General features: G+C 46.1%; 44 protein-coding genes (2 of these 44 running past the window's edge). 17 read left to right on the forward strand and 27 right to left on the reverse strand.

Translation table 11 applies throughout. The features are described 5' to 3' along the window. Both IRJ16_RS00805 and IRJ16_RS00810 read right to left on the reverse strand, forming a co-directional pair. Window positions 1–207, reverse strand: the beginning of a protein-coding gene (locus IRJ16_RS00805) for a Gfo/Idh/MocA family protein (RefSeq protein WP_194109614.1). 963 nt of this gene lie to the left of the window's left edge; only the first 207 of its 1,170 coding nucleotides appear in the window; its start codon is at window positions 205–207; the stop codon falls past the left edge of the window. A gap of 248 nt (window positions 208–455) precedes the next feature. Beyond that, entirely contained in the window at window positions 456–1,208 is a 753-nt protein-coding gene (locus IRJ16_RS00810) for an NAD(P)H-binding protein (RefSeq protein ID WP_194109615.1), read from the reverse strand. Window positions 1,209–1,312: 104 nt separating this feature from the next. Here IRJ16_RS00810 and IRJ16_RS00815 point away from each other — a divergent pair, with 104 nt between their 5' ends. From IRJ16_RS00815 to topB, 8 genes are all read left to right on the forward strand, one after another. After that, a complete protein-coding gene (locus tag IRJ16_RS00815; RefSeq protein ID WP_194109616.1) occupies window positions 1,313–3,118 on the forward strand; it encodes an FUSC family protein in 1,806 nt (601 codons plus the stop codon). A 184-nt stretch (window positions 3,119–3,302) separates the two neighbouring features. Continuing rightward, a complete protein-coding gene (locus IRJ16_RS00820) occupies window positions 3,303–5,375 on the forward strand; it encodes an acylase (RefSeq protein ID WP_194109617.1) in 2,073 nt (690 codons plus the stop codon). Window positions 5,376–5,582: 207 nt separating this feature from the next. Further along, window positions 5,583–7,232: an IPT/TIG domain-containing protein gene (locus IRJ16_RS00825; RefSeq protein WP_194109618.1), complete on the forward strand. Its 1,650-nt coding sequence runs from the start codon at window positions 5,583–5,585 to the stop codon at window positions 7,230–7,232. Between the two features lie 27 nt (window positions 7,233–7,259). Continuing rightward, a complete protein-coding gene (locus tag IRJ16_RS00830; protein WP_194109619.1) occupies window positions 7,260–7,790 on the forward strand; it encodes a DUF6252 family protein in 531 nt (176 codons plus the stop codon). A 125-nt stretch (window positions 7,791–7,915) separates the two neighbouring features. Next, the gene (locus IRJ16_RS00835; protein WP_194109620.1) at window positions 7,916–9,814 is read left to right on the forward strand and encodes a tetratricopeptide repeat-containing sensor histidine kinase; all 1,899 of its coding nucleotides are present in this window, start codon (window positions 7,916–7,918) and stop codon (window positions 9,812–9,814) included. Next, on the forward strand, window positions 9,804–10,451 hold the full coding sequence (locus IRJ16_RS00840; RefSeq protein WP_194109621.1) for a response regulator transcription factor: 648 nt from the start codon (window positions 9,804–9,806) through the stop codon (window positions 10,449–10,451). Before IRJ16_RS00835 ends, IRJ16_RS00840 begins: the two co-directional genes overlap by 11 nt. Window positions 10,452–10,555: 104 nt before the next feature. Continuing rightward, the gene (locus IRJ16_RS00845; protein WP_194109622.1) at window positions 10,556–12,022 is read left to right on the forward strand and encodes a family 43 glycosylhydrolase; all 1,467 of its coding nucleotides are present in this window, start codon (window positions 10,556–10,558) and stop codon (window positions 12,020–12,022) included. Window positions 12,023–12,150: 128 nt separating this feature from the next. Continuing rightward, window positions 12,151–13,956, forward strand: coding sequence for a DNA topoisomerase III (topB, locus tag IRJ16_RS00850; protein ID WP_194109623.1), 1,806 nt, complete (start codon window positions 12,151–12,153; stop codon window positions 13,954–13,956). A 4-nt stretch (window positions 13,957–13,960) separates the two neighbouring features. Here topB and IRJ16_RS00855 read toward each other — a convergent pair whose 3' ends face one another. Further along, complete coding sequence (locus tag IRJ16_RS00855; protein WP_194109624.1) at window positions 13,961–15,514, reverse strand: hypothetical protein; 1,554 nt, start codon at window positions 15,512–15,514, stop codon at window positions 13,961–13,963. A gap of 104 nt (window positions 15,515–15,618) precedes the next feature. Here IRJ16_RS00855 and IRJ16_RS00860 point away from each other — a divergent pair, with 104 nt between their 5' ends. Continuing rightward, on the forward strand, window positions 15,619–16,674 hold the full coding sequence (locus IRJ16_RS00860; RefSeq protein WP_194109625.1) for an AI-2E family transporter: 1,056 nt from the start codon (window positions 15,619–15,621) through the stop codon (window positions 16,672–16,674). A gap of 77 nt (window positions 16,675–16,751) precedes the next feature. Here the strand turns inward: IRJ16_RS00860 and IRJ16_RS00865 are convergent, their stop codons facing one another. Continuing rightward, complete coding sequence (locus IRJ16_RS00865; protein ID WP_194109626.1) at window positions 16,752–18,260, reverse strand: glycoside hydrolase family 43 protein; 1,509 nt, start codon at window positions 18,258–18,260, stop codon at window positions 16,752–16,754. 99 nt (window positions 18,261–18,359) lie between these two features. Further along, window positions 18,360–18,647, reverse strand: coding sequence for a hypothetical protein (locus IRJ16_RS00870; RefSeq protein WP_194109627.1), 288 nt, complete (start codon window positions 18,645–18,647; stop codon window positions 18,360–18,362). 216 nt (window positions 18,648–18,863) lie between these two features. Here IRJ16_RS00870 and IRJ16_RS00875 point away from each other — a divergent pair, with 216 nt between their 5' ends. After that, window positions 18,864–20,693 carry a right-handed parallel beta-helix repeat-containing protein gene (locus IRJ16_RS00875; protein WP_194109628.1) on the forward strand — a complete coding sequence of 610 codons (1,830 nt, stop codon included), beginning with the start codon at window positions 18,864–18,866 and terminating at the stop codon, window positions 20,691–20,693. On the opposite strand, the gene IRJ16_RS00880 is transcribed toward IRJ16_RS00875, so the two are convergent. The 8 genes from IRJ16_RS00880 to IRJ16_RS00915 form a co-directional block, all read right to left on the reverse strand. Then, the gene (locus IRJ16_RS00880) at window positions 20,690–21,430 is read right to left on the reverse strand and encodes a hypothetical protein (protein WP_194109629.1); all 741 of its coding nucleotides are present in this window, start codon (window positions 21,428–21,430) and stop codon (window positions 20,690–20,692) included. The genes IRJ16_RS00875 and IRJ16_RS00880 overlap by 4 nt on opposite strands. Before the next feature lie 37 nt (window positions 21,431–21,467). After that, on the reverse strand, window positions 21,468–21,809 hold the full coding sequence (locus IRJ16_RS00885) for a HopJ type III effector protein (protein WP_194109630.1): 342 nt from the start codon (window positions 21,807–21,809) through the stop codon (window positions 21,468–21,470). A gap of 120 nt (window positions 21,810–21,929) precedes the next feature. Then, window positions 21,930–23,492 carry a glycoside hydrolase family 76 protein gene (locus tag IRJ16_RS00890; protein ID WP_194109631.1) on the reverse strand — a complete coding sequence of 521 codons (1,563 nt, stop codon included), beginning with the start codon at window positions 23,490–23,492 and terminating at the stop codon, window positions 21,930–21,932. 49 nt (window positions 23,493–23,541) lie between these two features. Further along, window positions 23,542–25,134, reverse strand: coding sequence for a LamG domain-containing protein (locus IRJ16_RS00895; RefSeq protein ID WP_194109632.1), 1,593 nt, complete (start codon window positions 25,132–25,134; stop codon window positions 23,542–23,544). A gap of 327 nt (window positions 25,135–25,461) precedes the next feature. Next, a complete protein-coding gene (locus IRJ16_RS00900; protein ID WP_194109633.1) occupies window positions 25,462–28,020 on the reverse strand; it encodes a BamA/TamA family outer membrane protein in 2,559 nt (852 codons plus the stop codon). 68 nt (window positions 28,021–28,088) lie between these two features. Beyond that, the gene (locus IRJ16_RS00905) at window positions 28,089–30,440 is read right to left on the reverse strand and encodes a GH92 family glycosyl hydrolase (RefSeq protein WP_194109634.1); all 2,352 of its coding nucleotides are present in this window, start codon (window positions 30,438–30,440) and stop codon (window positions 28,089–28,091) included. A gap of 4 nt (window positions 30,441–30,444) precedes the next feature. Then, entirely contained in the window at window positions 30,445–31,845 is a 1,401-nt protein-coding gene (locus IRJ16_RS00910) for a sugar porter family MFS transporter (protein WP_194109635.1), read from the reverse strand. Window positions 31,846–31,868: 23 nt separating this feature from the next. Next, window positions 31,869–33,656, reverse strand: a complete 1,788-nt coding sequence (locus IRJ16_RS00915; protein WP_194109636.1) for a class I mannose-6-phosphate isomerase — start codon at window positions 33,654–33,656, stop codon at window positions 31,869–31,871. Window positions 33,657–33,807: 151 nt separating this feature from the next. On the opposite strand from IRJ16_RS00915, the gene IRJ16_RS00920 reads away from it, so the two are divergent. Next, window positions 33,808–34,542 (forward strand): GntR family transcriptional regulator, encoded by a 735-nt coding sequence (locus IRJ16_RS00920; protein WP_194109637.1) that lies wholly within the window; start codon window positions 33,808–33,810, stop codon window positions 34,540–34,542. Window positions 34,543–34,545: 3 nt separating this feature from the next. Here the strand turns inward: IRJ16_RS00920 and IRJ16_RS00925 are convergent, their stop codons facing one another. The 3 genes from IRJ16_RS00925 to IRJ16_RS00935 are packed head-to-tail and all read right to left on the reverse strand — an operon-like array spanning window position 34,546 to window position 39,407. After that, a complete protein-coding gene (locus IRJ16_RS00925; RefSeq protein ID WP_194109638.1) occupies window positions 34,546–35,958 on the reverse strand; it encodes a sulfatase family protein in 1,413 nt (470 codons plus the stop codon). A gap of 17 nt (window positions 35,959–35,975) precedes the next feature. Then, window positions 35,976–37,361 (reverse strand): sulfatase family protein, encoded by a 1,386-nt coding sequence (locus tag IRJ16_RS00930; protein ID WP_194109639.1) that lies wholly within the window; start codon window positions 37,359–37,361, stop codon window positions 35,976–35,978. 51 nt (window positions 37,362–37,412) lie between these two features. After that, window positions 37,413–39,407, reverse strand: a complete 1,995-nt coding sequence (locus tag IRJ16_RS00935; protein ID WP_228079704.1) for an FAD-dependent oxidoreductase — start codon at window positions 39,405–39,407, stop codon at window positions 37,413–37,415. A gap of 248 nt (window positions 39,408–39,655) precedes the next feature. Here IRJ16_RS00935 and IRJ16_RS00940 point away from each other — a divergent pair, with 248 nt between their 5' ends. Beyond that, a complete protein-coding gene (locus tag IRJ16_RS00940) occupies window positions 39,656–40,930 on the forward strand; it encodes an MFS transporter (RefSeq protein ID WP_194109640.1) in 1,275 nt (424 codons plus the stop codon). A gap of 90 nt (window positions 40,931–41,020) precedes the next feature. Continuing rightward, a complete protein-coding gene (rnhA, locus tag IRJ16_RS00945; RefSeq protein WP_194109641.1) occupies window positions 41,021–41,497 on the forward strand; it encodes a ribonuclease HI in 477 nt (158 codons plus the stop codon). 57 nt (window positions 41,498–41,554) lie between these two features. Here the strand turns inward: rnhA and IRJ16_RS00950 are convergent, their stop codons facing one another. From IRJ16_RS00950 to purL, 4 genes are all read right to left on the reverse strand, one after another. Then, window positions 41,555–42,049, reverse strand: a complete 495-nt coding sequence (locus IRJ16_RS00950) for a metallophosphoesterase family protein (protein ID WP_194109642.1) — start codon at window positions 42,047–42,049, stop codon at window positions 41,555–41,557. A 133-nt stretch (window positions 42,050–42,182) separates the two neighbouring features. Beyond that, entirely contained in the window at window positions 42,183–42,896 is a 714-nt protein-coding gene (locus IRJ16_RS00955) for a tRNA1(Val) (adenine(37)-N6)-methyltransferase (RefSeq protein ID WP_194109643.1), read from the reverse strand. A gap of 5 nt (window positions 42,897–42,901) precedes the next feature. Then, window positions 42,902–43,288: an SMU1112c/YaeR family gloxylase I-like metalloprotein gene (gene gloA2 / locus IRJ16_RS00960; RefSeq protein ID WP_194109644.1), complete on the reverse strand. Its 387-nt coding sequence runs from the start codon at window positions 43,286–43,288 to the stop codon at window positions 42,902–42,904. 128 nt (window positions 43,289–43,416) lie between these two features. Continuing rightward, a complete protein-coding gene (gene purL / locus IRJ16_RS00965) occupies window positions 43,417–45,642 on the reverse strand; it encodes a phosphoribosylformylglycinamidine synthase subunit PurL (RefSeq protein ID WP_194109645.1) in 2,226 nt (741 codons plus the stop codon). A gap of 447 nt (window positions 45,643–46,089) precedes the next feature. Between purL and IRJ16_RS00970 the strand changes: the two genes are divergently transcribed. Beyond that, the gene (locus IRJ16_RS00970) at window positions 46,090–47,466 is read left to right on the forward strand and encodes an MATE family efflux transporter (RefSeq protein ID WP_194109646.1); all 1,377 of its coding nucleotides are present in this window, start codon (window positions 46,090–46,092) and stop codon (window positions 47,464–47,466) included. A 74-nt stretch (window positions 47,467–47,540) separates the two neighbouring features. Here the strand turns inward: IRJ16_RS00970 and IRJ16_RS00975 are convergent, their stop codons facing one another. Then, window positions 47,541–48,494, reverse strand: a complete 954-nt coding sequence (locus IRJ16_RS00975) for a D-2-hydroxyacid dehydrogenase (protein ID WP_194109647.1) — start codon at window positions 48,492–48,494, stop codon at window positions 47,541–47,543. Window positions 48,495–48,584: 90 nt separating this feature from the next. Then, entirely contained in the window at window positions 48,585–49,652 is a 1,068-nt protein-coding gene (gene serC / locus IRJ16_RS00980) for a 3-phosphoserine/phosphohydroxythreonine transaminase (RefSeq protein WP_194109648.1), read from the reverse strand. 294 nt (window positions 49,653–49,946) lie between these two features. Between serC and IRJ16_RS00985 the strand changes: the two genes are divergently transcribed. Continuing rightward, window positions 49,947–51,152, forward strand: coding sequence for an MFS transporter (locus IRJ16_RS00985; protein WP_194109649.1), 1,206 nt, complete (start codon window positions 49,947–49,949; stop codon window positions 51,150–51,152). A gap of 75 nt (window positions 51,153–51,227) precedes the next feature. Here the strand turns inward: IRJ16_RS00985 and gldC are convergent, their stop codons facing one another. From gldC to IRJ16_RS01000, 3 genes are read right to left on the reverse strand one after another with little or no spacing between them, the layout of a single operon-like run. Then, on the reverse strand, window positions 51,228–51,557 hold the full coding sequence (gene gldC, locus IRJ16_RS00990; protein WP_194109650.1) for a gliding motility protein GldC: 330 nt from the start codon (window positions 51,555–51,557) through the stop codon (window positions 51,228–51,230). Between the two features lie 6 nt (window positions 51,558–51,563). Next, the gene (locus IRJ16_RS00995) at window positions 51,564–51,842 is read right to left on the reverse strand and encodes a hypothetical protein (protein ID WP_194109651.1); all 279 of its coding nucleotides are present in this window, start codon (window positions 51,840–51,842) and stop codon (window positions 51,564–51,566) included. A gap of 16 nt (window positions 51,843–51,858) precedes the next feature. Continuing rightward, window positions 51,859–53,199, reverse strand: a complete 1,341-nt coding sequence (locus IRJ16_RS01000; RefSeq protein ID WP_194109652.1) for a DEAD/DEAH box helicase — start codon at window positions 53,197–53,199, stop codon at window positions 51,859–51,861. Between the two features lie 136 nt (window positions 53,200–53,335). On the opposite strand from IRJ16_RS01000, the gene IRJ16_RS01005 reads away from it, so the two are divergent. Next, the gene (locus IRJ16_RS01005) at window positions 53,336–54,670 is read left to right on the forward strand and encodes a dihydroorotase (RefSeq protein ID WP_194109653.1); all 1,335 of its coding nucleotides are present in this window, start codon (window positions 53,336–53,338) and stop codon (window positions 54,668–54,670) included. Window positions 54,671–54,676: 6 nt separating this feature from the next. Here IRJ16_RS01005 and IRJ16_RS01010 read toward each other — a convergent pair whose 3' ends face one another. Together IRJ16_RS01010 and IRJ16_RS01015 are read right to left on the reverse strand one after the other, a co-directional pair. Further along, entirely contained in the window at window positions 54,677–56,107 is a 1,431-nt protein-coding gene (locus tag IRJ16_RS01010) for a phytoene desaturase family protein (protein ID WP_194110188.1), read from the reverse strand. Between the two features lie 39 nt (window positions 56,108–56,146). Continuing rightward, the gene (locus IRJ16_RS01015; protein ID WP_194109654.1) at window positions 56,147–56,350 is read right to left on the reverse strand and encodes a hypothetical protein; all 204 of its coding nucleotides are present in this window, start codon (window positions 56,348–56,350) and stop codon (window positions 56,147–56,149) included. Window positions 56,351–56,496: 146 nt separating this feature from the next. Between IRJ16_RS01015 and IRJ16_RS01020 the strand changes: the two genes are divergently transcribed. Continuing rightward, a protein-coding gene (locus tag IRJ16_RS01020; protein ID WP_194109655.1) for a M20/M25/M40 family metallo-hydrolase crosses the window boundary here: on the forward strand, window positions 56,497–57,671 show its 5' portion. The gene runs 385 nt beyond the window's last position; 1,175 of the gene's 1,560 nt are visible here — the first part of the coding sequence; the start codon lies at window positions 56,497–56,499; its stop codon lies off the right edge, out of view.

The following is a 57,671-nucleotide window of genomic DNA, read 5'->3' on the forward strand; positions in this document are numbered from 1 at the left end:
AAGCATTTCAACATAAGAGGTGTACGTCCGGTCATCGGGCAGGAATAACAATTTGCCACTTTCTAAAGCTGTTTCGGGATTGACACTCAGCGCGCCGCAAACTAACTCAACTTGTCCATCCATATTTATAGCAAGCCGATGGATCGCGCCGATGAAAGCGTCTTTACCGCCACCGATCATACCCATACGCAGTTTTCTCTTGTTCATGTGTTTATTTGTTTTTAATGTAATTATGATGCAGGCCTATAAATTTGTCGCAGATCGTGTATTCATTATTAATTTGATCATCGCGTCAAAAATACGGCGCGTTGAAAATACCAATTATCAGTTAATTGGAAACCATAAAATCGTGATAAAGCAAAACTTTTCATAAAAGCATCACCCGTTACCACATCACTCCGCTAAGAGCTTTAATGATCTTAAAAAACTTAGGTGGAACGATAAATGCAAATTGGTCAATAACCTTTATTGATCCAAGTTAACCAATCATTGATCTGATATTGATAAATTTCGGCGAAATAGCTGTGCACAAGTTTTTGCTCCCCTCCCGCATCATTAAATTGCGGCGGTGTGAGACCTTCGTGTTCGGCAGCCGACCGATAGAAAGCTACTCTCGTAGGGTGGTCAGGGCTTACACCGTTGATCAGTTTGATCTCGGGGCGGGCAATTACGGCCTCCGTCAGACCAATGCAGTCCTCCAAATGAATAAGATTGACCGGTGCTGAACCCGCAGGCAGATCTTTTTTTCCCGCCAGGAAACGGCCGGGCAAGCGTCCCGGACCTACCAACCCAGCGAAGCGAATAACGCTAAGTCCCGGCAGGGATGCAAGCCGCTGTTCGGCAATGTAATGTGGTTTATCGGTGTTGGTGCGGCTACGTTCGTCAACCTCTCCCTTTCCGTCATAAACGCCGGTAGTACTGATAAATATTAGCCGCTTAACGTTGTACTGCTTACAATACTTGTCCAGATCGCCTATGTTAGCACCGCATGCAACGATGATTATATCGCAGTCGAAAAAGTCCGCCTGAATGTTATTGTTTTGAAGATCGATCAGGTAAGGTTGTATACCGTTTTGCCTTAAATCGTCCAATTTAGCGAGGCTCGTAGTCGAGCCTTTCACCAAATGACCTTTGTTAATTAGATCTACTGCCAGTGCCTTACCAAACCAGCCGCAACCAAGTACACTTATCGTTATATCGTTCGTCATCAAAAGCAAAAGTAGCCAAAGGTATTACATATCAACCACGAAAGTATTGATGTTATAAATTCAATAACTATGCGTGCATAGCATAAAAGCACTAACTTTGCGCCGTGTTTAAAAGATCATTCCCGGCCGAGCGCTTTGCAGATGCCTTTCGCAATACTGTCTGTGTCATTCTACCTTTGCTTTTGGGTTATGGGTCAATATACCGCGAATGGGTGATCGGGATAGCGGTGGGTGCTTTGCTGATCTCCTTGACAGATCTTCCGGGCAGCCGCCATCATAAGTTGCGGGATGCGCTACGGAATACGTTTTTGTTTTTTGGAGTGGCGCTTATCTTTTTGTTAACGCCCTGGACAGGGCCTGTATTGGTCGGTCTTACATTTATACTGGCTATGCTTGCCGCATTTGGCGGGCGTTCGGGTGTTTCGGGAACAATGGGTATCGCACTCATAGTCTTCTTACTGGGCCTACGTCCGGGAGAGCCTTTACAATTCGCTTTGGCTATTTTGTTGGGCTGTATTTGGTTTGAACTGGTAAGCTTATTACAAGTATGGATATGGCCATTCCGTTCTCTAAGACAGGCATTAGTGGAAGCCCGGACCGCTACCGCAGAATTTTTGCGGGCAAAGGCCGATCATTACGATCCGTCGGTACCATTAGAGGCCGCTTATCAAAAGACCATTGCATTGCACATCCGGGTTTGGGAAAAACAGGAATTAGTGCGGCAATTACTACCGACTAAAGGACAGGCGCCTGAATTAGCGTTAGAAGCTGTACGAGTGATCGGTTTGTATGAACAGGTAACCGCCATGCATTACGACTATGCAGAGATAAGGGAACTTTTAGCGGACACCGGCGCGTTGCCCCTGATGACGCAACTCATTCGCGCTTTGGCCGATGGTAGCCCAACAGACAGTTTAAGGGAGCGCTTAGCAAAATATAATGAGCCAGTGATCCATAGCGTACTCATCAACACCCAGGCTATCCAACAACTGGATGCTACAGCACCGCCAGAGATGGATGCCTTCCGCCCAACACTGCCGCCACTCCGCTCCCATTTAACGTTGCATTCGCCAGTATTGCGTTTCGCGATCCGGTTGAGCGTGCTGTTTGCTGTTGCTTATGCCGGCATCTATTTTTTTGCTAAAGACCCTTACAGTTATTGGTTGCTACTCACCATAGTAATTGTTGCAAGGCCGCGTTTAGCGCTTACCTGGCAACGCAACCTCGAACGTTTGGGAGGTACCATCGTAGGGCTTTGCATTTCAGGGATACTCCTTTGGGTAATATTTTCAACGACATTATTGTTGATCGTGTCCGCGGTATCTTTGTTCGCTTTTTTTGTTTGGAACCGGCCCAGATACAGCTTTAGTGTTGCAGGGATCACGATATGCGTGGTGCTTTGCCTTAGCCTTTACCATGGCGGACCGCCGCTGATCGTGACGGCACGCTTACTTTACTCGCTTGCCGGTTGCGCGCTATCTTTTACCGGTCTCCTCATATTTCCGGTTTGGGTACGGGCCGAGATCAGTGAGCTTGCGATCGCTGCCGTCGCCGCCAACCGCGACTTTTTACAAGCCCTCATTCTACAACAGGATCAGCTAAGCATTAAGTTAGCCCGTAAGGCTGCGCACTTGCGCTTAGCCAAATTATCCGAAGGTATCGCCCATGCCCGCGTTGAACCGGGACATGCAGATCTTGGTTATTATGAGCATCTGCAGGTATTGAATTACCATATCAACGGCGTTATCATTTCACTATATCTCTCCGGTCGTACTATTGATGATACCGTAGCGTTAGACCAAATGAATGCATTTTTGAATGGTAAGGACAACTCCACACCCGAGCCTTCGCAAGGCTTAAACAAAGGCATCCGTCTTTTACAACGGCTTACCGCCGAACTTAACCGATAGCGACCACGATCAGAATAGTATTACCGGAACTTCGTTTATGACTTTAAGAAATTCGTACTTATTTTAACAGGCGACGTTAAACTTTTACGCAAAAAAATGATAGCGAGCGTTCTGTAAGACAGATCTTCCATTAAACCAAAGAGCTGAAATCGTATCTTAGTCACAACCATTACAGATCACACCTATGAAACGCCTTTTATTGGCTTTTACCGCTTTAGCATTTAGCGTACAGACATTAGATGCCCAAAACGTATCCCCAACTAAAATAGAATGGGACAATTGGGGCGTCCCGCATATCACAGCAAAAACCGAGAAAGAACTATTTTTTGCGCAGGGATGGGCGCAAATGCAGGCCCACGCAGATCTGATATTGAAACTTTACGGGGTATCGCGCGGTAGGGCTGCGGAGTATTGGGGTGCACAATACGAAGGTACTGACAGGGCTATCAGGATCCTGGATCTCCCGCGTACGGCCATAGCGAATGCCAAACTCCAAAAACCCGAGGTACAGCAAATGCTTAATTCATTTGCAGCCGGGATGAATGCCTACGCAAAAGCCCATCCCGAGGCTATCGACGATAAGCTTAAAGTAGTATTGCCCGTCAGCGCGTACGACATTAACATGCATAGCCTTTTCATCTTTGTTACCCGGTTTACCGGTGGCGGCGAGTTGGATCAGGTATCTGATTGGAAAGAGATCGGTTCAAACGCCATAGCGATCGGGCCTAAACGCTCGGCATCGGGCAAGGCCATGCTTGTACAGAACCCCCACCTGCCCTGGGGCGGCGAGTTTACGTGGTTCGAATCAGGACTTAACCTAAATGGCAAACTCATCTACGGTGCCAACCTGGTAGGCATGCCGGGCATTGGGATCGGCTTTAATGAGTATTTAGGCTGGACACACACTAACAACACCCTCGATAATGCCGATTCATTCGAGATCACTCTAAAAGATGGCGGCTATTTGCTGGATGGAAAGACCGAGCAATTTAAAGTCAGGCCTGACACCATAAAAGTAAAACAGGCCGACGGTAGCTTGGTGACCAAGCCTTTCAGTTGTTATGAGACAGCTTTCGGCCCTGTTTTTGGCAGTGGCAAAACTAAAGCGATATGTGTTAAGCTGGCTGGTGCCGACTGCCCTAACGCGTCATTAGAATGGTGGCGTATGGCAACTGCCGAAAATTTTAACCAATTTGAAGCAGCGGTAAAAATGCAACAGATCCCATTCTGGAATATTACCTATGCCGACAAGCAAGGCAACATCTTTTATCTTTTTAATGGCGAGGTGCCTAAACGCCCTCACGGTGGCTTTGGTGATTGGGACAAAGTGATCAAAACCAGTTCATCAAAAGATATTTGGCAACGTTATTTAACATATGACGAGTTACCAAAATTAAAGAACCCTACCACTGGTTGGCTGCAGAACACCAACGACCCGCCATGGACGGCCACGTTGCCCCGCGAATTGGATAAGCAAAAATATCCCGCCTACATTGCGCCTGATGATATGTCCCTACGTACGCAACGGTCGGTGCGTATGTTGATGGAAGACAAGAGCATCACTTATGATGAATTGCTGGCTTATAAGCATTCTACCCGTTTAGAATTAGCCGACCGGGTGCTTGAGGACCTGCTCGGTGCTATCAACCCTCGGTCATCAACTTTGCTGCAGGAGTGTAAGGCCGTACTCAGCAAATGGGACCGCAGTGCAGATAATGACAGCCGTGGAACCATACTTTTTGCCAATTGGGTAACCAACCTCAACAACTTTAAATACACTGTACCCTGGGATCGCAACGACCCTATGAACACCCCGAAAGGCATAGCTGATAAAGCGGCAGCGTTAACAGCGCTGGAAAAAGCCGCAAACTATGTTAAAACAACCTTTGGCGCGCTGGATACGCCGTGGGGAGATTACCTTCATGTTAAACGCGGTAATGTGGATCTGCCCGGCAACGGTGCCGGCGACTTTGCCGGTATATTCAGGGTAGCGTCAACATCGCGCGTAGGTCCGACCAGGGCGGTAGTAAGCTCGGGTGATTCGTATGTTGGGGTGCTGGAGTTTGGCGATAAGGTAAAAGCCAAGGTATTGGTTAGCTACGGCAATTCATCGCAAAAGAACTCCCCTCATAATGGCGACCAATTAAAGCTGTTCTCTAAAAAGGAGCTTCGGGATGCTTTAATCTATCCTAAAGATCTTATTGGTAAGGTGGCGATCACAGAAATACGAAAGGGCGATGTATTTGTCCAACCTTAGTTGATCGCAACTCATCACCGCCATTCTTGATATGTATAGAAAAAGCCATTGGTAATTAATTACCGGTGGCTTTTTCTGTTTTATCAGCCCCCCGCACGCATAAACCTGTATTTGCCGGTTAATAGGTATAAATACCTATCATTATTAGCAAGCCTCCTCATTGCCTGCATACGCTGTTCATCAGATCTTTGATAAAAAACGATCATCATGAGAACATTCCTACAAACAAGTTTAAAACCTGCAATATTCCTGCTGTTAGCAATAGTTGCATTGGGCACATCCTGCAAAAAAGATACTACAACCAACATTGAACCGGTACCTGCCGAGGTTACCGTTCAGATCAACAGCATCCAACCTAAAAACCCGCAACCCGGCGATATGGTAACCATTACCGGTACGGGCTTCGGCACGGTAGCTGCCGATGTTAAACTTACAGTTGGCACAACCGCTGTTACGATATCATCAGTTACCGCTACCGAGATAAAATTCGCGGTACCAGCCACGCTTGCTTCGGGCGCGTTGGCACTTACTGTAAAAGGAAGATCGGCTACCAATAAAGACCCGCAGGGGGCGGCCGTTACGGTCACACCGAAAGCGGTTGTTGTGCCAACTTTCACCGCCATGACACCGGCAACCGGAAAGACCGGCGATGTGATCACACTGACCGGTACAGGCTTTAATCCGCAAGCCAGCGAGAACAGAGTATTTTTCGCCACAAATACCGGTGGCACCGTTGTGTTAGCGACCATTAAAACCGCCAGCGCTACCCAACTTACCGTAGAGGTTCCAGCTAACGTTGTTACGGGCGGAATACTGATCACCGTAAGCGGTACAAATGCGGTACCGGCAAGTGGGTTCAACACTACGTTTACCGCTGTTACAACCACCGGGACCGGCGGCGTTACAGTACCTTACATTAACTCGATATCCGGCGGTCTTAACTTTAGCTTATTTGCTACAGCATCTAAAGAGATCGGCGCTATGATGCTGGACCGGGTAAAAAGTGTTATCTACTATTCGGACTACACTACCCTTAACCAAGTCGATGGTCAAAACACAGTTTATAAAGTGGCTATAGAGGGTAACGGAACTCCGAGCGTACTGACCAATGATCCCCGTATAAGCAAAGTGTTGAAGATCGCTACTGATGCATCGGGTAATGTATTTGTATTAAAATATGAAGGTACAGGCCCAACTATCTATTCCATATATAAAATAACTCCTGATGGCGCTACTGTTACCGAAATAAAAAAGAGTTTTGATATCAGGGGCACTTACGCCAGCACCTATTTCTTTTTATTAAACGCCCAAAACGAGATCTGCATGAGACCAGGCTATAAAATAACAATGTCGGGTGAGGTAATTAATACCGAGTCACCACTATACGGTACGCAGCAAAAAGATGGCGGTGCTATGGTAGATGGCAACAGTGCATTCCTGATCCGTAATCCGGACAATAACAGCAAAGCAAATGCGCTTAAATTTATAAAATGGAATCTGACCGACGGGACCACTGCCGATGCCGGATTTACCGTTAGCTCATTATTTAACACCGATGATCCTTCTCTGTTTAGCAGCGGTGCCAACATCTCTTACATAAAGTATGTGGCCGATGGAAGCAACAATTTGTACGCGATGATGGATCACACCTACATCAGCGGACAGATCACCAAAACCTGGATGCTTCGCAAATATAATTTGACCACCAACACTTCTACCTCAATCGGAACATTCAATATTAAATTCCCGACAGTTGACCTGAACGATTACAATTCAACACTGGAGTTTGTAGGCGACGCACGTGGTAACCTGTTCTTTAAGGCTAACACCAAGGACATCATTATGATCAAACAATAATTTATAAACTAAACGATATCACACAACATGAAAAAATTAACATTGGGCGCCCTTATAATCCTGACGGTATTTACCTTGGGCTGCAAAAAAGACCAAACAGAAACCCCGACAACAACAAGCGGTGCGGGCGCTACAGTAACGGCAGGCAATTACGGTTTCGATGGCAGTGCAAGCCTGGGTAAGTTCTCATCGACCAAAGCCGGTATAGTACAATTGACAGCGAACGGCGTGACCACCTTTACGCTGACCGCTATTAAAGATGGTAGTAACCAGTCAATTACTATCATCCTGTTAAAAAAGGCTGCAGTGGGTAAATTCGCTTTAGGCCCGGCGCAAACTAATGGCGGTATCATCATTAGTAAAGACTATACTAAAGCGAGCGACGGTACGCTTAACTACTCGACAGATAAAAGCGGCACAATGCAAGGTGGCGGCGAGGTGAATATTACCAAGCTTGATGGCAGTACGGTAGAAGGCTCGTTCTATGCCATAGCATATAATAGCTCAGGTAAAGAAGCTTTTGTTGAGCAGGGTACATTTTTAGGAAAAATTCAGTAATAGTTTAATTTGTAGAGAAGGTCATTTGCTCATAAAGCAATGACCTTCTTTTATTTAACGATCATAATTGCTATTGCGATAATACTTTGTATTATTATCAGTCTTAACCTTTTCTATCATTTTTAATGAAATATTACCTCGTTGCTATTATTTTGCTACTAAGCTACGTTCTGCCTACCCGTGCACAAAGCAGCAAAAAAGCCAATGCCGACAGTGTGCTGCTTGATCCTATCATCAAAAAGGCCAACGCCTCTTTAGGGAACACTAAGGTGGTCGACTCACTGACCGACTACGCTTTCGGCAAAGCTAAGACGCTAAAAAACAATGATTATGCCGGCAGGGCGGCTTCAGTAAGGTTTGCGTCGGTCGCACTTACAGATATTAATAAGGCGATGCCTTGGTACGATACATCCATGGTTTATCTTAATAAAGTAAAGAACTACTTGTGGATAGGTTATAATAATAACAACCTTGGGCTACAGCTTTGTAGAAAATATAAATTCGAAACGGGGATCAGCTATCTCATCAAGGGGTCCAAAAATTTCGAAACGGCCCGGGATACTGCCATGGTGGGGTATGCTTACATCTGCATATCTAATGCCTTTCATGACTTTGGCAACTACGATAGCGGTAAAAAGTATGCTAAAATGGCTATCGCAATTTTGCAGACCACAAAAAAAAGCACGCCCGAATTGCGTTGGCGGTCTATGACGGTGCTGGCTATTAATTACGATGACAACAAAGAGTACGATAAAGCATTAAACGTGAATTTCAAAAATCTGAAGAACGCTACCGGTAATCATCTTTTCCTGGGGTCTAACTATAATAACATTGGTAACACTTATTTAAAAATAGGCGAATACCAAAAATCCTATAAATACTTGTTACTGTCTTTAAAAGAAAAGATCAAAACACCCGACGATTACCGGCTCTCCAGCGCCTACAGCAACCTTGCCAATGTAAAAATGGAATTGGGCGATCTAAAATTGGCCCGATCCTTTATAGACTCGGCCATGTATCATTCCAAAAAGAGCGGCAGTCCCGAAAAGATCATGGACACGTATGAGAATTTTTCTAAACTGGGTGTTAAGAGCGGCAATTACAAAATAGCGTTCGATTATTTTAAGTTACGGGCCGATCTGCGGGATTCTTTGATCAATGTTACAAAAACCAAGATCGTTTACGATCTGCAGATCCAGTACGAGACCGAAAAAAAGGACAAAGAAAATCAACAATTAAAATATCAATCGAACTTAAGGGCTGTCGCAAGGGACAAGGCCGAGAGCGACAAACGCTTTATCATTTATGTGGCATTGATCGCCGTTGTAGCCCTGTGCGTCATCTTTGCTCTGATCTATCGTAACACCATCGTAAAGAACCGCTTTGCCGAAGAGCAAAAACTGAATAAGGCGCTGCTTGACGGAGAACAGAACGAACGCATACGCATAGCGCGAGATCTGCACGACAGTATTGGCCAAATGATGTCGGTCATTAAAATGAATTTATCCAACCTCAACCATAAATACCCTGCGGATAACCAGATCGACAGCACACTTGTCCTGGTGGATAGGACCATCACTGAGGTGCGGCATATATCGCATAACCTGATCCCCGAGGAATTGAATTTTGGCTTATTTGCGGCCTTAGAAGATATGTTCGATAAAATAAACGCGGGCGACGGCACCAAGATCAACTTCAACATTCCGGATGAGGTGCGCGATCATAGCTTTGAGCGATCCAATGAATTGACCATTTACCGGATAGTGCAAGAGGCCGTGGGAAACATTGTAAAACATGCACAGGCTACCCAAATAGATATATATGTACTGCGACGCGCTGATCAATTGACCATAGCTATTAAAGACAATGGCAGCGGCTTTGATATTGGCCAGATCAAAAACTCTACCGGGATCGGCTGGAAGAATATTGCCGCACGGGTTAACCTACTTGATGGCAATTTGAATGTGCAGTCTGAAAAACTAAGCGGTACTCAAATAGAAATAACCATACCTGATGATAAATAGAACCACTATTTTAATTGCCGACGACCATCAGATGGTTATTGATGGCCTGCAAAGCATGCTGGCGCAGGACGAGCAATATCAGATTGTAGGTCAGGCGAACAACGGACAGATTGCTTACGAAATGTTGGCCGCGGAGCCTGAAAAATATCAGCTTTTGCTTACGGATATCAGCATGCCTTTATTGACCGGCACCCAGTTGTGTAAAATGGTTAAAAGCCAGTTCCCGCATGTGCAAGTGCTTATCCTGAGCATGTATAACAATGCACCCGCTGTAAAAGAAGCTGTTATGGCTGAGGCTGACGGATACATCTTAAAAAATGCGGGGCGTACGGAACTGCTGCAGGCCCTGCACCGGATCACTAATGGTGGCACGTATTTCTCGCAGGATATCGTCCCCATTATTTATAACCAGTATAACAAACAAAAGATACAGGATGAGCAATTGGCTCAGCTGAGTGCACGCGAGAAGGAAGTGCTTGGTTTGATCGTAAAAGAATGCACTTCGGAAGAGATCGCTGAGAAACTATTCATCAGTAAAAAGACGGTAGATAACCATCGCCAGCATTTGTTAGAAAAGACCAATTGCAAAAGCACTGTCGGCTTGGTAAAATTCGCGATCAAAAGCGGCCTGGAGTAAAGCTATCGACCAAATTATAGCTAAATGGGCGTAAAAACCGCGTCGGTTAGTTATATTTGGGCATGCACAAACTTAAAAACTTAATTGCGTTACTTATCCTAATAATGCCGGTAGCCGTTTTTGCTCAGCGTTCGCAAAAACTGGTCATCCCCGGCGATTTTCCTGACCCTTCTGTGATCCGCGTTGGCGATACTTATTATTCAACTTGCTCGGCATCTGAATGGGGACCTATCTTTGCCCTTGCCAAATCTACCGACCTGGTGAATTGGAGCATCGTTAAATACGCCATGCCTACCCGTCCAAAATGGTCTACATCTAACTACTGGGCACCGGAATTATATCACGACGGTAAGAAATTTTTCATCTACTATACTGGCCGTATCGAAGGCGGACCGCTTTGCGTAAGTGTTGCCACTGCCGATAAAGCCGAAGGACCATGGACCGACCACGGCCCGGTAGTTTGCCAAACCGCCGGATCTATAGATGCATCGTGCATTGAGGACGACAAAGGGCAAAAATACCTGATCTGGAAAGAGGATGGCAACAGTGTGAACAAGCCTACACCTATTTGGGGGCAGCAATTATCTAAAAGCGGCATCACCCCTATCGGTGAAAAATTTGAACTATTCCGCAACGATACCCCATGGGAACGTAACCTGGTAGAAGGTGCTTACATTATAAAAAAAGGCGAATATTTTTATTGCTTCTATGCCGGTGCCGGATGCTGCGGCGCTGGTTGCGATTATGCTATCGGTGTTGCCCGCTCTAAGTCTATTAAGGATGGTAAATGGGAGAAGTACGGCAAAAATCCTATCCTTGCCGGTAACGACGTATGGAAATGCCCCGGTCATGGTACCGTAGTGAGCGATACCAAGGGTAACGACTTTTTAATGTACCACGCTTACAGCACCGAAAGCGGCGTTTATGTAGGTCGCCAAGCCCTGATGAGCCAGATCACGTGGACCGCGGACGGCTGGCCTGTAATAAAAGATGGTGCTGATGCGCTGGGAAATGCCGACCCATCCGCCCTTAACTTTACAGATGATTTTACAAAGCTGGCCGCCAGCTGGCGTTGGCCGGTAGAGCATCAGCCAACATTTAAGGCAGCTAATGGCTTGTTAGCGCTAACCGCCATGCCCGAAAGTAATAACAACAAGACCGGTGCAGTATTAGCACAAGCAGCATTAACGCACAACTACGTTGCTACTGCCACAGTAAAAGTTACGCCGGGCGTATCGTCGGGCTTAAGTGCTTTTGGCGATATCAATAACGCTATAGGTTTATCAGTATCCAACGGTGAGTTGCTGTTATGGAAAGTGCGCCGCAACCAACGCAGCGTGATAGACCGTGTGAAAGCGCCCGCCGCTAAAGCTTTACAATTTAAGATCACTGTTCAGCAAGGCAAAAACCTGCAATACGCTTATAGTGTGGATGGCAAAAGCTGGAAGAACATTGGCGAAACGCAAGATGGCGCTTACCTACCACCATGGGATCGTGGCGTACGTATAGCTTTAGTTGCCCAAGGCAAAGGCACTTGTTATTTTGACCGCTTTAGCCTTGCTAAAATGTGATCTTAGATAAGCATTGATAAATGAAAGCCCTTTGCAGGTATTGTCCTGCAAGGGGCTTTTTATTGCGCCCGATGTTTTCCACATTCGTTGTGTGGGGACTGTGCTTTACTTAGCTTCGCCTTTTATTTATGAAAGTAATTATAGCCGAAAAGCCGTCAGTAGGTCGCGAGATCGCCCGTGTATTTGGGGCCAACACTAAACGTGAGGGCTACCTTGAAGGGAAAGGCTACACTTTTACCTGGGCTTTCGGCCATTTATTACAGCTGGCCTCGCCGCAAGAATATGGCTACTATGGCTGGAGCGTACAGCATTTGCCCATGTTGCCTGCTAAATTTAAACTATCGGTACGTAGACAGAACGGCAAGGAAGATGCCGGGGCGAAAAAGCAATTGGAAGTGATCCGAAAACTTTTTGACGAAGCTACCGAGATCATCGTAGCGACGGATGCCGGGCGGGAAGGTGAACTCATCTTCCGCTATATTTATTACTATCTTAAATGTAAAAAGCCGTTCCGCCGGCTTTGGATATCATCACAAACAGACGAAGCTATTAAAGAAGGTTTCCGCAATTTAAAACCGGGGACCGATTACGATACGTTATTTAACTCGGCGCATTGCCGCTCGCAGTCGGATTGGTTGGTTGGGATGAACGCTACGCAGGCTTTAAGTCTTGCATCTGGCAATAAGGGCGTATTATCTTTAGGCCGGGTTCAAACGCCCACGCTTGCCATGATATGCGCGCGCTTTTTAGAGAACCGCGATTTTAAACCCGAAACTTATTTTCAGGTAGCCATATTCCCGGACAAGGACAGGCAAACTTTTAAGGCGATATCGACGAAGAACTACAAAACACGCGAAGAAGCGCAGGCGATACTCGATGCTGTGACGGCTACAGGCAACATAGCCAACTTAGAATCGAAACCAAGGAAAGAACCGCCGCCCCTATTGCACGATCTGAGCAGTTTACAGCAAGAGGGTAACAAGAAAAAGGGCTTTACCGCCGACCAGACCTTGAGCCTGTTGCAAAATTTATATGAGGGTAAGTTAGTAACCTACCCGCGTACCGGTAGCCGCTACATAGGCGATGACGTTTTTGCGCAGGTACCCGATCTGATAGCCAAACTTGGCGAGCACCCCGACTTTGGTAAGCATGCCGTTGCGCTGAATGGTGCAAAACTGAGCAAGCGTAGCGTGAACGCAAAAAAAGTAACAGACCACCACGCGATCTTAACTACAGGCGAAAAGCCCTGGCAGTTGACGCCCGACCAACAAGTCATATACGATCTGGTTGCCGGCCGCATGCTTGAAGCTTTTAATGGTGATTGTTTAAAAGAGATCACCAAGATCACCGTTGTATCAGGCAATCCATTCGTAGCCAGCGGCACGGTGATCCGCACTGCAGGTTGGCGTGCCGTGTTCAATGATGCCGATGACGAGAAAAAGGACGAAGAAAATGCGTCGTTACCTAAAGTTATTCAAGGCGAGGATCTGCCTATTGCAGATAAAAGTATCCTGGAAAAGCAAACTAAACCCAAACCTTTATACAACGAGGCTACCCTACTTAAAGCCTTAGAGACCGCAGGCAAAGAGATAGAGGACGAAGAACTACGCGAGGCCATGAAAGCCGGCGGACTCGGTACACCAGCCACCCGGGCAGCCATTATAGAGACCTTACTGATCAGAAAATATATTGGCCGCGAGAAGAAGAATCTGGTACCGACACCAACGGGCCTTGCCGTTTACGATGTGGTTAAACACCAGCTAATCGCCCAGGCCGAGCTGACCGGCAGTTGGGAAAAACGTTTAGAAGAGATACGTGGCGGCGCATCAGTAAGCCAGTTTCAAGACGAGATCAAGGCATATACCCGCGAGATAACCGGCGAGCTACTACGCTCAGGAAAAGGCGTTGTGTTACCCACCGCTACGCAGAAATAACAGGTCACCATCCGTGGTACAGGTATAGCGCGCCATACGTCCAATTCTGTCCCTGGGTGCCGGGATAGTTAAAGCGGTCCATCATCAAGGCGATGTATTTGAACGGATAACCATCTGGTAATTGGATCACATTTGGCCAAATACGCGAGCCGGATGTTTCGCTCCATGGTGGCAGATCCATTTTTAATGTACCAACCTCTTTCAGGTCGGGATAGGTGTACACGAATAGCTTATTCTCGTTACTGCCTGAAAAGCAATACCTTTTATCGGCAATCATTTGAATAGATGTACCCGTCGAGTTATGTGTTACCGGTCCGGCTATTTGTTTATAGCCACCATCCCAACGGTCCGACTCTAACATAATAGCTTTATAACCGTTCTGATTTTTACAGGCTAGCATCCGCCATTTTTTTGCTTTGGCATCATAGATCATTTGCGGATCTTCCAGATCACCTACCATCTCGAACGTGCGGGCTTTCATCACCCCAAAGCCCCTGCGCGGGTCTTGCTTACTTTCAATGATCAGCAATTGTTTCTTTTCCGTTTCGGGGTTAGCGTATGCACTGAAGCCTGTAGTAACCCCTCGCCACATTTTATCGGCACGATGGTAAAACAGATGCGACGCTACTTCGTTCCGAAGCAAGCCATCATTTCGGTCGAATACGATAATGCCTTCAAATTTAATGTCAAAGGCTGTTGGGGCCATACTAAACACACCTTGCAACGGATGCGGCAAACCGCGCCCCCGGATAGACATGGTGTACCATAAACGGCCCTGGTCTATCATCGGTTCGCCATCTTCGTAAGTGATAGGCCGTATATCCGCCAAGCCCATGCCAGCGCTTAGCGTGGCCTCGGCATTCGCTATTTTCAGACTACCGTTCTTAAGGCCAACAGATATATTGGTATGGAAGGTGTTGATATACTTTGTATCCCGAAGGTCGATAAACTTATTAAAGTCGGCCTGACCGATCACTTCAGGTAAGCTGTCTGTCTTATTATAGACCATTAACCCGCTACCTAACATCTGCAATATAATGCCTTTGCTTATCTTGTGTTTCTCGGCTGCGTTAACTGAGATGGATCGGTCAACAACTGCAGAATTATTCTTGCTGACTTTCAGTTTTACAGCGGTAACAAGGCCGTCTTTAAATTCCGTTACCACCAGCATACGTTCCCTCCCGGGAGAATCCAAAAACTCAAATCCAATATGGCCTTCGCCTGTAATGGCAGACAGATCAATGGCGTATGTTGCGAACGGATTGAAACCGCCCAACCAGATCGAAGACTCTGATGGTGCGGCTGAACTGATCGATAATTCGCTACCGGCCAAAGTAGCTTGAGCGGTCACACCTGCTCTGGCTTCGATAGGGTGCATTACCTGCAGACCTACCACGTTAGCAGGTTTAAACGATGCTAAAACTATCGACTGTTCCTTGTCAAAGACTATGCGCTTTACCCCTTGCCGTACAAAATTGATCTTATCTGGCGTTTGTGCTTTGACCACAACGGCTGCAAAAAGCAATAAACAGCAAAGTGACCGACTTAGAAATTTCATGCTGAAAGTTATAAAAATTGTTCCGGATAATGACCGTCGTCAAATATTCGCCGCGAATGCCTGGTAAATTGCAAACCGTAAGCCACATCTGCTGTTAAACCGCTATGCCAATTCAACCCCGCCCCTATCTTAACCAGATCGCGCAGCTCATCTTTGTATTGATGGGTGCCACTGCTATCTTATATTTTTCACAGTGTATCCTGGTGCCTATCCTATTCAGTTTGGTTCTGGCCCTGTTGCTGTTGCCACTATGCCGCAAGATCGAGTCCATAGGTTCGCCTAAAGCTTTGGCAGCCACAATCGGTATTTTGTTATTGATAACCGTATTTGCCGTCATCTTTTTTGTATTATATTGGCAACTGAGCCAGCTGATACAAGATAGCGGACAAATGAGGGATAAGATAGATGCGTTGATCAAGCAGGTACAGCAGAACATCGACCAAAAATTCGGCCTCCCTCCGCGCGAGCAGAAAAAGATCATTGAACAAAGCAATGGCAACGTAATGTCGTCTGTAAGTGGTGTGTTCGGTGGCTTGTTTGGCATATTAGTGGACATCATATTGGTACTGGTTTATATATTCTTACTATTAGTATTCCGTAGCCATTTGCTTACAGGATTATTAAAAGCTGTACCTGATACCCAGCGCGAAAACGTCCGCAAGATAAGCCGCGAAGCAGCGGGGGTATCGCAACAATATCTACTCGGTTTGGCTATGATGATCGGTTGTTTGTGGGTGATGTATGGTATCGGTTTCTCGCTCATTGGGGTTAAGTATGCCATCTTCTTTGCCGTGCTTTGCGGCACGCTGGAACTGATACCATTTATAGGCAATTTAACGGGGACTATACTTACTGTTGGCATCAGCCTGGTGCAAGGTGCCAGCCTTGGACAGGTGGGTGGTATAGTGGGTATCTATGCTGTGGTGCAATTCACCCAAAGCTACATGTTAGAGCCAATGATCGTTGGTCGTCAGGTCAATCTAAATCCGCTAACAACTATTCTTTGCATCGTTGTTTTTGAAGCCATATGGGGCGTTCCGGGGATGGTGCTGGCCGTGCCTCTAACAGGTATGTTCAAGATCGCCTGCGATCATTTTGAGCAATTAAAACCCTACGGATTTTTGTTAGGCGAAGTGCCGAAAACAAAGAAAGCGAAATGATCATCCAGCTCCACTAAAATATAAAAATATAGCCACCCTCACTTTAATATGAAGGTGTCTACAATCCAGCTTTTACATTAACGGTTTACGATACTGAAACTCGTAAACTGAGCATTCAGATCGCTGCTGCCTTTAAAGTGCAGTCCCGGGCGTGGGCTTCGGTCCCATTGTGGTAAGCGATTAGCCCTTAATTGTGTTTGGCTTGTAAGAGCCTTCCAATCCTCTTTACCTTGTTTGTAAAAGAACGTGCAGGTACGGTCGGCAGCCAGCTCCATTTTCAATTGTACTGGTTGCTTGGCGTTAACAGCACTTTGAGCAAGACTGGTGTATTTATTGTCGGTCACTTGCCATAACACTACCTGATCGTTCTCTGTGCCTATACCGATAGCCATATTGGCATCCCCGTAAAACGAAAGACCTTTTAGTGCAGCGTTATGGTTAAGCACGGTCGCGGTCATCACAAAGCTTCCGGATGCAGGCCTATCCGTTAAAACTATTCCAGTGTTATTCTTTTCGGTCACCGTTCCCGAAAGCGTTAGTACGCCTTTTGCTTGTTTTACGCTTGGAGTAGAGTTACGCATATCCCACTGCCAGTTACGGCCGACAGCCTTGGCTTTAAAATTATCCATGGTGTTAGGTATAGCGCCGCCGAATATTTGCTGGGTCTTAAACACCGGCCAGCCGCCTTTTTCGGGCCAGGTCAATTCAGATACCAATCCCTGGCGACCGGTGATATTTGTACTTTGCTTGTTGTAAGCATGGTGTAAGTACATATCGCGGTCGTCCGGTCCTTTTACAAAGGTACCGTGGCCCATGCATTTCCATTTATCGTTCTCGAACAAAATAGGGTTATTACCATATATCTCGTACGGACCGGCAAAGGTTTTAGCGCGGGCAACCCTAACATTGTAGCTGCAACCCGTACCACAGCAACCACCTGCCGAATAGAACAGATAGAAATAACCATCTCTTTTTAAGAAGCTTTGACCCTCCATCCCTTTCTTTTGATCGTCTTTTAAAAGCGAGAACGGTTCACCTTCAGTTTTTAATCCGTCAGCTGACAGTTTGTAAGCCAATAATTCGATCGGGCGGTTGTCCAACCCGTAAGCTTTAAAGGTGATGTAACGCTGGCCGTTATCTTCAACAATGAATGCGTCGATAGCTTCTTTACCATAAGCGATCATTACACCATGATCTTTAAAATCTTTATCGGGAAATTTAGAACTGGCCACACCTATGAATGAGGTATTGTCGGACTTGCGGCGAGCGGTGTAGTAAATAAAGTAAGTATCGCCGATCTTATAATACTCAGGTGCCCAGAAGGATCCCATGGCCCAATCAGGCATTTTATCGAACACGTAACCCGACTGTTTCCAATTCTTCAGGTCGGTAGACTTGAAGATAGGAAAATGTGGCGCCCATTCAGATGACGTGCCGGTAGCGTAATACGTATCGTTGACCTTGATGATAGAAGGGTCGGCAAAATCACCGGGGATGACCGCGCCGTCATTGATCTGCGCGTACAATACGGCCGGAAAGATCAGTGTTATAACAAAAAAAAGAAATTTGATAACAGTTGTTCTCATAAAAAAGGATGGTTCAAAAGGCTAATTAGCTTATCCTCAAATAAACACATCTTTTGCCACTTAACCAACCCTTACGCAATATTAACTAAACTTGATGGCTCAACTCTCGTGCGTTAATTCCGCCCTTTCTTTAGCCAGCATTTCCAGCTCGCGATCGGTACATTCCCAAACCGCTTTCAGGCCATCGGTAACTCCTGTACGGCGAAAGATAAAATAAAGCGTATCAGCCTCGGCGTACACATGGCGATAACAAAAGTTACCCTGCTCCCGCCCTACCGATAGTACCAAAATTTCGGCCGGGACATCCTGAGGCAAAGGCAAGGCGGCAAGCGCTGCATGGAAACAATCTATCCTTTCGCTCATCAGGCGGCTGTAGTTCATCATCATATGTAAAACTGTATTACAGGTAATTGGTACGACTAAAAGGAAATCGGCAACAGAAAGTTTGCTGTGGCTTATAAATATTTTGCCGGCAATGCATCGTGGCAAACATCCATGTCAAGATCATGAAACAGTTTGCCAACTTTGTATAGTGATGTTGCCGGCTTATCTGCGTAATTTGGCTATTGTCGGCTTCTTCAGGCCGATGTTATCGAGATTTAAATGAGATACAGACCAATATTGTTGCTTTGTTGTTTGATGGTACTTATCAATTTAAGATCAATAGCATCGATAGACCATTTGGTAGCCAACGAACGAACCGCATCTCCGGGGTACACAACTTATTACATTGACCCTCAAAACGGCAACGATAACAATACCGGCAAAACTAAAGCCAAGGCGTGGAAAAGCTTCGCGCCCTCAAACAAACTGATATTTACGGCAAGCGACAAATTGGTGATCCTTTCTCCCGGCCGGTTCAACAATTCTTTAATGCTGATAGCCAAGGGTAGTGTGAAAGAACCTTTCCGTGTCACATTCGCTCCCGGCAAGTATGATCTCTATGATACGGACGCGTACACGACCAAACTGCATATCACCAACACTAATGACGTGCCCGATGGCCTGAAAGCGATCGCGATCGGTATTTCATCGTCAAAAAACATCATCATTGACGGCACCGGCGCAAAGCTGTTGATGCATGGAAAGATGATAGAAACCTTCGTTGACCATAGCGAAAATGTCAGCATAACGGGGCTTAGTTATGATTATAACACCCCTACCGAGTCGGAATGTAAAGTAACTGAACTAACAGACAAATATGCCGATCTGCAAGTACATAAAGATTCTCATTACGATATAGTAGACAGCAATCTGTTTTGGAAAGGCGACGGTTGGCGTTACGCCAGCAGTTGGTACTGGCAAGAGTTTGATCCGGCGACCAGTTTCGTCACACGGACAGGTTTGAATTTAGCGAAGGGCAAATTTGTCGACCTTGGCACCCAGCATATCCGGGTTTATTTAGCCGGCAATTTGGGGTTAAAGAAAGGCTTCATTTACCAGACCCGCGACGTCACCCGCGACTGTGCGGGTTTCTTTTTACAACGCAGCAAGAACATCTCTTTAAGAAACATCCGGATCTATTACATGCACGGCATGGGTGTGGTGAGCCAATATTGCGAGAATTTGAGTTTGGACGGCGTAGTTGTTAAACCCGACGAAGCATCGGGCCGAACGTGCGCTGCCTGGGCAGATATTTTGCATTTTGCGGGCTGCAGGGGTAAGATCGAGGTGAAAAATAGTTACCTATCAGCTGCTAATGATGATGCATTAAATGTTCACGGGATACACTTACGCATTATGGAGCAACCCGCCCCTAACCAGATCAAAGTGCGTTTTATGCACGGCCAAACTTATGGCTTTAATGCTTACGCTCCTGGCGACAGCATCGAACTCATCCACGGTAACAGTTTGCTGGCATTTGGCAACAACGTGGTAACGGGCTCGCAAATGCTTAATGACAAAGAGATCTTGTTGACGTTAAAAAAGCCTATTACCACCGCGCTACAAAAAGACGACGCGGTGGAGAATATCACTTGGACACCATCTCTGAATTTTCATCACAATACCATCACCGCTATCCCTACCCGTGGTGCGTTGGTGACCACACGACGCAAAGTACTGATCGAACATAACAAGTTTATCCGCACATCATCGCAAGCGATATTGGTAGAAGATGATGCCGAAGGTTGGTTTGAGTCAGGCATGGTGAAGGATATGACCATGCGCAACAATAGCTTTGTAGATTGCGGCGAACCGGCGATCAGTATCCACCCCGAGAACAAGATTTACAATGGCCCGGTACATCAAAACATTCGCATCAGCGGGAATATTTTTTTACTGCGCGATGGTGAGGCTTTGGCCGCCAAAAGTACAAAGGGAATTAGTTTTAAAAATAACACTATTAAGCGAGCTAAAAGCGATAAACGGTTGATCTCTTTTGAAAATTGTTTTCAGGTAGATACCCTGACCAACAAGATATCGATACGTTAAAACTGATACCCGATCTTAATATTGACGGGCACACTTATCCCCCAAGTGTTACCTTCTTTATTAGCCATCTCATAAACATTGGGGTGGCGAGACTTTGCTTCGCCATCGTTAGGGTTAGCTATGCCAGATCGGGATACCATCCGGTATTTAACACCAAGTCCGGCGGTTATGTCGAGGATAAAGTTCTTCAGTGGGATCTGCCAACCATATTTGGTATTAAAAGCTAAAGTTTGTTTATCTACCTCGTAGCGGTCGGTATAATTAACATCGTAGTAATTGCCATATTTGACTTTTTGCACGGTAGCTGTATCGTACCCAAAAGTACCATTATAACCATAATCAGCTTTCAATAGCACAAATTCGAAAGCCAGGTATGTAGCTTTTCTTTTACCACGTTCCATAAAATATTTCTGCTCTATGGATAAACGGTTGCCGCGATAGTTAATGAACGGGGTTTGGCGGATCAGGTCTTTCATATACCCGACCGATATTTGGGTAGACCAGTTTTCGGCATAGAAACGCTCGTAACCTAACTCAACCCCGGGATTCACAGGGTCGGCAATACGGATAGGCGACCATTTGATCTGGCTATTTTTTAATTCGGCAGGTTCCAGTTTTACACGCCGTTGCTCAAACAAAGCATTACGCTCGGCTACCGATCGTTTTTGTGCAAATAAAAATTTCGCCTGTCCTAATAATATCAGGGAAAGGAATAAGATCTTGGTATAAGGTTTCATAGATAGGCAGTAAATACGGCGGCCGGGGCCTCCGGGTTTACTTTACTACCAACGCTTCGCCCTCAAAAATTATCCCGGCCCAACCGTGTTGCATAAATTGACGAATATTTTGATGATCGGTGCCATCCGGGGTATCTAACACCGACTGATAGTGCTCGGCAAAAAGTTGCAGGGTATCATCCTGATCCAGATCCTTTAATTGCGCGAACGCGAAAACCCTTGCACTGCCTTGGTTTTGGGTAGCTTCGTTACGGGTATCACCATTTTTAAAGGCCGTTGGGTGGTGCTGATAATTATGGTCTATAAAGGCTATTACGTCTTTAAAGCTTATACTTTTAATTTTAAGATCCTTCAGCAGGGCATCCAGTTGTTCTTTCATAGCAGATGGAGGTATATTTGATTATCACAAAGCTACGATTGTATCGCAATTTTGCATCGTTCATTAACTAAAAAAGCCGCTGTACATGGTACAACGGCTTTATATAATGGTAATACAAATTTATAAACCTTCCTTTTCAAGCAAGGCCAATCTCGCCATCATCTCCAGGCAAGCGCCTTGCATCAGGATATCAAAACTTGTTTGCGTTGTGCCACCCCTTAGATCGTTATTGATCAGGTTGGTAGTACGGTTGCGCGCGTTAGATAACCATGCATTAGACATTGTTTTTTTGAAAGCGTTAACATAGGTCTTGTTATGATCCACTTTGTACAACTCAATAAATCCGCGGAACATTATAGCCTGGAACCAAACGTGACCGGGCTCCAGTATCCTGATCTGCTCGCCAAGTGCATAGGAAGCGAACGGTATGAACCATTTTTTGTAAGCCGACTGCGCGATATTTTGTGCATCGGTAAGATATTTGGTCTCGCCGGTGATGTTATACAGTAACACCGCTGCTTGCATAGGCTGGCCTGAATTGTATTGATATTTATCCTTAGCGATGTTGAGCGCAGAATTTGGATCGTTAGGGTTAGATAGCGTGACGTTATCCCAATACAAATAGTCTGATGGATCTTGCAGTTTGCTCTTGGTCCACTCGTACAACTCCTTAGCGCTTTGCAGGTAAGCAGGCTCTTTAGTAGCCTGATATAACTTAGCCGCCAATACTGCCGCCGGAGCGCTCGAACAAGTATTTTTAGAGTTGCCAAATTCTTTCCAGTAAACACCGCCGCCCATTTTTGTATCGGTACCGGCCAAAACAAAGTTCCAAACTATTTTGGCACGGTCAAGGTAGCCTGCACTTTTGGTTAGCTGGTAAAGATCTACCATATCCAAACCTACCCAAATGTTATCGTCGTAAAAACGCTCATCGCCGGTGCCCGGGTAAACGGCATAAGCCTCGGGGCCATTGTTGGCCCTGTTGCGGAACTTATCTATACCGGTCAATAAACGAGCATCGTATAAGGTCACCATTTTTTGCTTGTAAGCAGGGTATGATTCTGATGCTTCCCTTAAAGCAGCATAGCCCGAAAACACACCGCCGTGGCCCCAGATCACAGCTGCACCGTCCCAAAAATCCTGTGGCTTATTAGGATATGATGATTGCCATATATCGCGTGGTTTATTGGTCAGATAAAGCTGAACCAGCGATGTCATCATGGTATCGGCCCTACGCAGGAATAGCGGGGTATTGTCAACCACAGCCGGAGGATTTACAGAAAATGGCGTAGCCTGAACCGTGGTTTCGTTAGATTTTGCACCTGCTTTATTGATAGCCACCACGCTGACCACATATTTTACCGCTTGCGGCATGATCAGCGATATTTTTTGTTCTGTTCCCTTGGTAGCATTCACTAAAACCGGATTAGGGGCCGAACCGGTGTTATTTGTAGTTGGCATAAATGATATCGATACTTTCAGTAAAGCATCATCATTAGGGTTGGTCCAGCTAATTTCCAGTTCTTTTTCGTCGGTTGTGGGTACTGCCGTTAGTTTAGTAACCGGAGCAATTGTACCCGACAATGCATCTCCGGGCAGTGGCGGATCAACGTTTTTTGTACAGGATACGAGTATTACCGAAATGATCAGTAATAGCGTTATTATTTTGGATAAGATCTTCATCTTGATAAAATATCTTTTGTTATAAATTCTATAAACTTTGGGTTACTAACTATTGCGGGCAACCTTTGCTAACAAACACGCTTGCCGATACTTTTAATTGAGTGTAATTACCACCCAATTTGGCATTGGCCAATATCAGGTTGGTCTCGTACTTGCCGCCGTTATTTGTATCCTGAATATAGCCGGTCTCTACCCCTGCCGTAAAATTCCAGCGGGCCAGTAATCCGGTTGTGCTGCCTGTCAACACACACATATTGTTGCTAACCTCTTGCGCGGTACGGGCAACGGTCCAAACACGGGCTTCGGACACAATACCTCGTAAGGCCCTAAAATCCTGCCCAAAAGAGCGACCGATCTCAAAACGATTGCCATCACTGCTGCTGGCCAGGTTGATAGATGTATGGGTCTCATCATTACGGGTCACTACCAATGGGTCCTGTACACCATTTATGTAGAATTTGTATTTCTGCGCTACATCGGTCTGGTCGCAATCAACCACCAATGCAATATGTAACCACTCATTCAGGTTAAAGCTTTTGGTGGTCTCGAGGGTGATCCTATCACCCAAACCAACGATCTGAATAGGGTGTGTCGGGCGGAAATCATCATTCTTGCCACGGATAATTAAATTACCTTCAAGCCCCATAAAGGTTTGTAAACCACGATAACCGCTTATTCTGCAATTCATCTCAAAGGTCACTTTCTTAACCGACTTGATGGTCTGGTCAACAATAGCAATGTCGCCAAAGTTGGCGTAAGCAAAATACTGGTCAGTAAAGTTCATCGCAAAGTCGCCGCCTGCTACCTTTACATTGAGGGTTGCTTTCTGGCCTTTTTTATCTTCAATAGCGATGGACGTAGTACCGTTAGCTTTACCCTTAACGGTGATCTTATTGTCGTTCACGTAAACTTTTGCTACCAACGGGTTAGCTACTTTAAGAGTATAACCACCACTACCGGCAGTTACGGTGATCTCTTCGCTACCTTGTACAGCTGAAAGATCTACCTGCGTTTTACTTAAAGTTATAGCAGGTGGCGCCGTGATGGTAAGGTTCATGATTACTTCTTTACCCTTTGCATCGGTCACCATTATTTTAGGGCTACCGGCTGCGGTAGCTTTAATAGTGAATTTACCGTGTGATGCCAGTTTGGTTGTGTTCAGCTCAACCATTTGGCCTGCGGTGCCTACCAATTCGGTCTTATAACCACCGTTACCTGAGTTGATGGTAATGGTTACCTCGTTCTTACCGGCAACATTAGCTTCAAGCGCGACATCGGTAGCGCTTAACGTAAGATCGAACAGCTTGGCCACATCCACGTCAACGGTTTGGCGTTTAAAGTACTTGTCGGTGATGACAATTAACGCGTGTGCTTTTTCTTTGTCGGATGTCGCGGTGATGGTGACCACATTGCCATTAACTGTGGCCTTTGCTACAGCATCGCTTGACGAGACAGCTTTGTAATCGCCGTTACCACCGGTTACTGTAACTGTCTGACTGGCGTTGGGCAGCAGCGCCACCGACGTGCGGTCGATGGTCATTTCGACCATGTTTAGGTCGTTAACTTTTTTGCTACAGCCGGGTGTTAACAGCTGTACACTTAACGCGAGGAGCGGAATTAGTGCGTGTTTTTTTTTGAACATAGTTTTTAAAGGTTGATCGGTAAATATAGATCGCCCCATGGCCATGGTGGAGGCCACAGTTAGATCATTGGTTTATAAATGCTTGGCTATGTTTACGGCAACAAACAGCCGTAGGTTACACTTTCGGCCCGAAAGCGACCAAAACCAAAAAAATAATGTTACGCGGAATTGCCTTTTGATCTGAATGGATAAGACTTTTTCACAGGTTAATTATTGGTTACAGCGAAAGTAATAAATTTGATAAGGAAACCAAATGATAAACTAACCTTTTAGGCAAAAAAGACGAATTTGTACGTAAAGTAGGTGTACTTTATAGATATTGACTTTTTAAAGCCTGACATTTAGCGACACATAAGGGTACCAACCCTCGGTAGAATGCCCCGCCAAAACCTGTACCACGGCCAAACCGGCGGGCGAGAAATACGCTCCGCCGCCCGTACCGTGATGAAACTTACTGCTTTGCTCGCCATTTACCCATACCCGGCCCACATCGTAAAAACCTGTCAGGCCCAATTGCCCGGGCAAAATGTAACTGGCAATGTTGGCCAGCTTTAACCGGGCCTGAAAATTATTGTAGACCATATGGTCGCCTGAGAAACGGTTTTGCAGATAACCCAGTAAATTGCCCTGCCCGCCTAAAAACATGGACTGATAGAAAGCCGGGTTGCCGATACTTACACCGCCGCCTATCCTATCTGACAGGGTTAATCTTTTCCCGTCGCCAATGGGCTGATAAAAGGTGAACTCGGGGCGGATCTGGGCAAAGTCTTTAGAATAACTGTTAAGCCCGGTGTAGGCAACGATATTGGCGCTAAGGGCATAGCCACTACGCGGCAATATGGTATTGTCCCGATGATCTGATATGTAGTTTATCAGTAAACCTGCGTGCGCTTTGTTATTATACACGCTTGTTGCATCATAAGCGTTGATCAGCGCGGTTTGATTAAGGAAACGCCCGGCATTATCTTCGGGACCTGCATGGTATAATTGCAACGACGGGCCAATGCTTAACCTGCACCTATCGGCAACACGCCAGCGTAAAGCCAAGTCAAACTGGTAGGTATCAAATCTTGTGCGATGATAACGGCGATAGCCCGGGAACTTATCTAAACTTGTCTCGTTCCCCCGTCCAAAAAAGTTGACCGTATTATCCGGTGCTTGCAGAAAGGCCTGGGCAGTAATATCGGCTTTGCCGATCAACTCCGTCCACTCGCCGTTATATTTTATCCTGAAAGCATCGGTAGCAAAAGCATGGGTGATCAATAACTGCTGGACAGTGGTATAAGGCACTTTCCTGAAACCATCTCTGCCTATATACTTGGCGCCGAGTCCGATCAGCAAACCGTCATCGGCATTAATGCCGCCTGTGGCCAACGGCATCCAAACGTTATACAAATTAACGGGGACAAACCTGCCGTTCAGAGTGTCTTTAGATAGATGCTGACGGATCTTATGTTTCAGGTCGCCCGTTACCTTTACACTATCTTTTTGGCCGTAAACGTCTATCTTATTGATGCTATTATCTACAAAAAAGGATTTGGCACCAGCGCTGTCAATTATCCTGATCTTGATCGGCGAAGTAGCGTTACTGATCGTCACCCGGTCTTTGCCGCCTTGCAAATAAATTCGTAACTCTTCGGTAACATAAGGCTGATAGGTCATGTTCATCAGCTCACCCCGCTCCTGTCCGTCGGCGTTGATCTTTTGGATACTTATACGCAACGCTTTGTTCGGTTCGCCTACTATCGAAACCTTTTCGGCTTTATCTGTGGTGCGGATATCTACTATCCGGTTCACAAATCTGTAGTATTCGGCCATAGCGGCCGGGATAGCATCTCGGCGTTGCTTCAGCTTACGGAAAAGTTCATCGTGCCTTAATTGATAAGTTTCTTTGGGTAAACGTTTCAGACCCGCCTCTAAAACTGCATCGGTCTCGGCTTTAACAAATTCATTGGTGATACGCATCCAATCTTCAATACTCATCTGAGCATCGGGCATGGCACCCATGAATCGGGTTTTAGCTAAAGAGAATTTAACGCGGGGTATCTCGCCCTCAAAATCATCTAACAATGGGGAGATGAAGGGCTGTGCAGCTATCTTAGGGAACAGACCTTCGGTAAGGTGAAATACCTGATCGCGGTCCCGAGGCACGGGGTCGTACATTTTATCTTTGCCTTTTTTGTTCGGTGTCCAGCGCCATTGGTCTTCGTGGCGATCCCAATCACCGATCAGCAGGTCAAGCAAACGGGCTTTCAGGAATAACTCAGCATTAAAGCGGTTATCATAATTCTTGACCAGATCCTTCTGCATCTTAATGGTATTGTCAGACTCGCCTGTAGGCTCGCGTTCCTCTACCAAACAAACCAGGCCTACGAACATCTTTTGGTATTCGCCAAGATTTGGATCATCTGCCACCACGCCGATCACCGGGTTGGCATGCGGCACACCAACAGCCGCAGCCAACGGCGGAACGACTAAAGCCGAGTATGGATGCTGCCCACTGAATTCGTCGTCGAACCAATCCACAGCGAACGTATTTTGCAGGCCCTCAGGCAATAATTTATCCGGAACTTTTTCTACACTGCGCAAAACCCATTCGCGGCCTTTTTTATCCTGCAGGCGCAGTGATTTTGATTGCATACCACCGCCTTGCTTAAGCGGCGTGAGACCACCATTAAATTGCGACAATCTGATCAGCGATAGCTTTACAGGCAAAGCCCATTCCTTGCGATAATTCTCGCCGAACAACCACCGGTGTACGCCGCTCACATTGTTATAAGACGCATGGACACTAACGGTCACACTATCTTTCATCGGGGCGGTTTGTGCTAAACCAACACCCGACCAAAACGAAAGGGATATGGCAACGGCGAGGAACTGTTTCATAACGGTGGTGATACACAAAGTTACCGCTAAAACTTCAACAATTCCATCACTCTAATTGTCTGCTTTGTCTAATATTTATCTGTTGGTGTGGCGCTCATATCCAATATCAGTTTGCCGCCTTTAGTAAGGTCGGCAAATGACATGAACGGTGCATGCAACACCCGGCCATTAAGTGTGAATTTCTTTACGTAGCTATTCGTCGTCGAGCCTTTTTTAGCCTCGATCACAAATTGCTTACCCTTATAATATTTAGGATTTAGTTTGATGGTGACCTTATTGAACAATGGGCTGCCCAAACCTAAAGATGGTTTGCTATCGGTCAACCCTTTCACATCGAACAGCCCTAAACTCGATATCACATACCAGGCACCCAGTTGGCCCTGGTCTTCGTCCTGCCCATAACCGTAGCCATGGATACCCTCGGTTCCATAAAATTCATCGCAGATGGCGCGTACCCATTTTTGCGTCAGCGATGGCTTGCCCGAATAATTGAACAGCCAGGCGATATGCAGGTTAGGCTGGTTACCTTGATTATAAAGCCCTTCTAACCCGGCAAAAGCATCAATCTTAGTCCCTCCGCCAAATGCTTGTTTTTGCGACAGGATAAACACGCTATCTAAACGGCTATTGAAACGGTCTTTACCGATACGACCGATCAGTCCATCCGGATCATGCGGTACATAATAAGTGTACTGATAAGCATTACCTTCCTGAAAGCCGCGCCATGCTTGCGACGGCCTAAAATTATCTATGAATTTCCCGTCGGCGGTTTTAGGGTGCATCAACTTTAATTCCGGATCGAACAGATGCTGCCAGCCTTTTGATAGCCGGTAGAATTGTTTATAATCCTCGGCCTTACCCAAAGCTTTTGCCCACTGTGCCAAAGCATACGTACTGAACGAATACTCTAAAGTATGGGACGATGAGAACTGCCAGGCCTCCACAAAACCTTTCCCATTGTCGATATGCGGTACATAACCTTTCTCTACAAATTGCGCTACGTCCAGTTTACCTGCGCCGCGCGGGCGGTCTTTGCCGTCCAATTCGTTCTTTTTAGCAGCAGCATAGCCTGTAGCGATATCAAAATCGCGGATACCGACTGCATAAGCGCCGGCAATAGCCAAACTTTGAAAGTTAGTGCCTACACCCGATACATATTTGCTATTGGCGATACCATCCGCCAACCAGCCCGAATCTTTGTAGATGAGTATCTGGCTTTTTACGTAGTCAGAGTAATACTCCGGATAGGCGATCGCCCACAATTGCGTCAGGTTCCAAAATGCGCCCCAAATAGCATCGGTGTTGTAATGGTTGTATTGAGGTTTGCCCAACTTATTCAAAGGGACTTGCCCAACGCTTCCGTCATTCTTTGGGTAAGCGCCATTGATGTCACTCGCTAAACCTCTTCCCAATAATGAATGGTACAGGCCGGTGTAGAACTTCACCATATCATCTTTTTTTGGCGACTCGACGGTGATCCGGCTTAAATATTCATTCCATTGGTTATGCGACTTTGCCTTGGCCTGTTCAAAGGTCATAGTTGATGCTTCACTTTGTAAATTCAACCGGGCGTTGGCTATCGACGTGTACGATAGACCAGCTTTAATAGAGATAGCTTCTTTGTCTTTAGTTGTAAAGGTCAGGTAAAGCCCCGCTCCTTTTCCGCTCGACTCGGTCTGCCCGGCTGTAGTTTGCTCTCCTTTAAATATGCCAAAGCTATCAGGCTTTTTATCTACCACAGCCGAGAAATACATGGCTACTTCAGCATCAGGTTGATATTTAAGAACGTACACCGGCCGGGTGATCACGTAGCCCTCTATCCTACCATCGGGTGTCATGTAAACTTTGGCGTCTTTTACCTCCCCGCTCTCGCCTTGCTTGTTGCCAATATCGAACAGAATGTGCGATTCCTTGCCTGCCGGAAAAGTATATCTATGGAAAGCCACCCGCGGTGAAGCGGTCAATTCGGCTTTAATGTTGTAGTCTTTTAGCATTACCGAGTAATAGCCAGCCGTAGCGTATTCATCTTTACGATCAAAGTTTGAACGGTAACCATCTTCGGGCTTTTCCATTTTGCCGGGAATGGTCTGTAACTTACCAGTTATCGGTGCGAATACCACACCACCTACCTGGAACTCATGAAAGTTAGCAAAACCCTCTATCGACGTATGGCGATAGTCGTACCCTACAGCCTCCCATCCACCAGCGTTACCATAGCTCCCGTTGGTTGATGGCGCGGGTTTGGCCATCCCGAATGGTGCCGCACCCGGTGTAAAAAAGAACCAACGCGAGTGCGCCGTCCCGATCAACGGGTCAACATATTGCGTCAGATCTTTAGTTTGGGCCGACAGCGCTACAGGAGCACAAACTCCCGTCGCGATCACAGCTACCTGTAAGTATCTCTTTAAAAGTGACTTCATTGTCTTAATGAATAGGTGTTTGTGTGTTGTTAAATTGTTCTTTAGACGGATCGATACCTTTCTCTTTCCAGTAGTTCTCAATGTGTTCCAACGACTGACCTTTGGTTTCAGGCAGCAATTTGTAAACCACTAAGAACGCTACCACGCAAAAGAAACCAAAGAACCAAAACGTCCCTGCCGTACCTAAGCCTTTTAATAAGATCGGTGTAAGCTGACCAACGATCGTATCGGCTACCCACATCGTCATGATACTGATAGCCAGCGCACGGCCACGAATAGCATTCGGGAATATCTCTGACGCGACCACAAATTTCAGCGGCCCGATGGAGAAAGCAAAACAAGCTAAGAAGGCTAACACGCATATCAATAACCAAATACTGGTAGTTGCACCGAAGTAAAAACAAAACCCGGTGGCTACCAAAGTAATAGCGGCCCCTGCCGTTCCCCAAAGGTAAAGCGGGCGTCGTCCCCAGCTGTCAACTTTCCATATCGCCACCAATGTGAACAACATATTAGCCGTCCCAAAGATGATCTGGCTGATCAGTGAATTACTTAGTGATATCCCTGCGTTGCTTAAAATGCTTGGTCCATAATAGATGATGGCGTTAATTCCGCTAAATTGCGAGAACAACGGCAACAGGATACCGATCAGTAAAGCACGGCGCATGTTAGGTGCGAATATCTCTTTATATGAACCCTCTGTTTGAGCCGACTGTTCGGTCGTTTCGGCATCGGCTGTTTGTGATCCTGATATTTGTTCGATGATCTCGCGCCCTTCACTAATTCGTCCTTTACTGATCAACCACCTTGGACTTTCGGGTATAATTAACAGACCTAAAACAAACAGGATAGCTGGTATAGCGCCTAAACCAAACATAGCCCGCCATATCTCGTCTTTAAATAACTCGCCACCATTGGTATTGTAGTTAACTAAAGCGGCATTGCTCAGGTAAGCCACCAGGATACCAAAAGTTAATGCGAACTGGTAGTAAGTCACCAATCGCCCGCGAATATTAGCCGGAGCTATCTCTGAAATATAAAGCGGCACTACGTTAGATGCGATACCGATACCGAAACCACCTATCAAACGCGAGGCTATCACCAATGATAAGCCCGGCAAATACGCGCAACCGATAGCCGATAACAAAAACAAAAATGCCGATAATAATAAAGGCCGACGGCGGCCTAACCTGTCGCTTAACTCGCCCGAAAAAGCGACGCCAATGATACAACCAACCAAGGCGGCCGATACGAACCAGCCTTCCTGCGCCGGACTAAGAGCAAATTGCTTCTCGACAAAGGGCAACACGCCCGATATCACGGCCATATCAAACCCGAACAGGAAGCCGCCGAGCGAGGCCACAATAGTGATCAGGCCCAAGCCAATAGTATTTTTCTTCGTCATAAATAGGTTTATAATTTAATTGGTTATGGTTTTATAAAGGCCCGCACCACTTTAGCACGTGTAGTACTGCGGTTGTAAAGCGTATAGGTTTTAGCAGCGGCGGGTACCACAAAGGTTTCAGCGAAATAAAAAGTCGTTTTGGGCCCATCTCCCGCTACAATTTCTATCGAGGTACCTTCTACCAACATCAACACATTCACTGAGCCATCGGTCTGCACGGTGATCTTGGTATCAAATTCCAAGCGTTCCACATCATAAAAATGATCGGCGTGTGTAGGCAGGTGAACGATCTGCCAATTATCGCCCTGTTTGATCACAGATGGTTTGGATATTAACTCATCGACAACCCGCTGCCCCTTACGCTCAAATTTTAAATTGTTAAAAGCGTGGTCGATATTGATCGCGCGTGGCTGACCGTTCAGATCCAACCGCACCCAATCATACATTTTAAAGGTGAAAATATAGGGCGTCGCACTGATCTCTAAAACCAGGTTACCGGCGGCCGCACTATGCACTGTACCGTTGGGGATCAGGAACAGATCATGCTTTTTGGCATCGTGCAGTTGCACGTATTTGGTGATATCGATCTTTGTGCCTGTCGCCTGACTATGTTCTAATTCTTCTCTGAATTGTTTCGGGTTAATATCGTCCTGGAAACCAAGATAAACACTCGCGCCTTCCTGGGCTTCTAAAATGTAATAGGTCTCATCCTGCGTGATCACTGGCTCGCCAAAATGTTGCTCGATGTATTGTTGCGACGGATGGCATTGGATAGAAAGGTTGCCACCATCCCAGGTGTCCAGAAAGTCGAACCTGATCGGGAAGATGTCGCCAAAGAGCATGGCATGTTTACCCAGCACAGCTTCTTTTTGCTTGAACATCAAAAAATCGAACGAGACCTCCAGCAGATTCCCGTCGCTCTCAAAAACGATCCCGTTCTCCGGCACGATCAACTCGAACGACCAGGCCAGGTTGACGTCCTCTTTATTTAGCCCTTCGATATTTTCCTTCATCCACTGGCCGCCCCAAGCCCCGGCCTCAAACCATGGCCGAACACGAAAAACCTCCTTACTCATGTGTAGCAGGGCGTTGTTGAAAGGCGCGGCCAACATCCAGTTAATGGTGCCTTTCCACTGTGTATCCGCGATCACGGCAATACGATCTACAATGGCTTTTTTATATTCATTCAGTACCGGCCAATCCACAAAGTAGAAGCGCTTGTACATTTCGGCGTTAGTGTCGGTCTTGCCGCTTCCTAAATTGGTGACTGCTCCGGCACGCATCCGCAATTGCAGCTCATTTTTAGGCAGGTCCAAATAGACCAGTTGGGCATCATGCGCTATCATTGAGGAACCTGTACCGATAACTATCGTAATATCAAATTCAGGATCGGCTACTATCTCGCCCTTAAAATTAAAAAATTGACTAAGTGTAAGATCTGTCTTAGTACCCCAAACAGAGCCGGGTGTGCCGATGAATGTCGATACTAATTCTTCTATCTCTTCCGGTGAGCGGAGATAGTCGGCAGTATCCACCCAACGTACATTCAGGCCTACATTCTGAAACTCCTGATTTAACGCTTGCTTTACTTCGTTCCAAAATGCACCGATATAACCATCTATCGCCACAAATTTGTGTTCGGCTATCCAATGTGCTAAAGATGAGTAACCACTAAATATCTTGCCACTACCTACAGCATGGTAAGGATAAATATCATAACCTTCCGGTCGTTCGGCGGTCAGGCTTGAGGGCATTAAGGGTTGCAGACCTGTACGCCATTTGGCAGCAGGTGTGTTTTGTATGGTATTCAAGATAGTTAATTTAGTTGTTTGGATGGCTTTAGGCAGCCCTCGTTTTCTATATGTACAAACATATAAACATATTAGCTCCAAACCAATATTATTTTTAAATTTGGACCTGCATTTGAGTTCGCCCAAGGCGTCACTTTAGTAAACTGAACGGATGAAAATATCTATCGATCATAAAAGCCCCATCCCACTGCACCTGCAGGCCGAGGAATTGTTGCGCAACATGATCAAAGACCCGCAATATGCCGATGGCAAGCTGCTGCCCAACGAGGTTGACCTAGCCAAGCAACTGGCGATATCACGAACTACCTTAAGGCACGCTATTAACAAATTGGTTTACGATGGCTTACTGATCCGCAAAAAAGGTGTGGGTACTAAGGTTGCAGGTGTCGAGGTAAGTTCACGCTCTAACAACTGGCTCAGCTTTTCGCAAGAGATGCAGGCGCGTGGTATCCCGGTCAAAAATTTTGAGCTACACATTAGTTGGGTATTACCGGAAGGCCCGGTGGCCAACTTCTTTGAGATTGCTCCTGATAAAAAAGTACTAAAACTTGAACGTCTGCGCGGCAGACAAGAAGGCCCATTTGTTTACTTCGTATCCTACTTCCACCCGCGTGTGGGATTAACGGGCGAAGAAGATTTTAAACGACCATTGTACGAGATCTTAGAGACAGACCACTCCGTAATAGCCGACCTATCCAAAGAAGAGATCAGCGCCCGTGTGGCCGATAAAACGATAGCTGCCAAACTCGAAGTGGAGTCTGGCAGCCCGATCTTATTTCGCAAACGATTTGTGTTTGACCGCGGCGACCGCCCCATAGAATACAACCTGGGCTATTACCGCGCCGATAGTTTTATCTACACTACCGAAAGCCGCCGCGAGCAGTAGGTGCTAATTATTGTCGCCGTTCTTAGGTTGCCGTGTCAGTGCTTCCATTTCTGTCGCGATACCTTTGTCGTTTTGCTGTTTCATAAAAGCATCAAGCTTGCTCCGAAGATCTGCCTTAGCTGAGGCGTACTTCGGATCGGAGGCGATATTCTTTAAATTAAAAGGGTCGTTCTCTATATCGTATAACTCTTCCTCGGGACGGGTCTGATAAAATGATGCCCTTACCGAATCCGTTGCCATCCACTGTTTGAACATGATGGAATTAGTCACTGTGTTTTTGAACTTGCCCTTATAGTTGAGGTTACGGATATACAGGTACTTACTATTCCGCGCCGAACGTACCGCGTACGCATCACTGCCTGCAATAATGCCACGGGTGGTCTGCTCGGCAAAAACATAGTCGCGCAGGTGGGTGTCCTCCCCTTTCAGTATCTTTTTAATACTCAATCCGTCAAAGCCCATGTTACCGTTACCATCTTTGCTACCGGTATTGATCTTGGTCGGGTCGCCGCCCGCAATGTCTATCAAAGTCGGTAATACGTCAATATACTCCATCATGGCTGGATTGCGGGTTCCCGGCTTCACAACGCCCGGCCAGCGTACGATAAAACCCGAATGCAGGCCTTGATCATATAAGGTCCATTTAGAGAACGGGAAAGAGTTACCTTGCTCGGTCAGGAATAATACGATGGTATTGTCTTTCTGTCCCGAACGTTCGATGATGTTAAGACATTCACCCACAAGGCTATCCAGATAAGTAACCTCGGCAAAGTACTTGGCCATTTGTTTGCGGGTATTTTTAGCATCCAGCATATTGGGAGCCAATTTGATCTTATCCGGATCGTAAGCGCTTTGATCGCCGCGATTCCAGGGCTCGTGTGGCTGGTTACTGGTGAACATCAGGAAGAACGGCTTATCGCTCGACTTTTTGCCGGCGATATACTTTTCGGCAATACTCAGGTCAACATCCTTGCCCTCGCCACCGTCGTGATCCCGGCCTCCAATGTGCTCAAGAGGATAGGCTTCTTCAGGCGCATAATGGCGTTTACCGATCAGTGCCGTATTGTAACCCAACTGTTGCAGGTAAACCGGCAAGGTTTTGATGCCTTTATAGATCATGGTATGGTTGGGATAAGCCCCGCTCCTTACCGGACCTAGGCCTGTCAACAACGATTGCCTTGTTGGCGAACACACCGGCACCATATTGTACATGTTATCCATACACACACCTTCAGAAGCTAACTTGGCCAGATTAGGTGTATGAACTTGTTTACTACCATAGGGTTCTATGTCACGCATGGTCAGGTCATCTGCCATGATCAATACGATATTGGGTTTAGCGGTCGTCTTTTTAGCTTGCGCGAAAACTGAGCTCACACTCGCTACTAATAATAAATATAATAAACTGTATTTCATAATGATATGAATCTTATTTATTTGATCAATTTAGGTAGTTCGGCCCACCACTTTGTTAGCTTAGTTTTCATCTCATCTACCAATTTCGGGTGATCAGCGGCAATGTTGGCAGATTCGTTCTTGTCTTTTATGATGTCGTATAGCTCTACATTACTGCCGTCGCTGTTCATCAGCAATTTCCACTGACCGGAACGCAAGGCAAGGTTAGGGCTTTTATCCACCGGGCGCGGGTAAGCAAAGGCAATAGTGTTGCGCCCATACTCCCAATAAATATCGTTGGTACGGGCAGATGGCTTGCCTAACAAAGTGGGACTACGGTCCATACCGTCGCCTTTGTAACCTGCCGGGCGTTTGATGCCAGCTATCCGGGCCAGACTTGGCAACAGATCAAGTGCGCTGACCTCCGAATTTTCGTCGACCGTACCCGCTGGGATATGCCCCGGCCAGGCGATCAGGAAGGGCATACGGGTGCCACCCTCGTAAAGCGACAGTTTAGACCCACGCAAACCAGCGGCACGGCTGCCTTTAAAACTTGGTAGCGGTCCATTGTCACTGGTGAAGATCACAATGGTGTTCTTATCAGCGCCTATCTCTTTTAGTCCGTCCAGCAGGTGCCCTACTTGCTTATCATATTCTTTCAGCACCAATTTAAAAGCCGCTTCCTCGTTAGGGTTCACTGGGTATTGGCCGGTGTATTCGGTCTCTTTACGCGGTACCCAGGGTGTGTGCACATCATCAGGCCACAAATTAACAAAGCAGGGCTGGCCTTTATGACGTTTCATAAAATCCAGGGTCTTTTCTACAAAGTACTTGGTACGGTCCCAACGCTTTATGCTGTCCTTATCCGACCATATCCAATTCGTCGCGGTCAGCAGCGGATCAGGATCGGGGCTTTCGTAAGTGCTATTGTGCTCATCATAACCATACCGATCAAAGTTGGGCGCTTCTTTTATATCACGACCACCACCCATGTGCCATTTGCCAAAATGCCCTGTGGCATAACCACCGTCTTTAAAAACACGGGCGATAGATGGTGCTTGGGGATCCAAAAAATCAGCCTGCTGCGCATCAGCATTGTGTTTTTTGTTATCCAGGTAGGTAGAGAAATTCCAACGACCCGGATATTGCCCCGTTAGTAAACCGGCCCTGGACGGCGAGCAGATGGGTGCTGCACTGTAATAGCTCCCAAATTTGCGCCCCATCTTAGCCAGGCGGTCCAGATTTGGCGTTGGCACAAAGTTGCCACCAAAGGCGCCAATGTCGCTATAGCCCATGTCATCCGTTAGGATGATGATAATGTTAGGGCGGTTATCAGCTACTTTCTTTTTAAGAGGTTTAGGGCCGGCGACAGCCGATATCACTACTACTGTTAAAGCACAAACATTAAAAAATCTCATCATCATATTTCTTCGTCTTGATCCTTAACTCTATACTCTTGATTCTTTTTTGACTCTCTATTTTTTAACGAACAACACCGCATCCGCTACAACTATTCCATCAGCGCCCTCATTGGTCAGTTGCACATAAGCGCTCTTACCAGCGGGCAGCTGCATATCCCCGATGTTCACCCATTCTCCGGATGTTTGCCCTACTATCTGAATGTCACCTTTGTTGATGGACTTAGTTACTATTGCGCTACCGTCGAACAGCTGCACCTCGGTCTCGTTGGTCGCCTTGCCAACCTTCGGACAGTAAATGTACACCTGGTAAACACCGGCAGTTTTCACCTCGGGACTAAATTTGATATTTGCCGCAACTGCCGCTTTGGTAGTGTCAACAAGGTACGATGGTCCGTAACCGCCGTTCCTTTCTCGTTTCCAATTGCCAGTGGTGGTTATGTCATCGGCATCATCGTTATCTACTAATATCTCGGGTGTGCTATGATCAACCAATGGATTGTCCTTCAATTCATCCATCAGTTTTTTGACATCGATCTGCTGTACGCCAGCCTTAGCATCAATAGCCTGGCAAGCCGCCACTGCCGACGATTGCGCCAGCACCATAAACACCGGCTCCATCCTTATGGACCCATAAGCCATGTGACTGGCCGACATACATATCGGCACCAACAAATTGGTGCACTCCGTCCGTTTTGGCGTGATAGAACGATAAGCGATCGGGTATGGACTAATGCCGCGCAGCTGCACGTCGCCCTCATTTTTCACCATGCCATTAACCACAACTCGCTGCGCGTTGTGCGAATCCATGTTGTAAGCGCCCATGCCCACTTTATCATCCACGGTGGTCTTGTGTTCGCAATTGGCTTGCGTCATCACGTACTCACCGACCATGCGGCGGGCCTCGCGCACATACATCTGCGGACTAAAGTTCCCTGTTTTGATATACTCATCTTTAGGGTAGCCCCATTTAAGCATTTGATCGCGCAGGTGTTGCGGCATACGTGGGTCATGACCTATGAAATAAAGTAAGCCTTTGGTGTATTCGGTATGTGCTTTGATGATAGCTGCCCGGGTTTTATAGTCTCCGTTTGGATAATCGTAATTCGCGCCGATCATATCGGTAGAAAATGGGCCATTGTTGTTAATGTCCGTTTTGTTATTGGGCATGCGGTCTATTTTCAGAAAAGGGATCAGGTCTTTAGCCGGCTTCTTTTCCAGATAGCGAAGCAGTAATTCGTACTTGGTAGAGTCATAATTAATGGGGCGTGTAATATCGATACGGTTAGCCGGATCATTGGTCAGGCACAGCCTGAAGTTATACGATTGTACCTTGGTATCTCCTGTACCCGGCGCGGCGACCTTCTCGGGACTGATACCCCACAATACCCCGCTTTCGGGCTGACCTTTGATCTTGTAAGGGTCGATACCATCAGGGAACTGGTGCTGGTCTTTCATTTGCACGCCGTTAACGGTCTCGTTGTAAGTGTCATTAGCCTCTCTCCCCACCGTATAGCTTACACCAGCTTTGGCCATCAGATCGCCCTCGTAAGTGCAGTCGATATATTGCTTAGCCTGGATACTATTTGTGGATGAGGGCTTTAACGAGTTCTCCATCAGCACGGAAATGATCTTAGTTCCGGACTTGCTTACTGACCTTAATCGCGTGTTATACATTACCTTAAAGGTGCCGCGCTTCACATAGTCGAGAAAAATACCCTCAGCAACACTCGGTTCGAAGGTCCATTGTTCAAATTTGCCGTAATGCTGACCTATGCGGCGGTAAAAGTCGCGCGCTAAGCCGGTCACTACGTACTTGTTGCCGATATCGGTGAAGCCTAAACCACCGGTTGATAACCCGCCGAGGCGTTCGCCCGGTTCGATCAACACTACCGACTTACCCATTTTTGCGGCGGTGTAAGCCGCGATCACTCCGGCCGATGTCCCTCCGTAGACACAAACGTTAACAGAGGTGTTTTTTTTTGACGACTGGCCCAATGCCGATGTCAGCATGAAACAACAAGCCAAAGCAAGCGCGAATAGTTTATTCATATAGAGATGACAGAGAGAGTTAAGATAAGCAAGTTGTTAATTTTTATCCGCAAACGCAGGATCGTATCTGATTTTTTATGATCCAGAAAAATAATTGAGGCCGGTTGAAATGTTCGGGGGGAATTATTCGTCTACTGTTATATGGAACACTATTAAAATTTGTTAAAATATGCTAAAAATTTTGGCATGTAAATTAAATCAATTATATTTGTAAACTCGGTCATACGTCTGCTACTTCCCTTTCACTAATGCAACCATCTAATACTACCAATACATTTACCGGCTATCAAAAGGTCGTGATATTGCTTTTAGCCTTAACTCAGTTCACTGTTATACTGGACTTTATGGTCATGTCTCCACTTGGCGATATGCTGATGAAATCTATGTCTTTAAAACCTTCGGCGTTCAGTTTGGCCGTGTCTGCCTATGCTATAAGCGCGGGTATCTCGGGCCTGTTGGCTGCGGGATTTGCAGATAAATTCGACCGTAAAAAATTGTTGATGTTCTTTTACATCGGCTTCATCGTGGGTACGATATTGTGCGGCATCGCGCATACCTATGCGTTTTTAGTAGCTGCACGAATCTTCACCGGTATATTTGGTGGCGTTATCGGTTCTATCTCTATGGCTATTGTAACCGATATATTTGCCATGCAGCAACGTGGCCGGGTAATGGGCTTTATGCAAATGGGATTTGGCGGCAGCCAGGTGTTAGGCGTACCTATCGGTTTAGCTTTAGCCAACAAATGGGGATGGGAAGCGCCGTTTTGGTTAGTTGCAGCTATCAGCGTGATCATAGCGGTGGCGATAGCGATCAAAATTCGCCCGGTTAACGAGCATTTAAAGATACAGCAGGACAAGTCACCGTTCTTGCATTTATTGCACACGGTCAGTAAACGCGACTACCAGATCGGTTTCTTATGTACCGCTATGTTATCCATCGGTGGTTTTATGATGATGCCTTTCGGTAGCGCGTTCGCGATAAATAACTTAGGCATAAGTGATGCACAGTTACCGTTGTTGTTTATGGCGTCGGGTACTGCTTCGTTACTATTTATGCCGCTGATCGGTAAGGTTAGTGATAAGATAGATAAGTTTAAGATCTTTTTGGTCGCCTCTGTTTGGATGGCGATAATGTGCGTGATCTATACTAACCTTGGCGTAACAGCTTTACCAATAGTGATCGTACTGAATATTTTAATGATGACAGGTATGATGAGCCGGATGATACCATCATCGGCTTTGACCAGTGCGATACCGGCAATGGCTGACCGTGGTGCCTTCATGAGCATCAACGCTTCTTTACAACAAATAGCGGGCGGTATCGCCGCTATAATTGCAGGGATGATCGTATCTCAGCAAGGCAAAGGCACACCTTTAGAACATTACAACACCGTTGGCTATGTGATCGTGGGAATCACCATTGTCAGCATCTTTATGATGAACATGGTAAGCAAAATGGTTAAGAACCGCCAGGCAGATAAGATGGTGGCAGAGAACGAATTGATGCATATCGAAGCCTAAGTAAGTTGAGTTTTGATAGTTCGATCAAGCTAAATCAGCTAAAAAAAGCTATTTTTGACATCCGGCATACCTATTCCGGATGTCAAGAACATGTCTACGATCCAACTATATACTGACGGCGCATCAAGCGGTAACCCCGGACCGGGAGGTTACGGTGCGATACTGCGGTCTGGTCAGCATTATAAAGAACTATCCCAGGGTTTCCGTAAAACCACAAACAACCGCATGGAATTATTAGCGGTTATCAAAGGACTGGAAGCCTTAAAAAGCCCCAATCAACAGGTCACAGTATACTCCGACTCAAAATATGTGATTGACTCCATTGAGAAGAAATGGTTGCAAGGTTGGGTAAAAAAAGGTTTTGCCGGTAAAAAGAATAAAGATCTTTGGTTACGATATCTTGAAGTAAGCCGCATCCACCAGATCCGTTTTATTTGGGTAAAAGGACACGCCGGGCACCCCGAGAACGAACGTTGCGACCAATTAGCCGTCGCCGCAGGTAAGCAAAAAGACCTATTGATCGATAGTGTTTTTGAAGCTGAAGCGATGCGCGGGGATCTGCTGTAGGTCGAATCTCATAGAGTTAGACTTACGAAGTTTTAAAAACTTCGTAAGTCTAAGGAATCATCTCCCAACAAGCTCAATCACTTGCAGGTCGTACGCTTTGTTGCCGGTAACACTGAACTTGATCAACGTACGTACCTTATGCCAGCCATGCTTACCCGCCGCGCCGGGGTTAATATGTAAGCAATTGATCTTAGGATCGAACATCACTTTCAAAATATGCGAATGCCCGCAGATGAACATCTGCGGAGGGTTAGCGTAGATCTCGGCACGGATAGCAGGATGGTATTTACCCGGGTAGCCGCCGATATGCGTCATCCAGATATCCATTTCCTCACATTTAAAGCGAAGGTGCTCGGGGAACATCGTTCTTAGTTCACCACCGTCTATATTACCATAGACGCCTTTTAAAGGCTTTAGAGCCGCCAGCTGATCAGCTACGTCGGTGTTGCCGAAATCGCCCGCATGCCAGATCTCGTCCACATTGTCAAAATGACGCAGGATGTTATCGTCGATGTAACTGTGAGTGTCGGAGATCAAACCTATGCGTTTCATAATTATTCTCAAACAACGTCATTGCGAGCGCAGTGTGGCGATCCCCTACAGGAAGGTTCGAAATACAGAGCCGCTCTGCTTATCAGGGATCGTGACGTCGCTGATATAAGCTCCTCGCAATGACGTGTTCTTTTTAAAAAATGGTAAAAAAATCTCTCAAAGCATCCTCATATTGTTTCGAGTATCGCTTTGGTTCATTATATATAACAAACTGTTTTTCAACAGTTTTTAAACTATTCAAACTAAACATCAGCATTTGCCGATGCGGCGCAAAATCTGGGTAAGATAAAACATTGATCTGCTCGTTTAAAAACAGTTCAGCGTCCATTGCTAAACCCTTAACCAACTCTGCTGTGTCGATCGGCAAGATCAGCCAAAGTGATCCTGGCTTCGTTAAATGCGCAGCTGAATGACGAATCAGGTCCTCAAAAAATCCGACATCTGCATGCTTTGCTAACTTCTTCTCCGCGCCCGGAGATGCCAGCGAGTTAATGTAAAACGGCGGGTTAGAAACTATCAGATCGTACCGCGCATCAGGATGCGAATTAAAAAAGTCCTCGAACGAGGAAGCGTCCAAACGCAACCGCCCTTTGAAAGTCGAATTTTTAAAATTAGCTTCTGCTGTTTGGGCAGCGGCCCGGTCTATTTCAACCGCGTCGATATTAGCTCCGGGGAAACGTTGAGCCAGCATTAAGGCGATCACTCCCGTTCCAGTGCCAATGTCCAGTATCGTTTTAGGCTGATCGGCAGATGCCAGCGCACCAAGGATCGCGCCATCGGTATTTACCTTCATGGCACAATTGCTCTGGTCTACATCAAACCGCTTAAAACGGAACAGGTTGCTCATCCCAATTAACTTTCGTAAAACTCTATCGGCAAACCATCCGGATCTGCAATAAAGGTGAAGCGTTTGCCGGTGTATTCGTCCACCCTTATCGGTTCAGAGATCACAGCATGCGAGTCCAGCTCAGCCACGATAGTATCCAGATCATCCACCTCAAAGCACAAGTGGCGTAGACCTGCGGACTCCGGCCTCGACGGACGGGCCGGCGGGTTAGGGAACGAGAACAACTCGATCTGATAAAGATCATTCACCGCCAGATCCAATTTGTAAGAGTCGCGCTGCTCGCGGTAAACTTCTTGTACAATGGTCAATCCCAATACTTCGGTATAAAAACGTTTGGATACCGCATAATCCGAACAGATGATGGCGATGTGGTGGACGCGGTTGAGTTTCATGTTTTCTTTAGGTTAGAGGTTAAAGGCGAAAGGTAAAAGGTTTTTGATCGCGACCTGCACAACCTTAAAGCAAAAAGGGAAAGCATAACCTTTCCCCTTTTACTTTTATGCTTTCACCTTATCAAAAATTATTCGCCTAATATGACGTGTAATACGTTATCGTGTACTAATTTAATATCATGGATGTTACCGAATGGCTCATCGTCAATTAGCAGGTTGCCTTCTTTGGCAACGGTACCTAACAGACTGAATTCAACTTCGCTGGTAGCCATCAACTCGATAAAACGCTCCTGATCTGCAGGAGCCACACTTACCACGATACGGCCCTGAGCCTCGCCAAATAAGAAGGCGTCCTTGCGGATGTTAGCGTCAGAGGCGATATCAAAACCTAAACCGTTTGGCATGGCCGATTCGGTCAGGGTGATGAATAGGCCACCGTCAGCCACGTCGTGCGCAGACTGGATGATTTTGTTAGTGATCAGTTGTTTGATCACCTGATGGGTATCATATTCTTTATCCAGATCAAAGTAAGGAGCCGGAGCTTTCAGGATCTTGTGGTAAGATGCCAGATACTGAGATGATGCGATATCATTAACCGACTCGCCGATCAGGTAGATCAGGTCATCAGGCTGTTTAAAGTCAAGTGTCATCAGATTATCAAGATCATCCATTACACCTAACATACCAATGGTAGGCGTTGGGAATACCGGGCCTTCGTCTGATGATTGGTTGTAAAAACTTACGTTACCACCGGTTACCGGGGTCTCGAATTTGGTACAAGCCTCGCCCATACCTTTGATCGCACCTACGAACTGCCAGTAAACCTCTGGGATGTAAGGGTTACCAAAGTTTAAACAGTTGGTGATCGCTACCGGCTCGCCACCTGCGCAGGTGATGTTACGGGCAGCCTCGGCAACGGCAATAGCGCAACCTTTTTGCGGATCGGCGTAAACGTAACGTGAGTTACAATCAACAGTGATCACAATAGCTTTATCGGTATCTTTCACAGCCACAACTGCCGCGTCGCTCGGGCGGTTGGTGGTCATGGTAGATGTACCGATCATCGAATCATATTGGTCGGTTACCCAACGTTTAGATGCAATGTTCGGGTGACCTATCAGGTGCTCGGCAACCTCAACCAAATTGGTAGGCTCCGGCACGTCGTCGATATTGAATTTTTGGTTCTCGGCGTAGTAAGCAGGCTCTTTGTATTCGCGTTGGTAAACTGGTGCACCGCCACCTAACACCAGGTCATCAGCAGGCACGTCGGCAACTAATTCGCCATCCATATAGTAATGAAGACGTTGCGTATCGGTAACCTCACCTATCTGCACGCAGTTCAGGTCCCACTTATCAAAGATCGCCTGTACTTCGTCTTCGCGGCCTTTTTCAACCACGATCAGCATACGCTCCTGAGACTCTGACAACAGGATCTCGAACGGTTTCATATTGTCCTGACGGGTAGGCACTTTATCAAGGTCGATACGCATACCGTGCTCGCCTTTGGCGCTCATCTCTGAGTTAGAGCAAATGATACCGGCGGCACCCATATCCTGCATACCAATCACAGCACCGGTCTTGATCACCTCTAAAGTAGCCTCTAATAACAATTTTTCCTGGAACGGGTCACCAACCTGAACAGCAGGCAAGTCGTTCACAGAGTCTGCGCTGATATCTTTAGACGCGAAAGCCGCGCCGTGTATACCGTCTTTACCCGTAGCCGAACCCACGATGTAAACCGGGTTGCCAACGCCGTAAGACGTTGCCGAAACGGTCTCACCAGCCTTAACGATACCGGCCGAGAAAGCGTTAACCAAAGGATTGATGTTATAGCATTCGTCAAAGAACAATTCGCCGCCCACAGTTGGGATACCGAAAGCGTTACCATAATGACTGATACCTTTAACAACGCCTTTAACTAACCATTTGGTCTTGTCTAAAGAAAGGTCGCCGAAACGCAATGAATTCAATTGCGCGATGGGGCGTGCACCCATGGTAAAAATATCACGGTTGATACCACCTACACCGGTAGCCGCACCTTGGTAAGGCTCTAATGCCGAAGGGTGATTATGAGATTCGATCTTAAAAGCACAACCGATACCGTCGCCCAGATCAACCAGACCGGCATTCTCCTCGCCTGCTTTGGCCAACATACGCGGACCATCTTTTGGCAAAGTTTTAAGCCATGTAATAGAGTTTTTATACGAGCAATGCTCGCTCCACATTACCGAGAAGATAGACAATTCGGTAAAGTTGGGCACGCGGCCAAGTATTTCAATAATGCGATCGTATTCTGCTGGTAGAAGTCCCAGATCTTTAGCTGTTTCGACGGTGGTCAATTGCTGTTGCTCCAATGTTTGTAGTGTTTGGTAAGACGCTGCGAAGTTAGGAAAAATGTATTAAATGTGCAGGTGTGCGGATGTGCAAATATGAAGATGTTGGGAAAATGATAAATGTGCAAATATGAAGATGTGCGGATATGCAAATGTGATCATATCAGTAAATGGAACGGCATGGGGTCGGTTTGGTAATTTGAAAATGAACGGATAGTGGTTCTTAGGTCAGTGCAGCCCCGCTCTCCGTCCAAGTTTTGCCCCTCGCCCACAAGCTCGTCGCATGCAAAAGCTTTCCCTCCGATCGGGTTTAGGTCTAACGGTCAGTAGCAATAATTGGCAGGAGTCGTAATATTCATCTATGTTCTGTCGTCAACCTATGAACGCTCCAACTTTACAACCTTCAAACATTCCAACGTTACAACATTCCACCAAATACCCTACCTTTGCCGTCCCCTCCCGAAAATTATGAAAGCCCTCTACCAAAAATACAAGCCGTTTTACCAGGATAACCTCAAATTAGCTATTCCTGTGGTGATATCGCAAGCCGGGCACGTGCTAACACATGTGAGCGACAGCGTGGTAGTAGGCCATTTTGCCGGGACGATAGCTTTGGCGGGAGTATCATTAGGCAACAATGTGTTCATGATATTAATGGTACTCGGACTGGGTTTAAGTTACGGTATTACACCGCTGATCGCTCAGCATAACGGTCGCGAGAATTATGCCGAATGCGGTAGATTATTATCAAACAGTCTGTTCATCAACTTAAGTGTAGCTATCTTAACCTGCCTCCTGATCTTTTTAGGCATTGATAAAGTATTGGCAAGTCTGCACCAATCTCCTGAAGTGATCGAGCAAGCCAAGCCCTTTCTAAAACTGTTGGCGATATCATTTATCCCGATGCTGATCTTTAACACCTTTAAGCAATTTGCTGAGGGTTTGGGCTTTACTAAGCAAGCTATGCAAATATCCATCTGGGGTAACGTGCTCAACATCATCTTGGGTGTAATCTTTGTAAAAGGCATGTTCGGCATCAAGCCCATGGGTATTGTTGGCGTAGGTTACAGCACGTTAATAGACCGTTGCATTATGGCGATATTGATGGGTGTGTTCGTATTCCGCTCGCCAAGGTTTAAAGTTTATCTGGAGAATTTTAGTCTGAGATTCATTGAGTGGGCACGATCATTACAATTACTGAAGATCGGTATCCCGGTGGCTCTACAGTATTTCTTTGAGGCTGGTGCATTTAGCGCGGCTGGTATTATCATTGGTACGATAAGCCCGATAGCGCAGGCGGCTCACCAGGTGGCCTTGAGTATGGCGTCATTGACTTATATCATGGCAAGCGGCATTGCGGCGGCAACGGCTATCAAGTCGGGTAATTACTTTGGCGCGGGAGACCCGGATGGCTTACGTAGTTCGGCTATATCGAGCTATCATATCGTTATCGCTTTTATGAGCATTACTGCTTTGATATTTGCGCTCGGAAATAGTTTGATACCGTGGATCTATACTGAAGATAAGGCGGTAATAGCTATTGCTGCACAATTATTTATCATTGCAGCATTCTTCCAATTGTTTGATGGAACACAGGTAGTTGGCCTTGGTATATTAAGAGGTATGGGTGATGTAAACATACCAACGTTTATTACCTTATTCGCTTACTGGGTGGTTGGCTTACCGATCGGTTATTTTGTCGGTATATATTTAGGCCTGGGAGCGAACGGTATTTGGTATGGTTTAACGCTTGGGCTAATGGTTTCCTCGCTCCTGCTGTTCTTCCGGTTCCAGTTCATCAGTAAGAAAATGATCAGGCAGAAACCTACAACCGAAACCACTTAAAACAAGAAAACCTCCGTGGTTAGCGGAGGTTCCTTATCCCACGAGGGGATTGTTTTAGAGAATTGTGAGGTGGATTATTGTTTAAAATGACTAATGATCAAGTTGGCCAATTCGGTGCCGATGCGTTCTTGCGCCTCGTTGGTTGCCGCGCCGATATGCGGTGTCAATGATATTTTAGGGTGTTTCAACAAGAACTCGGCTGGAGTAGGTTCGTCGTTAAACACGTCAAGACCTGCAAAACTTACTTTGCCGCTGTCTAATGCTTCGATCAGCGCCTGCTCGTCGATCAAGCCACCGCGAGAGCAATTAACAAGACCAACACCTTTTTTAGTGCGGGCCAATTCGTCAGCGCCCAAAAGTGGTTTGTCAATAAATGGCGTATGCAGGGTAATAAAATCTGCCTGAGCGATGATCTCGTCTAAAGTGGCAGCCTTAACAGCAACATTCACTTTAGTACCGCCGCTACCCAATACGATCTCAACCTCAGGGTTAAAAGCGAACAGGTCATAAGCCAAAACGTCCATACCTAAACCGATAGCGATCTTAGCTACTTCGCGACCGATACGGCCGAAACCAAGGATACCGATGGTCTTGCCACGCAGTTCGATACCTTTAGCATAGGCTTTTTTCAGGTCGTTGAACTTAGTGTTACCATCAATCGGCATTTTGCGGTTGCTATCCTGTAAAAAACGGATACCGGTGAATAGATGCGCGAACACTAATTCGGCAACTGACAACGATGATGATGCCGGGGTATTGTAAGTAGGGATGCCTTTCTCCTTAGCGTAAGCCACATCGATATTATCTACACCCACACCACCGCGACCGATGGCCTTTAGATTAGGGGTAGCATCGATCAAAGCCTGACGCACTTTAGTAGCGCTACGCACAGTGATCACATCGTATTCGTTTAACCTTGCAGGTAATTCATCCTGCGGTATATTGGTTGTATCAACCGTAAAACCTGCTTCTTCCAGCAGTTTTTTACCTATCGGGTCGATACCGTCGTTAGCTAATATTTTGATCATTATATTGATATTTAGCCCCCGGCCCCTAAAGGGGGAGCAGAAGGCGTTAGTTATAATCTTTCTATTCCCCTTTAGGGTTAGGGGCTTATATTATTTATTCTTCTCCGCAAACTCTTGCATGGCTTCAATTAACACATATACGCTACTAATAGGCAATGCATTATAGATAGAAGCACGGAAACCACCTGCACTACGGTGACCTTTGATACCTTCTATACCTTTTGACTCAGCAAATTTCAGGAATGGCTTTTCGTGCTCAGGATTCTCAACCAAAAAGCAAACGTTCATGTGTGAGCGATCCTCAGGAACACAAACACCTTTGAACAGCGGGTTACGGTCGATCTCTTCGTACAATACATGTGCTTTGGCTTCGTTCTCTTTTTGGATAGCCTCAACACCACCTTTAGCTTTTAACCAGCGCAGGGTCAGCATAGAAACATAGATCGGGAATACCGGCGGGGTATTGTACATCGAGCCACCTTCTATCTGTGTTTGATAGTTGAACATTGACGGGATCGCGCGACCTGTCTTGCCCAATAATTCGTCCTTAACGATCACTAAGGTAGTACCTGCAGGACCCATGTTTTTTTGAGCACCGGCGTAGATCAAACCGAAATCGGATACGTTAACCTTACGGCTGAATATATCCGACGACATATCGCAAACCAAAGGAGCCGATGACTTAGGGAACTCCTGTAATTGCGTACCGTAAATGGTGTTGTTAGATGTGATGTGCAGGTAAGCAGCATCAGCAGGATCAGTAAAATCTTTAGGGATGTAAGTAAAGTTAGCCTCTTTGGCGGTAGCTACTACGGCAACATTACCAAAGAATTTGGCTTCTTTTAAAGCTTTGTTAGCCCAAACACCTGTCTCTACGTATGCAGCAGTGCCACCTTCTGGTAACAAATTAAAAGGCACTAAAGCAAATTGCGTACTTGCACCACCTTGTAAAAAAAGTACCGAATAACCTTCCGGAACTTCGAACAATTCTTTAACTAATCTAACAGCTTCGTCCAAAACAGCTTCGAACTCGGGCGAGCGGTGCGAGATCTCTAAAATAGACAGACCTATTCCGTTAAAGTCTAACACGCCGGCTGCGGCTTGCTTTAATACCTCCTGGGGTAAGATGCCGGGACCGGCACCAAAATTATGTTTCATGTTATAATTGATTAACTAAACCCCGACATACAGACCATCGAGGTATTGAACGCCTCTAAGGTAGATATTTGAAATATAACTTTGCGAAAAAATTATCCTCTTTATTACAATAACTTCACAAATGTGGATAATTTAATAAATGTTTCGCAATCCAAATAGGTTAATTATACTACTTCAGTAGACTTTATAGGATTTAACTGCGTTATTCATAAAGTTTTCCACAAAACGGCCTGCCAACTTACAAAGATCAAACACCAACCTATTTAAGGTCTGCCGAAAGATATATTTGTGCAGATGCTCTCCCCTATCCAATTATATCAAAAGGCGTACAGCGGCTTATCGCGCCATAGCTGGTACCTCAGTTTGGTCATCCTGATCAACCGGAGCGGCACCATGGTCATCCCTTTTATGACCATTTATTGCACGCAACAATTACATTTTAGCATCACCCAAGCAGGATTTATTATGGGCTTGTTCGGACTTGGGTCGATCAGCGGAGCATTCTTAGGTGGCAAACTAACCGACAAATATGGCTTTTATGATGTGCAAGTAGGCGCGCTCTTATTAGGTGGTCTGCTTTTCATTTTGCTTGGATTTCAAAAGACGTTCGTATCGATGGGTGTAGTGACGTTCATCCTAAGTTTATGTAATGAATCCTTTCGCCCGGCCAACTCCACAGCTATTGCGCACCACAGTTCGCCTGAGAATAAAACCCGCTCCTATTCGCTTAATCGTTTGGCTATCAACCTGGGCTGGTCATTCGGTGGAGCTTTAGGTGGATTTTTGGCTTCGGTAGACTACAGTTTGCTATTTTGGGTAGATGGTTGTACTAATATTTTAGCGGCGCTGCTACTAATCAAAATGTTGCCGCGCACAAAGCCGAGTGCCAAACCCAAAGGCGGAAGTTTTGATAGCTTGCCCGCATCGGCTTATAAGGATAAGGTCTATTTAGCTTTTATCGCGATGGCGGTGCTGTATTCGATATGTTTCTTCCAGTTATTCACTATCGAACCATTATTTTATCATACGCAGTGGCATTTCAGTGAACGCTTTATCGGCGGATTAATGGCTATGAATGGAATAATTATTGCCGCCGTAGAAATGGTGCTCATCAATAATATCGAAGGCAAGAAGCATCCGCTTAGCTTTATCACCATTGGAGTGTTACTTACTGGAGTTGCCTTTTTAGGATTACGGTATTTGCAGCCGTCGATTTGGGCAGGTGTTATCGTAGTGTTATTAGTAACGATAGGCGAAATGATGGCGATGCCATTTATGAATGCCTTTTGGATAGTCCGCACATCCGAGCATAATCGCGGGCAGTACGCTGCTCTATATTCCATGGCCTGGTCTGTAGCGCAGATCGTTGCGCCTACATTAGGTAGTCAGATCATCTTGTTCGGGAACTTTGATCTGCTGTGGTGGGTATTGGCCGGGATGTGTGTAGTCTCGGCGGTGGGGTTTAACCTTTTATATCGGTTTGTGAGTAAAAAGTCTTAAGTCTGTAGTCCCAAGTCCCAAGTCCAATGCCTTAAACACTTAAGATTTTCTACTCAGGACCACAGACTTAGAAAACTATTTCATAATCTCCATCTTCTCGGCAAAGTGAGCGCAGTAATCACGCAGGTCTTCTACGATGTTGGTTTCGCCTGTAGCTTTCAGGAAGCTATCACCTAAGGTCATCAGCGTTTCGTGGAAAAAGCGTTTCATTTCATCTACCGGCATGTCCTTGGTCCACAGGTTAAGGTGCATGGTGTTTTGATAGTTATGATCCCATACGCACAGGTTCATCGCTTTAATAGGTATAGCCTCTTTGTTAACCGAATCCGTCGATTCCCAGGTCATGGTCTCAGGCAGGTTATGTTCGTCTAATTTTACGATCAGTTTTACTTCAGCGGTTTTCATTCAGAATTATTTTCGGATAAGTAAGAAAAATATAACGGCCACAAAAACTACGAACGCCGATTCGATGATCCAAAGCGTTTTGGTTTTCGGGAAAAAGTTGCGGAACATCAGGTCGACGATAAAGATCACGAACGCGAACAGGAAAAATATCCAGGTAAGCGTGCCACCCAAATGCAATTGTTGGTACGGACCTCCGACGATGCCGGCGCCGTTGATCCAGATATAAACAGCAACGGCCAATAATAATGTAGTAAGAAAATTAAGCGGTGTGATCCTCAGTTTCATTGTCAGGGAAAGCGGTTTATTTCCTTTTTAAATTTCTTTTTGCTTTAGCGGCTGCTAATTTAGGATTAGCCTTACGCTTTTTAGCATCAAATTTTTTATGCTGATTAAGCGTTTTCTTTTCGTGGAAGGCACCTTTAAAATCAGGGTCTTCCTTGCGCTTTTGTAGGTCTATCTCACGGTTCTGGTCTTGGCGTTCATCATAACCGGTCTCCTCAACAAACACACCTTCAGGTATCGTATAAACATCAACCGTTTGGCGGATCAGTTTTTGGATCTTGCCCATGTAGTAAACCTCTGCAGGATTACAAAATGTGATCGCCTCCCCTTGCTGCAAAGCGCGACCCGTACGACCGATGCGGTGTACATAATCCTCGTAAACAACAGGTACATCAAAGTTGATCACATGGCTCACATTACTCACATCGATACCACGAGAAGCAACATCGGTAGCAACCAAGATCTTAACCTCATCGTCCTTGAAAGCATTGATAGAATTGATGCGGGTGTTCTGCCCTTTGTTGGCATGTAATACCTTTACATCTTTCTGTCCGTGTTTGCGCAAAAGATATTGATAAACATCCTCAGCCACAGCACGTGTCTTACAAAAAACGATCAGCTTAGTTATCGCATTCTCTTCCTGATCTAACAAGTTACGCAACAGGTTGATCTTGGTCTTAACATTAGGGACATTATATAACTTTTGGGTAACTGTCTGTGCCGGAGTGGCTTGTGGGGTCACCTCGATCACTGTCGGAAACTCCAAAAAATTACCTGCCAATTCATGTATCTTCTCGGACATGGTAGCCGAGAAAAGCAAGTTTTGACGCTTTCTTGGAACGACCTCTAATATCCGGTTGATCTGCGGCATAAAGCCCATGTCCATCATCTTGTCGGCCTCGTCCAACACCAAAACCTGCAAAGGCTTAGTATGAATGTGGCCCGCTAAGTAGATATCCATAAAGCGGCCGGGAGTGGCGACAATGATATCGACACCTTTATTGATCTGCTCTATTTGAGTTTTAGGCCCAAGACCGCCGTAAACCACAACGGTACGCAGGTCGGTATATTTAGAATATATCTTTACGTTCTCTTCGATCTGCATGGCCAATTCGCGTGTCGGCGAAATGATCAGCGCACGGGCATGTTCACCCTGAGCGTATTTCAGCTTCATGATCATAGGCAACACATAGGCGGCGGTTTTACCCGTGCCGGTCTGTGCAATACCCATCACATCCTGCCCGTTCAATATTGGCGGGATAGCCTTTTGCTGTACAGGCGTAGGTTCGGTATAGCCGGCGTCGGCTATGGCGTTCAATACCTGTTTATTAAATTTAAAGTCCTCAAAGGCTGCTGCCATAGGGGGCAAAGATAGGGCTTTTTGTTGAGGTGGGGAGTATGGTGATCAAAGCGAAAGGTAATAGCATTGTCAATTGAAGTTAAAACCTTTCACCTTTCCCCTTTACCCTTTAACCATATCTATCTATCTTTGCCTTATGTCTACTATCCTCATCAAGCAAGCCACTATTGTTAACGAAGGCAAACAGTTTGTATCCGACATCTTGATTAAGGACGGTCTGATCGATCGCATCAGCTCGAACATCGATGTAAAAGCCGACCGTGAGATCAATGCCCAAGGTTTGCATCTGTTACCGGGCGCTATTGATGACCAAGTACACTTCCGCGAGCCGGGATTGACGCATAAGGCCGAGATCTATACCGAGTCTCGTGCTGCTGTGGCCGGTGGCATAACTTCTTTTATGGAGATGCCAAACACTGTGCCTAATACATTGACCCAAGATCTATTGGCTGATAAGTATGCTATTGGGGCTGCAAGATCGCTTGCCAATTACTCGTTCTATATGGGTGCAAGCAATGATAACCTGGACGAGGTGTTAAGGACAGACGTCAAAAACGTTTGCGGTATCAAAGTTTTCATGGGATCATCTACAGGCAACATGCTGGTGGATAACCCTAATACACTGGAAAAATTATTTGCCGAGTCGCCGACGCTGATCGCTACACATTGCGAGGATGAGGCGACCATTCAGCGTAACCTTGCTCATTATAAAGAATTGTTGGGCGATAATATCACGATCGGTTATCACCCGATCATTCGCAGCGAGGAGGCCTGTTACTTGTCATCATCAATGGCGGTCGAGTTGGCTAAAAAGAACAACACCCGCCTGCATATCTTGCATATATCTACTGAAAAGGAAACGCATCTTTTTGATAACACAACCCCATTAAAAGACAAACGCATTACCGCCGAAGCTTGTGTCCACCATTTGTGGTTCAGCGATAAGGATTACGATAGCAAGGGCAACTACATCAAATGGAACCCGGCCATTAAAACTGAAGCTGACCGAGATGGCATCCTAAAAGCTTTATTAGACGGTCGTATAGACGTGATCGCTACCGACCATGCGCCGCATACCATCCAGGAGAAATCACAAGCTTATATGCAGGCACCATCCGGCGGACCATTGGTGCAGCATGCCTTGTTGGCCGTGTTAGAGTTATATCATCAAGGTAAGATCACGCTGGAGCAGATAGTCGAGAAGATGGCTCATAATGTGGCCATCTGTTTTCAGGTAGAAAAACGTGGTTTTATCCGCGAAAGCTATTGGGCCGATATCGTTTTGGCTGATCTCAACAAAGGCTACAAAGTTGAGCAAAGTAATATATTGTCTAAATGTGGTTGGAGTCCTTTTGAGGGTACCGACTTTAGCAGTTCGATCACGCATACCATCGTATCCGGAAAATTAGCTTACGAACATGGTCAATTGATCGAAGTTGGTTCGGGCCAACGGATGACCTTTGTGAGATAGTCGTTGTCAGATCTTTATTTTGAAGATATCCGCAAGGGCACGTTTAGCGGCATGATAACCGCACATACCATGTACGCCTCCCCCCGGAGGTGTTGATGATGAACAAATGTATATCCCTTTTGCTGAAGTGCGATACGGCGAACGCCTTAATACCGGACGCGTAAACAATTGTGTGATATCCATCACCCCGCCATTGATATCACCGCCGATATAATTAGGATTGTACTCCTCCATTTGGCGCGTATTAAAAGTATGCTTCGCCAATATACGCTCACGGAAACCGGGCGCAAAACGCTCGACTTGTTGCTCTATCGCATCGGTCATATCATTTTCAGATCCGGCAGGTACGTGGCAATAGGCCCAAGCGGTCTGTTTACCTTCGGGCGCTCGGGTCTTATCAAAAACACTTTGCTGAGCTAAGAGCGTAAAAGGTTTAACAGGATGTTTACCGCCCCAGCTTTGTTGCTCGCTCTGTGCTATTTCCGCCATCGTACCACCTAAATGAACTGTTCCGGCCTGCCTTGCTCCTTTTGCTTTAAAGGGGATCGCATCATCCAAAGCCCAATCGATCTTGAAAACACCCATCCCGTATCGATAACGTTCTAACTGCCATTTGTAGATCGATGAAAATTTGTGACCTGCGATCTGCAAAAGTTGTTTTGGAGTTACATTAAAAAGAACTGCCTTAGCTTCGGGCAATCGATCTAAGGACTTGATGTAGGTTCCGGTCTCGATAGTTCCGCCTAAAGCTTTAAAGTGATCGGCAAGCGCGTTAGCAATGCTCACCGATCCACCAATAGGTATCGGCCAACCTTTTAAATGAGCATTCGCTATCAAAACCAAACCAACAGCAGACGTGGTCATCTTCGATAGCGGCTGGATGCTGTGCGCTGCCATCCCGGCAAATAATGCTTTAGCTTGTTCTGTCTTAAATTGTTTGGATAGATGTGTTGCTGATGTTAAAGCGTTCAATCCAAAACGTGCCATTTGCAATGGGTGCTTTGGGAAACCCAACGGACCAAGGATATCGGAAGCGATATTGTCCCAGCTTTTAACAACAGGTTTGATCAGGCCAAGATAGGCTTGTTTATCGATACCTAAAAGATTGGCAGTGTCGATCAACGAGTTTTTCAAGAGAGCAGCGCTACAATCATCAAAAGGATGGGCGGCCGCAATATCTGGTGTAATGTATTGTAACCCGTACTGATCTAAAGGCAGCGTTTTAAAAAATGGTGACGCAATAGCCAACGGATGTATGGCTGAGCAAACGTCGTGCTTAAATCCGGGCGAGGTTAGCTCCTCTGTGCGTAAGCCGCCGCCTATTTTATCCTTGCCTTCAATCAATAAAACAGAGAGGCCTTGCTGCTGCAATAAAATGGCAGCGGCAAGGCCGTTCGGTCCCGATCCAACAACAATAGCGTCGTATTTCAATTTGATGTTCTGTCAAGGACTAAGTAACCGAAAAATATCCGATCTTTAATAAAAAGCGGCCCCGTTAACTTCTAATAAATCAGAATTAAAACCCCACATCTCAACAATGGTTGCCGCATTCTCTTCTTTCTCTAATGTATCTTCTGCTTTTGCGTTGGCAACATTCTCTAACTTCTGATCCAACTTGTCTGAAAGCAGGGTCGGGAGTGAGCTCATCAGCTCTACAGCGTGGTAATAATTTAGTATCATGGCGATGTTGATTGGCTTTTACTAAGATACATGAAATTTAGATGAAATGTTTATATCTACGGTTAATTTTTAGATAATTTTTTTCCACCATTCGGCTAAATGCCAGAATAATTGTAAAAATGACGGTCAATCGTTATTTTAGAGACATGAAAAACCCGCACCACTACACTATTAGTACCTGGCAAAAGGCCAAACCAATAGCATTAGGACTGTTATTATGCAGTAGCCTAAGTTTCGCACAATCAGGTAAACCTGTTATTGACGCTATTGTTAAAGAGTCGACCAATAACTCGCAATTAGAGAAACTGGCGCACGAACTGTTTGACAAGATCGGACCACGTTTGGTGGGCACGCCACAAATGAAAACTGCTAACGATTGGGCTGTTGCCAAATACAAAAGTTGGGGGATTGATGCCCGTAACGAAAAATGGGGCCAATGGCGCGGCTGGGAACGTGGCGTCACCCATATCGATATGATATCGCCGCGTGTGCGCAGTTTGGAAGGTACTATGCTGGCCTGGAGCCCGGGAACCGGCAAAAAGACCGTGACGGCTGATGTTATTTTATTACCTGAAGTTGCCGACTCGTTAGCTTTTGTAAAATGGTTACCATCGGTTAAAGGCAAATTTGTTATGGTTTCTGCAAATCAGGTTACCGGCCGTCCGGCAGAGAATTTGAAGGAATTTGCTTTTAAAGAGACCATTGACAAGTTTAAAGCAGACCAAGCTGCTATAAATTTAGCTTGGGCGAAACGCGTTAAAGCGACCGGCCATACCGCTAAAACTTTAGCCGTAGCTTTAGAGAATGCCGGCGCTGTTGGCGTTGTGACCAACTATTGGTCTGCTGGATTTGGTGTAGATAAGATATTTGGTGCAAACACCAAGAAGGTACCATCTGTAGATATCTCTTTAGAAGATTACACACTTCTTTACCGCTTGATCGAGAACGGCACAACTCCAAAGATCAGCCTGCATTGCGAATCTAAAGACATGGGCGTTGTACCAACCTTTAACACCATTGCCGAGATAAAAGGCAGCGAAAAACCTGATGAATATGTGATCCTATCCGCTCACTTCGACTCTTGGGATGCGGCTTCAGGCGCTACTGATAATGGTACAGGTACATTGACCATGATGGAAGCCATGCGCATCCTGAAATTGGTTTACCCTAACCCGAAACGGACTATCTTGGTTGGCCATTGGGGTAGCGAAGAACAAGGACTAAATGGTTCGAAATCATTTGTGGAGGACCACCCCGAGATCGTAAAAAATCTGCAAGCTTTATTTAACCAGGATAATGGAACGGGCCGTGTAGTGAATAT

The organism is Mucilaginibacter myungsuensis (genome assembly GCF_015222005.1).
Taxonomy (GTDB): Bacteria; Bacteroidota; Bacteroidia; order Sphingobacteriales; family Sphingobacteriaceae; genus Mucilaginibacter; species Mucilaginibacter myungsuensis.

What these genes read in the sequence shown, in the direction of transcription:
- IRJ16_RS00810 (WP_194109615.1), bottom strand. Translation starts at nt 1,208, where the DNA reads ATGACGAACGATATAACGATAAGTGTACTTGGTTGCGGCTGGTTTGGT.
- IRJ16_RS00820 (WP_194109617.1), top strand. Translation starts at nt 3,303, where the DNA reads ATGAAACGCCTTTTATTGGCTTTTACCGCTTTAGCATTTAGCGTACAG.
- IRJ16_RS00825 (WP_194109618.1), top strand. Translation starts at nt 5,583, where the DNA reads ATGAGAACATTCCTACAAACAAGTTTAAAACCTGCAATATTCCTGCTG.
- IRJ16_RS00830 (WP_194109619.1), top strand. Translation starts at nt 7,260, where the DNA reads ATGAAAAAATTAACATTGGGCGCCCTTATAATCCTGACGGTATTTACC.
- IRJ16_RS00835 (WP_194109620.1), top strand. Translation starts at nt 7,916, where the DNA reads ATGAAATATTACCTCGTTGCTATTATTTTGCTACTAAGCTACGTTCTG.
- IRJ16_RS00840 (WP_194109621.1), top strand. Translation starts at nt 9,804, where the DNA reads ATGATAAATAGAACCACTATTTTAATTGCCGACGACCATCAGATGGTT.
- IRJ16_RS00845 (WP_194109622.1), top strand. Translation starts at nt 10,556, where the DNA reads ATGCCGGTAGCCGTTTTTGCTCAGCGTTCGCAAAAACTGGTCATCCCC.
- topB (WP_194109623.1), top strand. Translation starts at nt 12,151, where the DNA reads ATGAAAGTAATTATAGCCGAAAAGCCGTCAGTAGGTCGCGAGATCGCC.
- IRJ16_RS00855 (WP_194109624.1), bottom strand. Translation starts at nt 15,514, where the DNA reads ATGAAATTTCTAAGTCGGTCACTTTGCTGTTTATTGCTTTTTGCAGCC.
- IRJ16_RS00860 (WP_194109625.1), top strand. Translation starts at nt 15,619, where the DNA reads ATGCCAATTCAACCCCGCCCCTATCTTAACCAGATCGCGCAGCTCATC.
- IRJ16_RS00865 (WP_194109626.1), bottom strand. Translation starts at nt 18,260, where the DNA reads ATGAGAACAACTGTTATCAAATTTCTTTTTTTTGTTATAACACTGATC.
- IRJ16_RS00870 (WP_194109627.1), bottom strand. Translation starts at nt 18,647, where the DNA reads ATGATGATGAACTACAGCCGCCTGATGAGCGAAAGGATAGATTGTTTC.
- IRJ16_RS00875 (WP_194109628.1), top strand. Translation starts at nt 18,864, where the DNA reads ATGAGATACAGACCAATATTGTTGCTTTGTTGTTTGATGGTACTTATC.
- IRJ16_RS00880 (WP_194109629.1), bottom strand. Translation starts at nt 21,430, where the DNA reads ATGAAACCTTATACCAAGATCTTATTCCTTTCCCTGATATTATTAGGA.
- IRJ16_RS00885 (WP_194109630.1), bottom strand. Translation starts at nt 21,809, where the DNA reads ATGAAAGAACAACTGGATGCCCTGCTGAAGGATCTTAAAATTAAAAGT.
- IRJ16_RS00890 (WP_194109631.1), bottom strand. Translation starts at nt 23,492, where the DNA reads ATGAAGATCTTATCCAAAATAATAACGCTATTACTGATCATTTCGGTA.
- IRJ16_RS00895 (WP_194109632.1), bottom strand. Translation starts at nt 25,134, where the DNA reads ATGTTCAAAAAAAAACACGCACTAATTCCGCTCCTCGCGTTAAGTGTA.
- IRJ16_RS00900 (WP_194109633.1), bottom strand. Translation starts at nt 28,020, where the DNA reads ATGAAACAGTTCCTCGCCGTTGCCATATCCCTTTCGTTTTGGTCGGGT.
- IRJ16_RS00905 (WP_194109634.1), bottom strand. Translation starts at nt 30,440, where the DNA reads ATGAAGTCACTTTTAAAGAGATACTTACAGGTAGCTGTGATCGCGACG.
- IRJ16_RS00910 (WP_194109635.1), bottom strand. Translation starts at nt 31,845, where the DNA reads ATGACGAAGAAAAATACTATTGGCTTGGGCCTGATCACTATTGTGGCC.
- IRJ16_RS00920 (WP_194109637.1), top strand. Translation starts at nt 33,808, where the DNA reads ATGAAAATATCTATCGATCATAAAAGCCCCATCCCACTGCACCTGCAG.
- IRJ16_RS00925 (WP_194109638.1), bottom strand. Translation starts at nt 35,958, where the DNA reads ATGAAATACAGTTTATTATATTTATTATTAGTAGCGAGTGTGAGCTCA.
- IRJ16_RS00930 (WP_194109639.1), bottom strand. Translation starts at nt 37,361, where the DNA reads ATGATGATGAGATTTTTTAATGTTTGTGCTTTAACAGTAGTAGTGATA.
- IRJ16_RS00935 (WP_228079704.1), bottom strand. Translation starts at nt 39,407, where the DNA reads ATGAATAAACTATTCGCGCTTGCTTTGGCTTGTTGTTTCATGCTGACA.
- IRJ16_RS00940 (WP_194109640.1), top strand. Translation starts at nt 39,656, where the DNA reads ATGCAACCATCTAATACTACCAATACATTTACCGGCTATCAAAAGGTC.
- rnhA (WP_194109641.1), top strand. Translation starts at nt 41,021, where the DNA reads ATGTCTACGATCCAACTATATACTGACGGCGCATCAAGCGGTAACCCC.
- IRJ16_RS00950 (WP_194109642.1), bottom strand. Translation starts at nt 42,049, where the DNA reads ATGAAACGCATAGGTTTGATCTCCGACACTCACAGTTACATCGACGAT.
- IRJ16_RS00955 (WP_194109643.1), bottom strand. Translation starts at nt 42,896, where the DNA reads ATGAGCAACCTGTTCCGTTTTAAGCGGTTTGATGTAGACCAGAGCAAT.
- gloA2 (WP_194109644.1), bottom strand. Translation starts at nt 43,288, where the DNA reads ATGAAACTCAACCGCGTCCACCACATCGCCATCATCTGTTCGGATTAT.
- IRJ16_RS00970 (WP_194109646.1), top strand. Translation starts at nt 46,090, where the DNA reads ATGAAAGCCCTCTACCAAAAATACAAGCCGTTTTACCAGGATAACCTC.
- IRJ16_RS00975 (WP_194109647.1), bottom strand. Translation starts at nt 48,494, where the DNA reads ATGATCAAAATATTAGCTAACGACGGTATCGACCCGATAGGTAAAAAA.
- serC (WP_194109648.1), bottom strand. Translation starts at nt 49,652, where the DNA reads ATGAAACATAATTTTGGTGCCGGTCCCGGCATCTTACCCCAGGAGGTA.
- IRJ16_RS00985 (WP_194109649.1), top strand. Translation starts at nt 49,947, where the DNA reads ATGCTCTCCCCTATCCAATTATATCAAAAGGCGTACAGCGGCTTATCG.
- gldC (WP_194109650.1), bottom strand. Translation starts at nt 51,557, where the DNA reads ATGAAAACCGCTGAAGTAAAACTGATCGTAAAATTAGACGAACATAAC.
- IRJ16_RS00995 (WP_194109651.1), bottom strand. Translation starts at nt 51,842, where the DNA reads ATGAAACTGAGGATCACACCGCTTAATTTTCTTACTACATTATTATTG.
- IRJ16_RS01000 (WP_194109652.1), bottom strand. Translation starts at nt 53,199, where the DNA reads ATGGCAGCAGCCTTTGAGGACTTTAAATTTAATAAACAGGTATTGAAC.
- IRJ16_RS01005 (WP_194109653.1), top strand. Translation starts at nt 53,336, where the DNA reads ATGTCTACTATCCTCATCAAGCAAGCCACTATTGTTAACGAAGGCAAA.
- IRJ16_RS01015 (WP_194109654.1), bottom strand. Translation starts at nt 56,350, where the DNA reads ATGATACTAAATTATTACCACGCTGTAGAGCTGATGAGCTCACTCCCG.